Raw genomic sequence first — 55,927 nt, 5'->3', positions numbered from 1 at the left:
GGTGATCGCGCGCGAGCGCCGCGGCGAGTATCTCGGCGACACCGTGCAGGTCATCCCGCACATCACCGACGAGATCAAGCGCCGCATGCGCCTGCAGGCCTCCGAAGAGCCGCGCCCCGACGTGATCATCACCGAGGTCGGTGGCACGGTCGGCGACATCGAGTCGCAGCCGTTCCTCGAGTCCGCGCGTCAGCTGCGTCACGAGCTCGGGCGCGACAGCGTGTTCTTCGTGCACGTCTCACTCGTGCCGTTCATGGGCGCATCGGGGGAGCAGAAGACCAAGCCGACGCAGCACTCCGTCGCAGCGCTCCGCCAGGTGGGTATCCAGCCGGATGCCCTGGTCCTCCGCAGCGACCGTCCGGTCAGCGTGAGCAACCGCAACAAGATCGCCCTGATGTGCGACGTCGATGTCGAAGGCGTCATCAACACGGTCGACCTGCCCAGCATCTACGACATCCCCTCGACGCTGAACGATCAGGGACTCGACTCGTACATCGTGCGCCGCCTCGGTCTCGACCAGAAGGCCGCGGCCGACGTCGACTGGACGCGCTGGAGCAAGGTGCTGCACGCGGTCCACAACCCGAAGCACGAAGTCACGATCGGTCTCGTCGGCAAGTACATCGACCTGCCCGACGCCTATCTCTCGGTGACCGAGGCGCTCAAGGCCGGCGGCTTCGCGCAGGAGACCAAGGTCAACATCCGCTGGATTCCGTCCGACCTCTGCGAGACGCCGGAAGGCGCCCAGGAGCAGCTGGCCGAGCTCGACGGCATCTGCGTGCCCGGTGGATTCGGCATCCGCGGCATCGAAGGCAAGCTCGGGGCCCTGAAGTTCGCTCGCGAGCAGGGTATCCCGACGCTCGGACTGTGCCTGGGCCTGCAGTGCATGGTCATCGAGTACGCACGTGATGTGGCTGGCATCGTCGGTGCCTCCTCCAGCGAGTTCGACCCGGAGACCGCAGAGCCGGTCATCGCGACGATGGCTGAGCAGGTCGACATCCTCGACGGCGGCGACCTGGGCGGCACCATGCGCCTCGGTCTGTACCAGGCTGCCCTCGCTGAGGGATCGCTCGCCCGTGAGCTGTACGGTGCCCCGGAGGCCGCCGAGCGCCACCGCCACCGCTACGAGGTCAACAACGCCTACCGTGACCGCCTCACGGACGCCGGACTCGTCTTCTCGGGCCTCAACCCCGAGCTCGACCTGGTCGAGTACGTCGAGCTGCCTCGTGACGTGCACCCGTACTACATCGCGACCCAGGCTCACCCCGAGCTGCGCTCGCGTCCGACCGCCCCGCACCCGCTCTTCCGCGGACTCGTCGGCGCCGCGATCGAACGTCACCGCGCGAGCGAGCTGTTCGACGTCAGCGCCGATGACTGATCTGACGGAAGATCTCCGCGACGAGCCCTTCGAACCGGAGGTCCTCCAGAGCGACCTCGTCTACGAGGGCAGCGTCTGGGACGTGCGCTCCGACCGCGTGCGCTACGGCGACGGCGAGATCATCCGGCAGTACGTGGACCACACCGGCGCGGTGGCGATCGTTGCGCTCGACGACGCGGGGCGCGTGCTGCTCATCCAGCAGTACCGGCATCCGATCCGTCACCGTGACTGGGAGCTGCCCGCCGGCCTGCTCGATGTGGAGGGCGAGGAGCCGCTCGAAGCCGCACGCCGTGAGCTCGCCGAGGAAGCAGACCTGGTCGCCGCTCACTGGGAGCCGCTGGTCTCGTCGTGGACGACTCCCGGCGGGAACGACGAGATCATCCATGTGTTCCTCGCCACCGGGATCGAGGCGGCGAGTGCCGCCCACGACCGCGAAGACGAGGAAGCCGACATCCGCGTCGAGTGGGTACCGCTGGCAGACGTTGTCACCGCAGTGCTCGACGGCCGGATGCGCAATGGCATCCTCGCGATCGGAGTCTTGGCGGCGACGCAGAGGCTGCGCGATCGGGGCTGAGGATGCTGCTCGAGCGCGCCCTCGACGCCTACCTGCGTCACGTCACGGTCGAGCGCGGGCTGAGCGCCCACACGATTGCGGCGTATCGGCGTGATCTCGGGGGATACCGGGACTGGCTGGTCGCACAGGGGATCACCGACACCGCGGAAGTGACCCCCGCGGTGATCGATCGTTTCATAGCGGAGAAGGCGTCGGCCGAGCCGCCACCCGCATCGACGAGCCTCGCGAGGCTGCAATCCTCCGTACGGGGATGGCATCGGTTCCTCGCGCGCGAGGGCATCGAGACCGATGACCCGAGCGGCAGGCTCCGTCCGCCGAAGGCGCCGCGGCGACTGCCCAAGGCACTGACCATCGATCAAGTCGAGAGGCTGCTCGCCGCTCCCTCTGCGGAAGAACCACTCGGCATCCGCGATCGTGCCCTCTTGGAACTGCTGTACGCCACCGGCGCCCGCGTGTCCGAGGCGATCGACCTCGACGTCGACGATCTCGCGCACGGCGAGGTGCTCCGGCTTCGCGGCAAAGGGGCGAAGGAGCGCATCGTGCCGGTCGGCTCCTACGCGCGCACTGCCGTCGACGCCTACCTGACGAGGGTCCGGCCGGGGCTCGCGGCGAAAGGGCGAGCGTCGGCTCGGTTGTTCCTCGGGGCGCGAGGTGCCCCGCTCTCCCGTCAGAGTGCTTGGCTCGTCATCCGCGAGGCGGCAGAGCGCGCGCAGATCACCGCCGCTGTCTCGCCGCACACCCTGCGCCACTCGTTCGCGACGCATCTGCTGCAGGGCGGTGCCGACGTGCGCGTGGTGCAGGAGCTGCTCGGACACTCGTCGGTCGCGACGACCCAGATCTACACGCACGTCTCGGTCGATGCGCTTCGCGACATCTACGCGACTTCTCATCCTCGCGCACGCTGAGCCCCCGGAGCCCGGAGCGACCCTCTGCCGCGTGCCGAGGCGGCTGAGCAACGGCCCGGCCGGTACAATCGACCAAGCACGAAGGAGCAGGAGAACGGGTGGCTGAGAAAGTGGCGAAGTCCAGGGCGAAGGCGCAGAAGGCCGACGAGACCCCCATGGGACCCACCGGCCGCCCCTATCACGGGTTCCCGACCCCCGAACCGTTGAAGTCCCACGGTCCTGCGCGCATCATCGCGCTGTGCAACCAGAAGGGTGGCGTCGGCAAGACGACGACCTCGATCAACCTGGCCGCCGCACTCGCGGAGTACGGTCGCAAGGTGCTCGCTGTCGACTTCGATCCGCAGGGTGCACTGTCTGCCGGTCTCGGGATCCCGACACACGATGTGCCGACGATCTACGACCTGCTTCTCGACACCAAGCGCGACGCCCACGACGCCATCGTCCCTTCCGGGGTCGAGGGTCTCGACGTCATGCCCGCCAACATCGACCTCTCCGCTGCCGAGGTTCACCTCGTGAACGAGGTCGCGAGGGAGACCATCCTCGCCAGAGTCCTCCGCCAGGTGGCGGGGGAGTACGACGTGATCCTCATCGACTGCCAGCCTTCGCTCGGCATCCTGACGGTCAACGCGTTGACTGCGGCTCACGGCGTGATCATCCCGCTCGAGTGCGAGTTCTTCGCGCTGCGTGGCGTGGCGCTGCTGATCGAGACCATCGACAAGGTCCGCGACCGCTTGAACCCCTCGATCACGATGGACGGCCTGCTGGCGACGATGTACGACCCGCGCACGCTGCACTCGCGCGAAGTCCTCGAACGCGTGGTCGAAGCCTTCGGAGACGACGTGCTGGAAACTGTGATCGGACGCACCGTGAAGTTCCCGGATGCCTCGGTCTCGGGTGTGCCCATCACCGAGTTCGCCCCCGAGCACGCAGCCGCTCAGGCGTACCTGCGGCTGGCGCGGGAGCTGGTCGCCCGTGGCGCCGTCGCCTAGCGAAGGACCTGTCGACGCGTCGCTCGAGGAGAGCGTGGGCGATGCGGCGCCCGTGGACAATGCCGGCTTCCGGGTTTCGCTGTCGAACTTCGACGGCCCGTTCGACCTGCTGCTGAACCTCATCTCGAAGCACGAGATGGACATCACCGAGGTCTCGTTGAGTGCCGTGACGAACGAGTTCATCGCGTACCTGCGTGAACTCGACGACGACGAGGAACTCGACCAGGCATCCGAGTTCCTGGTGGTCGCGGCGACTCTGCTCGACATGAAGGTCGCCGGACTCCTGCCTCAGGGCGAGCTGGTCGATGCCGAGGCCGTCGCGCTGCTCGAAGCCCGTGACCTGCTGTTCGCCCGGCTGCTGCAGTATCGGGCCTTCAAAGAGGTGTCGACGTGGTTCGCCCGCTGCCTGCAGCGCGAAGATCGCCGACATGTGCGCGCCGTCCGTCTCGAGGAGAAGCACCGACGTCAGACTCCGGAGCTCGTGTGGTCGCTGAGCGCCGACGACTTCGCGGCACTCGCGCTGCTGGCCTTCGCTCCCAAGGAGATCCCGCACGTCGGGCTCGACCACCTGCACGCGCCGCTGATCAGCATCCGCGAGCAGGCAGCGATCGTCGTGACGCTGCTGCGCCGCACCGAGTCGGTGAGCTTCCGTGAACTCGTCGCCGGGGTGACCGAGCCTGGCATCGTCGTCGCCCGATTCATCTCGGTGCTGGAGCTGTACCGGCATGCAGCGCTGTCGTTCGAACAACTGGAACCGCTCGGCGAGCTCACGCTCCGCTGGGCAGCCGACTCCTGGTCGGATGAGACACTGGCGACCCTGGGAGCCGACTATGACCGATGATCTGACAGAGAGCGCCATGGACGAGGCCAGCATGGACGAGGCGGCCAACGCTGAGACCACCGCGGACGTGGCGACGGAGCTCCCGCTCGCTGAGCGGATCGAGGCGATCCTCTTCATCGTGGATGAGCCGATCGGCCTCATCGCGCTGGCCGCCGCTGTCGATTCGCCTGTGCCTGCCGTGCGTCAGACCCTCGAAGCTCTGGTCGAGGACTACGACGGTCGTGGAAAGGGGCCGCGTCGCGGTTTCGAACTGCGAGAGGTCGGCGGCGGGTGGCGGCTGTACGTCCGTGAAGATCTCGATGCCGTGGTCGCGGCGTTCGTCGGCGGACAGGCCCCTGCACGCCTGTCGCAGGCGGCGCTCGAGACACTGGCGGTCATCGCCTACAAGCAGCCGGTGACTCGCAGCCAGGTCGCCTCGATCCGTGCGGTGAACGTCGACTCCGTCGTCCGAACCCTCCTCGCCCGCGGTCTGATCACCGAGCTTTTCGCGGACTCCGAGACCGGCGCGATCAACTACGGCACGACTGACGCGCTTCTGCAGCACCTGGGCATCAACTCGCTCGACGAGCTGCCCCCGATCTCCCCTCTGCTCGATGACGGTGCAGACGGTTTCGACGAAGGGACCATCCGATGACCGACTTCGACGCCTCGACAGATTCCGAGGCAGCTCCCGAGGGCGTGCGCCTCCAGAAGGTGCTCGCCGCCGCCGGGGTGGCTTCACGTCGCGTGGTGGAGCAGTACATCACCGAGGGGCGCATCCGCGTCAACGGCATCGTGGTGTCAGAGCTCGGCAGGCGGATCGATCCGGAGAACGACCTCGTCGACGTCGACGGCACCGCCGTGCAGCTCGATGTCTCGAAGCGCTATGTGATGCTGAACAAGCCCACCGGTGTCGTCAGCAGCATGAAGGACGAGAGCGGTCGCCCCGACCTCCGTCGTTTCACCGCCGACTACGAAGAGCGCCTCTACAACGTCGGACGCCTCGACGCCGAGACCAGCGGACTGCTCATCCTGACCAACGACGGCGAGCTCGCCCACGTGCTCGCACACCCGTCGTTCGGCGTGACCAAGGTGTACATCGCCAAGGTCGAGGGGACAGTACTGCCCCAGACGATCTCGAAGCTCACCAAGGGCATCGAGCTGGAAGACGGCCTGATCGTCGCGGACAAAGCAAGACTGCTCGACACGTCTCGCGGCACGAGCCTGGTCGAACTGACCCTGCACTCAGGGCGCAACCGCATCGTGCGTCGGATGCTCGCCGCGGTCGGTCATCCCGTCACTGAACTGGTCCGTCGACAGTTCGGCCCGCTCCACCTGGGAACCCTCCCGGCGGGGAAGACGCGGGAACTGAGTAAAATCGAACTCGGCGCGCTTTTGACCCTGTCGCGCCAGGATTCCGCTGTCGCCGAGGCGCCAGGCGAGCAGGAGAGAGAATGACCGATACGACGAGTGCGCCCACGGGGCGGAGAGCGGGCTTCGTCGCGCCACGCCTCTCCGGTACCGTGCGCATCGTCGGCGCGGGTCTGCTCGGCGCGAGCATCGGGCACGCGCTCAGGGCGAAGGGGATCGATGTCGTCCTGACCGATGCCTCGCCCGCTCAGCTGCGTCTCGCGGTCGATTACGGCGCAGGCCGGATCGCAACTGACGACGATGCTCCGTCGTTGATCGTGGTGGCTGTTCCGCCTGATGTCACGGCCGACGTCATCCAGGCCGAACTCGAACGATTCCCCGCCGCCGTCGTCACCGATGTCGCGAGTGTGAAGCTCGAGCCGTTCCGCGCGCTCCAGGAGCGCGGCGTCGACCTGACCCGTTACATCGGATCCCACCCGCTCGCCGGCCGTGAGCGCGGCGGTGCGATCTCGGCTCGTGCAGACCTCTTCATCGGCCGGCCATGGGTCGTGTGCCGCGACGAGGACACCAAGGCCAGCGATCTCGCCCTCGTCGAAGCACTCGCCCTCGACGTGGGTGCGACGCCGCTCGAGATGACGCCGCAGGAGCACGACCGCTCGGTCGCGCTCACCTCGCACGTGCCCCAGGTGGTGGCGAGCCTTTTGGCCGGTCGCCTGGCGGAAGCCGAGGAGGGTGCGCTCCGCCTCGCCGGCCAAGGAGTCCGCGACACGACACGAATCGCGGCATCCGCGCCCGAACTCTGGGTGCAGATCCTCGGGGCGAACGCCGCGCCCGTCGTGGAGATCCTCGACGCGCTCGCAGCCGACCTCGGTGAGATCTCAGACGCGCTGCGTGAGCCAGGGGCTCCCGGGGCCCGCCGCATCGTCGCCGAGACGATCCGCCAGGGCAACGACGGGGTCGAGCGCCTTCCCGGAAAGCACGGGCAGAACCAGCGCTTCGAGACGCTCGTCGTCATGGTCGACGACACGGCCGGTCAGCTCGGGCGCCTGTTCGGCGAACTCGGCGAGCTGGGCGTCAACGTCGAAGACCTCCGCCTCGAGCACTCGCCGGGTGCGCAGTTCGGCCTCGCCGAGATCAGCGTCGACCCGGCAGCGCTGCACGGCGCGATCACCGGACTGCAGGAGCGCGGCTGGCGCATCGCAGGGAGCACCAATGACTGACACCTCCACCTCATCCGCCGCGGAGGCGCACGTGACCGACGCCGAGAAGTTCATCGCGATCGACGGACCGGCCGGCTCCGGCAAGTCCAGCGTGTCGAAGGCCGTCGCCCGCAAGCTCGGCTTCGGTTACCTCGACACCGGATCCGCCTACCGCGCACTCGCGTGGCATGTGCTCGATCGTGGTGCCGACACCGACGATTCCGAGGCGGTTCGAGCCGCAGCATCCGACTTCCCGGTGCAGCTGGGCCTCGACCCCGACGACCGGACAGTGCTCGTCGGCGATGCCGAGATCACCGAGGCGATCCGCGATCCGCGGGTTTCCGGAGCCGTGAGCGGTGTCGCACGGGTCCCTGAGGTGCGTGCGCAGGTGAACGAGCTGTTCCGCAAGCTCGTCTCCGATTCGTCGTACCCTGCCGTCGTGGTCGAAGGCCGCGACATCACGACTGTGGTCGCACCGGATGCCCCGGTGCGGATCCTGCTCACCGCGGCCCCCGAAGTACGGGCCGCTCGACGTGCCGGCGAACTCGCCGGCGAGAATGCGGCTGCTGTCGCCGCGGCGTTGCACAAGCGCGATGCCTCCGACAGTGCCGTCGTCGACTTCCTGAACGCCGCAGAAGGCGTCGAGGTCGTCGATTCGACGGAACTCGATTTCCCCCAGACCATCGACGCCGTACTCACGGTGATCGAGCAACACCGAGGAGCACACCGTGGCTGACGAAGAATACGAAGGCGGCCCCGACCAGCTCGCCGAGAAGATGGAACAGATCGACGAGCATCTCGCCGAGCAGCGGGCTGAGACCCTGCGTGCCGGGCTCGCCGACTACGACCTGGACGACGAGGATGCAGCGCTCCTCGCCGGTATCACCCAGGGCGAAGACGGCATCCTGTTCAGCCCGGCGCTTCCGGTCGTCGCGATCGTCGGGCGACCGAACGTGGGCAAGTCCGCGCTCGTGAACCGCATCCTCGGCCGCCGCGAGGCCGTCGTGGAGGACACCCCAGGCGTGACCCGCGACCGCGTGACGTACAAGGCCGAGTGGGCGGACCGCCGCTTCTCGCTCGTCGACACCGGTGGGTGGGAGCCCGACGCCCGAGGCATCGACCGTTCGGTGGCGATGCAGGCTGAGATCGCCATCGACCTCGCCGACATGGTGCTGTTCGTCGTCGACGCGATGGTGGGTGCGACGTCGACCGACGAGCACGTCGTGAAGCTGCTTCGCAAGAGCGGCAAGCCGGTGTTCCTCGTCGCCAACAAGATCGATGATGCCCGCCAGGAGCCTGAGATCGCTGCTCTGTGGAGCCTCGGCCTCGGCGAACCGCACCCTGTGTCGGCCATCCACGGACGTGGTGTCGCCGACCTGCTCGACGCCGTGCTGAAGAAGCTCCCCGAGATCTCGGCTGTCGCGAAGCAGGAGATCGGTGGACCGCGTCGCGTCGCGATCCTCGGCCGCCCGAACGTGGGCAAGTCGTCGCTGTTGAACAAGGCGGCCGGTGAAGAGCGCGTGGTCGTCAACGACCTGGCCGGCACCACCCGCGACCCGGTCGATGAGGTCGTCGAGCTCGGCGGGAAGATGTGGCGCCTGGTCGACACGGCCGGGATCCGTCGTCGTGTGCACATGGCGCAGGGTGCGGACTTCTACGCCTCGCTCCGCACCTCGGCCGCGCTCGAGAAGGCCGAAGTCGCCGTCGTCGTGCTGGACGTCTCGGAGTCGATCAGCGAGCAGGACGTGCGCATCATCGACCTCGTTCTGGATTCGGGACGTGCCCTCGTACTGGCGTTCAACAAGTGGGACCGCCTGAACGACGAAGACCTCGAGAACGCCGAACGCCGTCGCTACCTCGAGCGAGAGATCGAGCAGGACCTGGCGCACGTCGCCTGGGCCCCGCGCGTGAACATCTCCGCGAAGACCGGCCGGCACCTCGACAAGCTCGTGCCCGCACTGGAGACGGCGCTGGAGAACTGGGACCGTCGCATTCCGACGGGCAAGTTCAACGCGTTCCTCGCCGAGCTCGTCGCCGAGCACCCGCACCCGCTGCGTGGTGGAAAGCAGCCGCGCATCCTGTTCGGTACGCAGGCGTCGACACGCCCGCCGACGTTCGTGCTGTTCACGACCGGGTTCCTCGACCCCGGGTACCGCCGGTTCATCCAGCGCCGCCTGCGCGAGCTTTACGCGTTCGACGGCACGCCGATCGTGATCAACATGCGGGTGCGCGAGAAGCGTCAGCGCTGATCTGTTCCGGCGCGTGTCGCGCCGTGGTGCTGCGGCCCCGATGCTGTGAAAGGCTGAGGGGGTGACCGTCGTACCTCCTGCCGCTGGTGAACCGCGTCGCCCTGAGGGGCCGCGTAACCCGGGTGACGCCTGGGTGATCGCAGAGTCGGGGGAGAAGTACTGGGGGCGCTTCGGCGCTGCCGGTCTTCTCGCCTACGACCCGGCACGTGGGATCCTGCTGCAGCACCGCGTTTCGTGGAGTCACTTCGGGGGCACTTGGGGTCTCCCCGGAGGAGCGCTGCACGAGGCGGAGAGCGCGATCGATGGTGCCATCCGTGAGGCGCAGGAGGAAGCCGGTGTGCCGGACGGCGCGGTACGCGCGCGGCTCACGAGTGTCCTTGATCTGGGCATCTGGTCGTACACGACTGTCGTCGCCGACGTGCAAGTACCGTTCGATCCGGTGATCAGCGACCCGGAGAGTGTGGCGCTGGAATGGGTGCCCGTCGACCAGGTCGATGCGCGGCCGTTGCATCCGGGATTCGGTTCATCGTGGCCGGCGCTGCGTGCACTGCTCGAGGTGCGGCCGGCGATCGTGGTCGATGCCGCGAACGTGGTCGGTTCGGTGCCGGACGGGTGGTGGAAGGATCGCGCCGGGGCGGCTGCTCGCCTTCGCGCCCGCCTGGAAGAGCTGGCTGTACCCGCTGATGCTCTGGAGCTCGCGGGAGACGTGTGGTTCCCCGAGGTGTCGATGGTGGTCGAGGGGCAGGCTCGTGGCATCGACACCGACTCGAGCACCGTCGCCGTCGTCCGCGCCGAGGCCGCAGGTGACGACGCGATCGTCGCCGAGGTCGAGCGTCGCGTCGCCGAGACGCAGACTGTCGTGGCTGTGACGAGCGATCGGGAGCTCCGTGAACGAGTGGAGCGCGCCGGTGCCGCTCAGATCCGTTCAGCGGGATGGCTTCGCGAACTCCTCGCGGATCACTGACCGGTTCGCCTTCCGTGGAGCAGTGACTCAGACGAACATCACGCGTCTGGGCGGTGGGTCGGCGTAGTCACGTCCCAGGGGGCTGCACCACGTGACGCTGCCGTCTTTCTCCTGCTGGGCAGTCCACCGGTGCGCATCGGGGATGCCCGGATGCTTCAGGGTGTGGTGACTCCGACAGAAGTGGCCGAGGTTGTCGAGTCTGGTCCTCCCACCCTTCGCGTGATCGTGATTGTGGTCGATCTCGCTGCGGTGCACCGGCATGCGGCAGCCCGGGAATCGGCAGTGCCGGTCGCGCGCTCGGAGGAACCGCCGCATGCCTTCGGTCGGCGTGTAGGTGTCTGTTTCGACCACCATGCCGGTCGGATCGAGGAACAGGCGTGTCCAACCGCTGTTGCGCCCCGCAAGCTCGCGAGCGATGTCGGGGTGCAACGGGCCGTGACCGTCGAGTTCGGCCGGGCTGTCGTCGATGCCGGCGAGCGTCGTCGCGGCGACCGTGACCTGGACGCGGGCTTGGATGCCGTCGAGACCGTCTCCGTTCGCAGCGCTCGGATCTGCGGTCAAGAGCAGATCGGTGAAGAGGTCGGCCTCGGTCTGCGCCCACGTCCGGGTGTCGGCCGGGAACTGCTCGATCGTGGGGTCGGTTGCGAACGTGTCGCCGTCAGCGCCGCGAATCACCCCGACGTCGTAGAGATCGAACGACGGGTCGTCGAGGGAGAAGTCCTCCGGGCGGAGGCCGTCAACGTCGGTCTCGAACCACCACGGCATCGGCGTGATCTCTCGGGCGTCTCGGGCGTGCATGACCTCGCGGGTCATGCGGTTCAGCCTGTCCGAGATCGCGGTCGCGATCCACTCGGGGAGTACAGCGGTGAGCAGAGCCAGCCCGTCGTCGAGGGACTTCACCGTCACACATCGTTCTTCTGCAGCACGCCGATGCCTGTCCACGAGCGTCTCGCCGACGAGGGCGGCGGCGACCTGACGTGCATGAGCCCTCGTGCGGGCTGCCGTGTCGTGTTCTGCGACGGCGAGCACCGCCGTCTCGAACAGTTCCATCACGGCGGCGTCGGCCTTCTGATTGCGGACGGCTTCCGCGACGAGTGCACTCGCCCTGGCGATCTCGCGCACGTGCCCAGCGCCGATCGCACCGCTCGCGAACGCGGCGCGGATGCCGGGGAGGTGGGTGTGCAGCGCCCGCGCGTCTGCGAAGGCGAACTCCATCGAGCCTTTCGAGACCTGCCCGGCAGCGGAGAACTCGGCGATCATCGAGCGGTAGATCGCCTCGCGGTGAAACGGGCTCGTTGCGACATCGGCATCGTGGATGGTGATCTGCTCCATCAGCAACTCGGCCGCCTCCGCTTCGAGCGCGGCGATCCGACGTCTCGTGGCGACCCACGCGTCCAAGACGCGTCGACGATCCTCGAGTTCGAGGTCGAGATCGGTGGGGTTCGCCATACGGTCGAGTTTAGAACAAAACTACGAAATAAGGGAGTGGTGGAAGGGATGGATGCCGAGATATCAGTCTGGTCGGTCGTCGTCCCGACCTCGGAGCTTGTCGATGTCGCGGCGCTCGCGCTTGGTGGGGCGACCTGCACCGCGATCGCGCAGACCGAGGGCCGCCTGCGGTTCCCGCGCCGGAGTCTTGTCCTCGAATGCCAACGCGGCGACCGGCGGCCCCACGCGCTTGACGAGGAGCTGGCGGACGATGAGGATCCGGTCGAAGCCGGCGATACGGATGCGCACTTCATCGCCCACTCGCACCTGCTGCGCGGCCTTGACCTTGTCGCCGTTGACGCGAACATGCCCTGCGCGGCATGCCGTCGTGGCGGCCGAGCGTGTCTTGTAGATCCGGATCGCCCAGAGCCAGCTGTCAACGCGTGCAGCGTCCATCAGGGGTTCCTCTTCCGAAGCGCGATCAGGGCACCGGCGACGATGAGACCCTGCCCGATCGTGTAGGTGATCATCACCGCTGGGCTGCTCCACGACGGCAGCGAATCAGGGAGGAACAAGCGGAGCGCGAGGATCGTGTCGCTGGCCAGGAAGAAGGCACCGCCTACCGCGACGATGGGGTGGCAGCGGGCGGAGAAGGCAGCGGTTCCCCCCAGTACGAGTCCGTAGACGGCGACCCCGAGTAACAGGCCGCCGGTATGTGGTCCGAGGAACATGATCATCGCGATCCACCAGGCGGCGTAGACGAGAGCCCACCACGGCATCCTCCGGATCGCCAGATGCCGAGCGAACAGCACGATGTATGCCACGTGCGCGATACCGAAGAACAGCAGCATCAGAGGCAGCTCGGGCGCCCAGGGGAAGAATGCTCCTGCGCCGTCGCCGAGCCAGGAGAAGGCCAGGGCGGCGAGCAGGAGGAACAGGGTCGTGCGCGGCCTCAGCCGGCGCGCGGAGACGAGCACGGGAACGGCCAGCATGGGCATCAGCAGGAGCTTCGTCGGCCCGGCGAGCGGGTTGCCCGCGGCCAAGAACACGACGTGGAGGACCGACACCACGACGAAGGGGAGGAACGCCCACGCGAAAGCGGTGGATGTCGCGCGACGCTGCATCTCCCCATCGTATGGTCGAGGGGCTGACGGCTCCGTCGGCGGGGTCAGCGCGCGCCCGCTGCTCACGATTCGACGGTGACCTGAGCGACGCTGTCGTCGACGCTCAGGTGCACAGCGGGCCAGTATCCCTCCGGGAAGTGCTCGCCGCAGCTGTCGACCAGGTGCAGGATGACGGTGCCGTCTGCGGCTGCTTCGATCGCCTCGATCGTGAGGTCGGATGCCGCATCATCGAGTTCGTGGGGTTGGAGCTCGCCCGTGCTGAAGTTCGTGACGACGGCGTCGGTCGCGATGCGTCGCAGCGCGGAGAGCCGCTTGACCGTATCGCGCATCCGGGGGAGGAGAGGGGCGACCTCGTCGGACGTCGTCCCCTCCAGCATGAGTTCGAGCTCGGTGCCTTCGACGGACACCGTGCCGACGAACCAGTCGTGTGTCAGCACCGTGCCGTCCGTGAGCTCGGAGCGGGCTCGGGCGAACGTGCCGAGTTCTGGATCTTCGATGGTCGTGCTCTCGTCGCTCATGCCATCACGCTAGCGGCTGATGAGCGTCTCGCGATCACGTGGCGAGCTCGAGTGCGACGAGCACGCGGCCCGGCTTGAGGTCGGTCTTCTCGGTGAAGCCGGCCGCGAGGAAGGTTCCGAGCGTGCCGTGGAACAGGTCGTTGGCCCGCTGCTTCTCGCCTCGGGTGTCGACGGGGTATCCCTCGATGACGCGGGCTCCGGACTCTCGGGCGTAGTCCACGGCTGCCTCGAGCAGTTCGAGGTTGAGGCCGGAACCGCGGTGCTCCCTGCGTACGACGAAGCACGTCACCGCCCATACCGAGTCGTCGTCGAACGGTTCGGTGCTCGCCGCTGCGATGATGCGCGTGCGGGGGATCCGGGCCTGGCGGGTGCGCGGGCCGATGCGGATCCAGCCGGCAGCATCGCCGTCGACGTAGGCGACGATTCCCGGAGGAGGACCGTCATCGATCTCGGCCCGGAGCATCTCGGTGCGCTGCGGGGTGGTCGTCGCATTCCAGTCCTTGTTGCTCAGGACCGGCCAGATGCACTGGCAGCTGGCGCCGTCTCCACCACCCGTGAGCGCGTGCTGCACGTCTTCCCAACGGGCGGGGGTCGCCACCTCGGTCGTGATCATCGCCATGCCGAGACGCTACGCCGGCCGTCCGACACTCGCAACGGGCCGGTTCGCGGAGGGGCCCAGGATGCGGCTAAGATAGGGGAGTTGCCTGCGCGAGAGTGCAGGCCAACGGGCTGTGGCGCAGCTTGGTAGCGCACTTGACTGGGGGTCAAGGGGTCGCAGGTTCAAATCCTGTCAGCCCGACCACAAAGCCCCGGAGAACCGCAGAAGTACGGCGGAACTCCGGGGCTTTCTTCATGTCCGGGTTCGACGCCGATGGCGTCTGTCCGTGTGGGACCCACCGGACGCCTACGCGGTTCGACGACAGACGCGAGTACGTGCTGAGGTCTTCGTCCTGCGCGAGCGGCGCAGAGCCACCGCCTGACGACAGAGAAGACCCCCACCTGGCTGATTGCCGGGCAGGGGTCTTTCTGCGTTCTCATGGCACCGGGTAGCTGCCGCAGTCCGCCGCTGATCAGCGGCGGATGGTCGGTGAGGGGTAGCCCAACAAGCCCCACTCCGCGTAGGTGATGGGCCTGTTCACGGTCGGCCCGGCGTACCAGATGGTGGGATCGCCGTTGAACATGTACAACTGGTCACCGGGGAATCGCGTCGCGACCGTCGGAGTCGGGAAGCCTTCCGCCTCCCATTGTTTGCGGTCGATAGGCCCGCCTTTGCCCGCTGCGTAGTCGGTCAGGAAGGCGATGTTCCCATCCCAGGAGAGCTTTACGAAGCCTTGTGTCGCGCGTTTCTGGAACGGCTGGAACCCGGATGTCTGCCACTCCGCGTACGTCAGTGCGTGTTTGACACCACCCGCATCCTGGACGAATATCTGGGCTGACCCCGCCCACTGGTAGTAGACCGAGTCCTTGATCCATCCGGCGATTCGCGGTGTCGGACGCCCGACTCGATTCCACTCTTCGAGGGTCAGGTGCCGCCATATCCACCTCGACTGATCGGTTCCGAACATGGTGACCGCGCTGATCGTCGTCGACCAGGGATACCTGACGTACTCGGTCGGCGCAGAAAACGGTGGAGGCGACCCGGCTGCCTGCCACTGCGGGAAGCTGAGGGCGGTGATCGTCGTCGGCGTCACGGCCCACACGGTGTTGTCGTACCTGGTGACGTAGTACTTGACGGGCTCGCTGGGCTGGGTCGGGCCGACGACGTAGTTCTCGAAGTCGACCGATGCGGCGAATCCCTGTTGAGAGGGTGTGCCGTTGACCCAGAGGGACACGTGGACGTGAGGTCCGTAGCCGCTCTCGCTGCCGAATCCCGACGCGCCGGAGTATGCGATGACCTGTCCGCGGCTGACCCGCGTTCCCACTGCGACGATGCTCGAGAGCAGGTGCAGGTATCGGAGGTAGTTTCCGTCGTCTCCACGGAGAGCGATGTAGCGCCCGGTGGCCGTCGACGTCGAGTCTTTGCGATCGATGATCACGCCATCCGTCGCGGCTCGGACTGCCGTGCCGACCTCTACTGCATAGTCGGTGCCTGGCTCTGCGGAGGGCGGATTCCGGTTCTTGTGCCCCTGCCACGAATCGGAGATGCGAACATCACCGCACGGGCGGAGGTACGTTCCAGCGGCAGTCGCACTCAGTGCCGGAGAAAGGGCGTCAGCGCTGACTGCGGCGGCTCCGAGCAGGGCCCCGGCCCCGAGGAGCATGGCACGGCGCGAGAGGGTCGGCTGCGGTCGGCTTATCGATGAAGAATCATCTGCATCCGCATCGCACACTACCGATCGCCCCCTTCGTTCTCTCCTCGGATCAGTCGCTGGATCTGGTCTTCGGGCAGCTCGGTGATCGATCCGGATGACAGCTCGAGAACTGGTGCCGACGGGGTGCCGCCGATCGTGCACAACGAATGACCATCGATGCCGCCGGTGCGCGCGGGAACGATCACGAGCCACTCGGGATCCACGGTGCGGTGTTCGATCCTGGTGCCCGCGAGGTCGAACTTGACGTCGGAGCTGAACGTCGACACGGTGGCGTCGACACAGATCTGAGCCAGCTCGTCGTGGCTGAAGGCCCCGAACTCCGCGCCGGGCGTCGCCGGTGCCTCAGTACTCGTGGCGTCTGGCGTGGGCTCGGGTTCCGGGGGCGTGGTGGCTGTGGACGTCGGCGCTGTCGGCGCGGCAGCGCACCCGGCAACGGCCGTGGCCAGGGCGCCGACGACTGCGACGACCGCGATCAGACGTGTGAAACGACGGGGATTCATGCTTTCGAATGTAGCGGTCAATGCCCCGCCTGTTGCGATCCTCGAGCGGAAGTCGAGGACCTCGTCGCTCCACACGGCTCGCAGGGGTGCGTCGAGGTCTGCGGCGAGGGTGTCGTGCCGCTCGATCACGAGCGTCCGGCGACCGTCTGTGCGGTTCGCTGCCCTACCCGGAAGATGCCATCACCGTCGGCGGCAGAGGGAGTGAGGTCGTGACTGGTGCGCACACGCCCGATCGAGGAAGATGTCGAGCACAGCCCGTCGGAGGATCCGATCCGACCGGTCGTATGACTCCGCAGGCGAAAGGCACAGCAGAACGATGACGTACCTCACGATCGGCACAGCCCTCGACGATCCCGAAGTCGCCGTCGAACTCGACGCGCGCCGGTTCAACCGGCACACCTTCTGGGTCGGTCAGAGCGGCAGCGGAAAGACCTATGCGCTCGGCGTGGTCCTCGAACAACTGCTGCTGGAGACCGAGCTGCCGATGCTCATCCTCGATCCCAACGGGGACTTCACCCGGTTGCGGGAGACGAGGCTCACGGCGAGTGACGCGGATGCCGCCAGGGTGGCCGAAGCCGATATCCGGGTCTTCCGTTCGGGCGCGGGCGAGGGGGAGCGGCTGCATGCGCGCTTCGTCGACCTCACCGCGGCGTCGAAGGCGGCCGTGCTGCAGATGGATCCGATCGCCGACGCCGACGAGTACAACGCCTTGATCCACCTGGAACAGAATGCCGAGACCTTGGACGCGCGAGGCATGGTGCCAGGGCTGCTCGGGTCTGCGGATCCGGGGAAGGCCAGGCTCGCGAAGCGGATCGAAAACCTGCAGGTCCTGGAATGGAACGTATGGTCCCGCGGCGCGGTGTCGGTGGTCGACGTCGTGGATGAGCGCCCCAGGGCCACGGTGCTCGACCTCGGCGGGTTCGAGCACCCGGCGGAGCCGAAGGTGGCGGCCCTCGCCGTGCTCGAGCATCTCTGGGCGCGGCGCGAAGAACGACGGCCCGTCCTGATCGTCATCGATGAAGCACACAACCTCTGCTCGCCGAATCCGGAGACGGCTGTCGAACGCGCGCTCACCGAGCAACTCGTGCAGATCGCCGCCGAGGGACGCAAGTTCGGGCTGTGGCTGCTGCTCTCCACGCAGAGGCCCACGAAGATCCACCCCAACGTGCTCTCGCAGTGCGACAACCTCGCGCTGATGCGGGTCAATGCGCCGCGAGATCTCGCCGAGCTCGCCGACGTCTTCGGGTTCGCCTCCGAAGAAGCCATCCGCAGGTCGGCAGACTTCGTGCAGGGTCAGGCTCTGTTCGCCGGCGGCTTCATCTCGGCGCCGACCTTCGTGCAGATGGGGGATCGGATCACCGAAGAGGCCGGCGGCGACGTGAAGGTTCCCTTGCGCGTCGAGGGATGATGGGATCTCGATGCAATAGGTGGCACGACGAATCAGGAGCGGCAGCGTAGATGAACAGGCGGAGAACGGCTGCGGACGACGGGATCCTCCGGGTGCACAAGGCCCTGCGTTCAGGGTTCGGCACGGAGGCCGCCGTCTACGGCACGATTCTCGTCAGCGGACTGGTCGCGGTGTCCTCAGCGCACGGCGAGACGTCGCTGGTGGTGCTCGTGACGGTCGCCGTCACCGTGCTGGTGTTCTGGGGCGCGCACGTCTATGCCGGCACCGTGGCGAGGGTCAGCGATCGTGACGAACGAGAGCAGGGCGAGGATGTCGGCGTGCGTGCGGCGTTCGCGGCTTCGGTGAAGCACTCCCTCGGCATGCTCAGCTCCGCGACGGTACCGGGGGTGTTCCTGCTGGCAGGCACGACCCGCGTCATCCCCGACGGGCTCGCGAACGATCTCGCGCTCTGGTCGGGCGTCGTCATCCTCGCGTTCCTCGGCTACGTCGCCTTCCTCCGTCGTGGCAGCCCCCTTCTCACGCGTGTTCTCGGAGCCTTGGGAACGGCGTCGTTCGGGATCGTCTTCGTGGTCCTCAAGGCGCTCGTGCACTGAGCGCGGTGCGCGAGGACAGGCTTGCGTCGCGGGGGCGCAGAGCTATCCTGAACGCGACGAACAAGGGAGAATCCGAATGACTCACCGGATCGGCTACCTCATCGGAAGCCTCGCCCACGACTCGATCAACCGCGTCCTCGCGACCGCACTCGTGAAGCTGGCGCCGCCCAGCCTGGAGATGGTCGAGATCCCCATTCGCGAACTGCCGCTGTACAACCGTGACGACGAGCTCGATCCGGTCGCCGCCGTCACCGAGTTCAAGAGAGCCGTGGAGCATGCAGAGGGTCTGCTGATCGTCTCGCCCGAGTACAACCGCTCGATCCCCGGAGCACTGAAGAACGCGATCGACTGGGGCTCGCGCCCGTGGGGGCACAACTCGTTCGCGCGAAAGCCCACAGGCATCATCGGTGCGTCCACCGGTGCGATCGGCACCGCTGTCATGCAGTCATCGATGCGCAGCGTGCTGAGCTTCCTCAACGCGCCGCAGCTCAACGCCCCCGAGGCCTACCTGACGTATCGGCCCGACATGTTCGGCCCGGATGGGACGGTCGAAGACGAGGGCACACGGAAGTTCCTTCAGCACTACATGGAGGAGTACGCGGCCTTCGTCGAGCGAGTGCTCTCCCTCACCGCTCCAGGGCACGTCGGCGACCCGGAGTGATAGCGGGTCGCCGACGGACACTCAGAGTTCCCTCTCGCCGCCATCCACCCGGACCCGGTTCGCGGCCGCGATCACCGCGGAGAGACTCGCGGTGAGTACCGACCGCCCCCTGCCGGCCGACCAGGTGGTGCCGTCTTCTGCGCGGTGTTCGATGAGAGTCAGCGCATCGCTGTCGTTCCCCGAGCCCACACTGGTCTGGTGCAAGCTGACGACATCGATCAGGATGCCGTGGGCGTCGAGCGCCGCGATCAGGGCCTCGACCGGACCTCCACCGAGGTGAGTGCTCGGATGCTCGCGCCCGTCGATGCGCAGGGCGATCCTTGTGGTGGTGAGCCCGCCCGCTTCGGCGGTTTCGTATGCGGTGAGTGCGACACCGGTCGGGGGAGAAGGATGCAGATAGGCCCGGTCGAACACGCTCCACAGCTCGGCCGCCGTGACCTCGGCGCGGGTCGTGTCCGTATGCCGCTGCACGTGCCGGGCGAAGTCGATCTGCAGGCGCCGGGGCAGCTCGATCCCGTACTCGGTCTCCAGCAGGTAGGCGATGCCACCCTTGCCCGACTGCGAGTTCACCCGGATCACTGCGTCGTAATCGCGGCCGATGTCGGCGGGGTCGATCGGCAGGTAGGGGACCCGCCACTCGATCTCTCGTTCCGCGCGCCCCTCCGCTGAAGCGCGTGAACGATGCTCGGCGAAGCCCTTCTTGATCGCATCCTGGTGCGTGCCGCTGAACGCCGTGTGCACCAGGTCGCCGACGTAGGGGTGGCGGGAGTGCACCTCGATCCGGTTGCAGTACTCGACGGTGCGGCGGATCTCGTCGATGTCGGAGAAGTCGATCATCGGGTCGACCCCCTGCGCGTGCAGGTTCAGGGCGAGTGTCGCGATGTCCACGTTTCCGGTGCGCTCGCCGTTGCCGAAGATGCAGCCTTCGACCCGCTGGGCCCCTGCCAGCACCGCGAGTTCGGCACAGGCGATGCCGGTGCCGCGGTCGTTGTGCGGGTGCACGGAGAGGATCACGGCATCGCGACGGGCGAGGTTCTTGTGCATGTACTCGATCTGGTCTGCGTACACGTTCGGGGTGGCGACTTCGACTGTGGCCGGGAGGTTGAGGATCACCGGACGCTCGGGGGTGGCCTGCCACAGCTCGGTCATCGCATCGCAGATGTCGAGCACGTAGTCGGGCTCGGTCAGGTTGAACACCTCGGGGGAGAACTCGAACCGCACGTTCGGCATGTCTCCGGCGAACTCCCACACATCCCGGCCGCCGGCGAGGATGAGCTTCTTCAGGTCTTCGGGCTCGTGTCCGAGCACCATGCTGCGCCAGGTCGGTGCGGTCGCGGTGTACATGTGGATCACGACCGGATTGGCGATGCCCCTGATGGACGCGACCGTGCGTTCGATGAGGTCGCGGCGTGCGGGAGTGAACACGACGATCGTCACATCCTCGGCGGCGATGTCGCTCTCGGCGATCAGTCGGACGAAGTCGTAGTCGGTCTGCGACGCCGAGGGGTATCCGACCTCGATCTCCTTGTAGCCCATCGCCACCATCAGATCGAAGAAGCGGTGCTTGCGTGCCGGGTCCATCGGCTCGGCGAGGGCCTGGTTGCCGTCGCGCAGATCGACGGGCACCCACAGCGGTGCTGTAGTCAGGCGGCGCGTTGGCCAGTCCCGCTCGATCAGCGGGATGTCCACTCGGGAGTAAACGTCGCGGTAGCGGTGCGACGGCATCTGGGAGTGTCGTTGCCGGTTCCACGAGGGGGAGTGCTCGGGCACGGGGCCGGTGGGGGTGGAGAGGCGGGGGAACGGTGTCGTGGTCATGTCGGTGCTGCGTCCTTCTTCGAGAGCTGCGACCGGCACGTTCGACCCCACGACGGGGAGCCGGTCCGGCTACGCCCCGCCGTGGCGGCGAAGAAGAAGGTGCTCTGACGAGAACATGGCTAGACTGTAACACAACTCCTCAGACAAGTAGAGGAGAGGAAGAAGAGGCCCATGGCACAGGTGAGGCGAGCACCCCTTGCGGATCAGGCTGCGGAACTGCTTCTGGAGCGGATCCGCTCAGGCGAGTGGGCGCTCGGGGAGAAGCTTCCAGGCGAGACCACCCTGGCGCCACAGCTCGGCGTCGGTCGCTCGACGATGCGCGAGGCGATCCGACAGCTTGCCGGACGAGGTGTGCTGGCATCGCGGCAGGGTGCCGGAGTGTTCGTCACCGCGCTCGACGCTCCGGAGGATTGGGATGCGGTGTTGCGCAAAGCCGGCATCGTCGCGGTGATCGAGGCGCGCATCGCGATCGAGACGGAGGCGGCCGCGCTCGCCGCCGCACGACGTACGCCTGCCGACCTCCGCGCCATCCGACGCGCGCTCGCTCAGCGCGCCGAGCACCTGTCCGACATCGACAGCCACGTCGATGCTGACACCGTGTTCCACCGCTCGATCGTCGCCGCCGCGCATAATCCTGTCCTCCTCGACCTGTTCGACAGCTTCACTCCACGGTTGCGCGAGGCCATGATCGAGATGCTCCGCATCCGACGGCACTTCGGTGGAGACGCCGATCACGATGTCCACGCCGAACTGGCCGACGCGATCGCCGACCGCGATGAGGGCGCGGCAGCAGGTCGCAGCCGCGCCCACCTGCTCAACCTGCGGGAGTCGCTGGCATGATCGTGTCGGGGTATGGGCGGTGGATGGGTCCTCTCGCGCTCGTTGCCCCGGCTCGCCTGCTCGTGGGCTGAACTCCCGACTCCTCCTCAGGCGAGCTCCTCGTCAGCGGAGCACCACGAGCTCCCGGGTCGATCTGGTCATCGCCACATACCGATCCACGGCGCCGGTCACATCGTCGCCGAACTGCTCGGGGTGCATGAGGATCACGAGATCGAACTCGAGCCCCTTCGCGCCTTCCGGACTCAGCGAACGTACGCGCGAGGTGGCAGCGAATGCCGGATCGCCGATCACGCACGCCACACCGTCCGGATGTGAGTCGAGCCAGCTCTCCAGCAGGGGAGTGAGCGATGCGGCCGCCTCGAAGCGCACCGGGACTCCGCTCTCGCGCACCGACGTCGGCACATTCGCATCGGGGATCGCCGCGAGGATGCCCGGTGCCGCAACCTTCATCACCTCGGCGGGCGTCCGATAGTTCACGCCCAGGTGGGCGATCTTGACGTCGCGGAGACCGATGCGTGCGAGCCTCGCCTCCCAGCTCTCGGTGAAGCCGTGCCGTGCCTGCGCCCGGTCGCCCACGATCGTGAAACTGCGTGAGGGGCAGCGGTCGATGAGCATCCGCCATTCGGAGTCCGTGAGCTCCTGCGCCTCGTCGACGACGATGTGGCCGAACGGCCCGGCCAGTTCATCGGGGGCGAGGGCCGGCGGGGCATCGACGCCGAGCAGAACGTTCCTCGCATCCTGGCCGCGGAGGATCGACATCACCTTCATCTCGCTGTCGTCGTCTTCGATCAGGTGATCGACGACGTGGGAGATCTGCTCCTGCGCCGAGGCGATCACGGCCTGACGCCGGTGCTCCTCGCGAACCGAGTCGGGATCGCCGATCCGGCGGTGGGCGGCGTCCAGGAACGGGAGGTCTGCAACGGTCCACGGTGCTTCTGCCTCGCGTTGCAAGAGCGTGATGTCGGCGGACGAGAGGTGCGGGGCGCACAGTTGCAAGAGGTCAGGAGAGGTCCACAGCCGTGCGACCACCGAAGGCGGCGACAGCAACGGCCAGGCGGCGACGAATGCTCCGGTGAGCTCGTTCTCCTGGCGCAGCCACCGCCGCACGACGTGTGGGGGCACCTCCTCGTCGCCCACTTGGTCGACCAGGAGCTCCAAGATCTCCTCCCAGACCTCATCGCGTGCCTCGTTGTGCGATGCGGCCGGGTTGGCTCCGGAGAACAGCTCTGCCCACTCATCGCGGCTCATCCAGAGATCGGCCCATGGTGACTCGAAACGCATCGCATGCCGAGGCGGACGCTCGAACGATCTGGCGGCGGCATCGAGCATCGAGACGGGGTCGAGCGACGCCTTCAGCGCCGCGACCCGAGGGTTCGGCTCCTCGACCGACGCCGCCCCCTCCGGAACGAGATCGCGCAGCGTGCACAGCCGCACCGTGTCTTCGCCGAGACTGGGCAGGACATCCTCGACGTACGCGAGATAGTGCGCGTTGGGTCCCAACAGCAGCATGCCCCCGGCGCTCTGCGTCAGCCGGGGCTCGGCATACAGGAGGTGCGCGGCGCGATGCAGCGCCACGACGGTCTTGCCCGTGCCGGGACCGCCGTCCACGACGAGCGTGCCGGCGGAGGGCGTGCGGATGATCGCGTCCTGGTCGGCCTGGATCGTCGCGAGCACGTCGCGCATCCGCGAGGTGCGGTGGGTTCCGAGGCTGGCGATGAATGCGGACTGGTCGTCGAGGGACGCCGCGCCGTCGAACGCGGCAGGTGTGAGCGCCTCGTCCCAGTAGTCGCTGACATGGCCGTCGGCCCAGCGGTATCGGCGACGGGAGATGATCCCTCGCGGATCCTCCATGGTCGCAGCGAAGTACGGCTCCGCCGCCGGCGTCCGCCAATCGACGAGGAGGCGGGTGCCGTCGTCGGCGGCCAGCCCGATGCGGCCGATGTAGATCGGTTCGCCGCGGGCCGGTGTCATCCGCCCGAGGCAGATGTCGATCCCGAATCGCTCCAAGACCCGAAGTCGCGCGCTCAACCGTCGGATCTCCAGATCGCGGTCCACAGCGGCGTCGCCGAACTCGGCGTTGCGGCGTCGCACTTCGGTCAGCCGCCGCGCGACCTCGGTGCGTTGATCCTCCAGTGTGTCCGCGATTCGCCGGAGCTGCACCCGGTCGGCGTCGAGGAGTTCAGGTGCGGTCTTGGCGTGCAGGCCTTCGGGAAGACGGAAGGGGTCGAGGGGCATGGATCTCCTTCACGCTCGAGTGCAGATCACAGGAGCGAGGGTCGATTCTGCCCCACGGTGGGGGTCTTGCGGCAAGCCCCCACCTCGGGGATATCCTGGAAATGCAGACGGGGAAGCTACGACTCGTGGACCGTTCGTCCCGCGATGACCGTCCGCACGACTCGCGCGGTCAGCAGAGTCGCCGGGTCAGCGTCGAACGGATCGGCGTCGAGAACGGCGAAGTCGGCCGCGTATCCGACGGCGATGCGTCCACGCCAGTCGCCGTCGCCCATCGATGCCGCGGCATCCCGCGTGGCATGCGCCACGGCCCGATCGAGTGGGAGCGCCTGCTCCGGGTGCACGGCGGCGACGCCGGGAGTCAGGGCCGATGCGCGGGTGGTGGCAACGTACATGTTCGCAAGCGCCTCGTGCGGAGCGGTCGGTGCATCGGTCGAGAAGGCGAGGAGCGCGCCGGCCTGCTCGTACTCCGACCAGGCGAACGCGCGGTCGGCACGGTCGTCTCCGATCTGCGCCGCCCAGTTCGCGAAGATCGCGGGGTCCGCGTGCACAGGCTGCATCGAGGCCGTCACGCCGAGCCGCGCCATGCGCTCGGCCGTCGCAGGGGCGGCATACTCGAGGTGCTCGATGCGGTGCCTACGCCGCTGTTCGCCGTTCACCGCGATCGCGTGCTCGATCGCGTCGAGGGCCAACGTGCTCGCCGCGTCGCCGATCGCATGCAACGCGATCTGCAGGCCAGCGGCGTCCGCCGCAGCGACCACGGGGAGCAGCCGCTCGGCTGGCCAGATCGGCTCGGCGTTCGTGCCGTCGGCATACGGGGCGCCCATGGCCGCGGTGCACGCATCGATCGTGCCGTCGAGCACCAACTTGATCCCGAGAACCTGTACGCCTGCCGTCGAAGCCGACGCGTGCTCGGCAGCCTGCGCGACCTGCGCGAGGTTCGAGGCGTCGTCGCCGGTGTTCGCGATGAACCAGTGCGCGGCGATACGCAACGGGAGCTCGCCGCGCTCGGAGGCCCGACCGAGCGCGGCGAGCCCGAGCTCGTCGAAAGCCATGTCCACGGCGCCGGTCACACCGGCGGCGAGGTAGGCGGAGACGACCCGCTCGACCGCCGCGTCCCGCTGGGCATCGGTCGTGCTCGCGTCGCGGTGAGCCCACGCGTGCAGCTGTGCAGCAGTCTCATACAGCATCCCGGTCGGCTCGCCGTCGGCGTCGCGGGCGATGCGACCGCCGATGGGGTCGGGGGTGTCCCGCGTGATTCCGAGCTCGATGAGGGCAGCGGTGTTCACCCAGCAGGAGTGGTAGTCGTTCGCGTCGAGGTAGACCGGCATGTCGGGGACGACCGCATCGATCATCGCCGCAGTCGGCTCTCCATAGGGGATCGCGTCGAACAGCCAGCCGCGTCCGCGCAGCACACCGGGAGCGGTTCCTCGTGCAGCGTTCAGCCTGTACTGGATCTCCTCCAGCGAGGGGGCGTCCGTGAGTCCGACCTGTCCGAGCGCCTCACCCATCATCAGCAGGTGGGTGTGTGCGTCGGTGAATCCGGGGAGGACGACGCGGCCCCCTAGGTCGATGACAGTGTCGGCCGTCGGTGCTGATTCCTCCGCACCGACGTGGACGAACACGTCGCCGTCGATGACGACCGAGTCGGCCCAGCGCGACTCGTCGCCGGTGAAGATGCGTCCGTGGCGGTAGAGGGTGCGGGTCATGCGATGGTCTCCTGTACGTTCATGCGTTCGAGGCGGGTCGATACGAGGGCGATCGCTCCGGCGGGAACGGCCAGAACGAAGCTCGCGATACCGAGGGCGACGGCGAAACCCTGGTAGCCGAGGGCACCGACGAGAGCTGCACCGATGACTGGCGTGAGTGCCGAGCCGACGAGGTAGACCGAGAGCAGCGGTCCCGACCAGCGGCCGTCTGCGTCCAGTGCCGCCGATGTCGACACGAAGTACATGAACGCGATGGCATATACGGAGTTCCAGGCGATGAACACCACGATGAAGGTGGTGGGTTCGGACACGAATCCCTCCACGATCTTCAGCGCGCCCCCGGCGATCAGCAGGATCACGAGCGGAACAGCGCGCCCGAATCGGGCTCCGACGATCATGAGGAGCAGGGAGCCGAGCAAGCCACCGGCCGTCGCTCCGCTGAGTGCGATGCCGAGTCCCTCCGGGGTCAATCCCGCCTGCTCAGCGCCCATCACCCCGGCCATCGCCCAGAGCGAATCCTCGCTGGCTGCCCAGAGCGCGAACACGATGAGAAGTCCGAAGCCGGCGATCGTGACCGTGCGTGAACGCGCCGGCGAAAGGCGGACGGTCCCTGTCGGGGGGATCTCGATCGGCATCGCCTCGGCGACGGCCGCCCCCGCCTGCGGAGCGACGACCGGAGCTGCGGGCAGCCAGGCCGACGCGATCAGGCCGATCACGCTGAACAGGGCCAGGGCCCCGAAGACGTCGATCGGCGCGAGGCCGATGAGCGGGATGACAGCGAGGACCACGGTGATGACGCCCCGGTTCGCCATCCCGTTGAAGCCGGCGACCCTGTCCGGATTGCGGAAGGCTGCGAGGGCGGCCCCGGATGCGGCGACGGCGCAACCGGCTCCTGCTCCGCCGAGGAGGAGTGCGGGGAGCATCGCGCCAGGGGCGAGCGCCGCGGTCGAGAATCCGACGACGGCGAGAGCCAGCCCGGCGCGTGCGACAGTTCGGCGGTGCACTCCGGCGCACAGTGGAGCGATCGCGAGTCCCGTCACAGCCGTCAGCAGAAGTGTCGCGGTGACGAGCCAGCTGGCGGTGAGGATGTCGATGCCGAGGCCGGTCTGTGCGGCGGTGATCATGTAGGGCGACAGATTGACGCCCAGGTAGCCTGCGATCCCGATCGCGAACGTGGCCGCAGCCGTCGGGAAGCGGAGCGGGATTCTGGTGCGGAGGTCGAGAGTGGTCATGGGGCTCCAGGGAGTCGGCACGGCATTGTGCGCGGGAGGGGAAGACAGCTGGCGTGCGTCGGATGGGGCACAGCGTCGTAAACGAATGGTGTTCGTAAACGAACGATGTTCATTATTATGCACAGGAGAGGGTTCGTGCGGAACCCCCAGTTGCCGACTTCCGGTTCCCGGAGAAAGCGAGTCCCGATGCCGAGGCCTTCCTCGCCGCTGCTGTCCCCGGAGATCATCGGCGCTGCCGGGCTCGCGCTGGCCAAGGACGGAGAGCCGTTCGGCGTCAACGCGATCGCTCGTCGCCTTGGTGTGCGTCCGTCGTCGCTCTACAACCATGTCGAGGGCATGGACGGGATCCTCGAACTCATGCGAGGTCGACTCGTCGACGGGTACCGCATCGAGTGGAATGGTGAGCCGTGGGACGAGTACCTGCGTATGGTGCTCCGGACACAGCGTCGGATGTATGCCGATCATCCGCAACTCGTTCCGCTGCTCGTCGGCAAGACGATCACGCATCCGGCGGTCATCGCCGCCTACGACGACCTCGCCTCCGTGCTCGTCGACGGAGGATTCCCCGAAGATGAGGTGCTGTCGGTGATCGCGGTCATCGATGCCTTCGCGATCGGATTCGGTCTCGACCTCGCCTCGCCCGACGAGATATGGCAACCCGGAGAGGGCACGCGCACCCTCGGCCGGCTCATCGACGGTGCGGAACGGGGGAGCGCTCGTTCGGATCGCACGTTCGAGCTCGGCGTCGGGCTGCTCATCGACTCGCTGCGTGCCCGTCTCGCGCGTTGACCGATCGCGGGTCGGAGGCGACCTGACGTAGCATGCACTCTGCTGCATCCACTGATCCCGAGGAGGACTCATGACCACCTGGAACCCCGACGAGCTCGCCCGTATCGCCGAGCCGGAGATGTTCGATCTCTCCGCGCAGCTCGCCGACGGCTCGACGCCGAAGACCGTGGGCATCTGGGCGGTGGCGGTGGAAGGCCGTCTGTTCGTGCGCTCCTACACGGGCCTCGAGGGCAAGTGGTATGCCCCCGCCCTCGCCAGCCTGCGTGGCCGGGTCTCGGCAGGCGGTGTCACCAAGGACGTCCGATTCGAGCGGGTCACCGACGAGGCGACGAACTCCGCGATCGATGCTGAGTATCTCGCGAAGTACACGCCGAGCCCCTATGCGCCGGAGATGGGCCAGGAGCCGGTTCGCTCGAACACCCTCGAGGTCGTGCCGCTCGGCTGAACGCGTCGCCGTTGCTGTCCGCTGGAGGGGAGATTGGCCCTCTCGAACGGCTCCGCCCCAGACGGGTGTCGTCGAGAGGGCTCACCGCCCTTCCCGGACGGTTGGGGAGGCGGCGAAAGAAATCGCTGCGCTCACGGCTGATCCCCAGTACATCAGCCTCGTAGCCCCCGCTACCTGAGCAGAATATCGCTTAATCGGCTTGTCCGCCATTTGGGGGACAAAGAAATTTACGAATGTTACCGAAGGGGACTCCCTGTTGTCTTCCCGGTGGCGTTGCCTAGGGTGGACTCATGGACAGATTGCTCGTGCTCACCGCTCAGGTCGCCATCGCTCACGGCCACCGCATCGAGGTGACTGAACAGGCTGATCCGCTCACCGATGAGCCCGTGGTCCTCGCGCTCGTCGACCTCGACACCGGCATCCGTTATCGACGCAATGAGGAGCCCAGTGGCGACTTCTCGCGGTGGATAGGCCGCGTCCTGAAGTGCACCGTGACCATGGGGGGAGCCGGCGCGCACACGTCGCTCCTGGTCGACCCGATCGGACCGGGCGCGACGGGGGCGAAGGTCGCCCTCCGAGACGCCGACGCCGCCGCCGATGCGGCGAAGGCCGAGGCCGACCGATGGGGTGGCGCGGATCGTCCTCCGGCAGAGGAGCCGGAACGCTTCTGGTGAAGGGGTTCCTCCTCAACGGAAATCCCTCGATCGGTGCGTGATACCGGTGCGCAGGTCCTCGAATCCATCCGCGAGCACGTTGACCACGCCCTCGGAAGACCGCTCCAGGATGCCGCGGATGATCAGTGCCGGTGAATCCCGGGCGACGCGGCGGTAGCGGTTCCAGACCCCGGCCGAGCAGACGACGTTCACCAGGCCGCTCTCGTCCTCGAGATTCACGAAGGTGATCCCGGCTGCCGTGGCGGGGCGCTGGCGGTGGGTGACGAGACCGGCGACCTCGATGCGTCGACCGACCTCGTGCCCCTGCAGATCGACCGCGGTCAGCACGCCGCGGGTGCGCAGCGCATCGCGGAAATGGGCCATCGGATGATCGTCGGTCGACACCCCGGTCGCCCAGAGGTCGGCGGAGAGACGCTCGTAGCTGGTCTGATCCGCGAACAGAGGCGGTTGCACGGCCACAGTGGTTCCTGGGAGGAAGCGCGACCTGTCCTCTGCCGCCGCCCCGGCCAGCCAGATCGCCTCCCGGCGTTCCAGGCCCAGGCAGTCGAACGCGCCTGCGGTGGCGAGAGCCTCCAACTGCGCGGCGGTGGCATCCGTCCGTCGCACCAGATCGTGCAGATCCCGGTAGCGACCGTTCGCCTCGCGTTCGGCGACGATCTTCTCCGCCATCGGAACGCCGATTCCGCGGATGCCGCTGAGCCCCAGCCGCACAGCGGATCGGCCGTCTCTTCGGTGCGCGGCTGATTCGTCGGGTGCCGCCCTGTCGAAGCGGACCGCAGCCGGCTGAGGGGCGGCCAGGCACGACTCCCGACCGGTGGGGCCGCTCCCTGTCGCCTCGACGATCGGCTCCAGAGTCTCCGTCGCACCGGAGACGTGCAGATCGGGACGGAGAACCTCCACCCCATGGCGCCGTGCATCCGCGGTCAGGGTCGCCGCGGAGTAGAAGCCCATGGGCTGCGAGCGCAGCAGGCCTGCGAGGAACGCCGCGGGGTAGTGCAGCTTCAGCCAGGAGCTGGCATAGACGAGCAGGGCGAACGACAGTGAGTGCGATTCGGCGAACCCGAAGTTCGAGAACGCCTGGATCTGCGCGTAGATGCGATCGGCGGCCTCGTCGACGAGACCGCGCCTGGCCATCCCGGCGTACAGCTTGTCCCTGACCTTCTCGATCTTCTCCAGGCCGCGCTTGGAGCCCATGGCCCGGCGCAGCAGGTCGGCCTCATCGGCCGTGCAGTCGCCGATCGCCGTGGCCATCTGGATGAGCTGCTCTTGGAAGATCGGGATGCCCAGCGTGCGTTTCAGGATCTCCTCGAGATCGCTGTGCGGGTAGGGGATCGTGAATTCCACCAGCTTCTGCCCGCGAGCAGCCCGCCCCCGGTTCTCCTCGTCGATGCGGTCCTTCGCCATCTTGCGCCGTACGAACGGATGCACCGCACCACCCTGGATGGGGCCGGGGCGGATGAGCGCGATCTGGATGGCGAGGTCGTAGAAGCACCGCGGCTGCAGGCGGGGGAGCAGGCCGATCTGGGCGCGGGACTCCACCTGGAACACACCGATCGAATCCGCGCGGCAGAGCATGTCGTAGACCGCCGGCTCCTCCTTGGGGATGGTCTCGAGCGTCCACTGCTCGCCGGTGGTCTCCCGGATCAGGTCGAAGCAGTGCTGGAGGGCTGCGAGCATCCCGAGGCCCAGCAGATCGAACTTCACCAGTCCCATGAAGGCGGAGTCGTCCTTGTCCCACTGGATGACGGTGCGATTCTCCATGCGGGCGTGCTCCACGGGCACGACCTCGCCGACAGGGCGCGCGGTGAGCACCATGCCGCCGGAGTGGATACCGAGATGGCGGGGCGCCTTCAGCAGCTCACCGGCATAGGCGAGCACGTTCTCGGGGATGTCGTGGCCCTCGACGGGTTCCAGCCCGGCACCCCAGCCGTCGACCTGACGGGACCAGGCATCCTGCTGGCCGGGGGAATGACCGAGCGCCCTCGCCATGTCGCGCACCGCGTTCTTCGGGCGGTACTGGATGACGTTCGCCACCTGGGCCGCGCGCTCTCTGCCGTACTCCCGGTAGACCCACTGGATGATCTCCTCGCGGCGGTCGGAGTCGAAGTCCACGTCGATATCGGGCTCCTCCGTCCGTGTGGTCGCGAGGAACCTCTCGAAGGGGAGGCGGTAGAGGATCGGATCGACGGCGGTGATCCCCAGCAGGTAGCAGACGGCGCTCGCCGCAGCCGATCCCCGACCCTGGCAGAGGATGCCGAGCCTCCGCGCCTCGGTCACGATGCCGTGCACGATCAGGAAGTACCCCGGAAAGTCCTTCTCCTCGATCACGTCGAGTTCGCGTGTGATCCGGCGGCGGCCGTCATCGTCCAGGCGTGGATACTTCGACGGCACGGCTTCCCACACCAGGTGACGCAGCCAGGTCATCGGGGTGTGTCCCTCCGGCACCTTCTGCTGCGGCAGTGCCGGTCGGGCGAGCCGCAGCGGGAAGGCGGATGCCGCTGCCAGTTCGAGCCCGTACGAGATCGCTCCGGGATAGCGCTGGAAGCGCGTCGACATCTCGGCTCCACTGCGCAGATGCGCACCCCCGTGTGCGGGCAGCCAGCCGTCGAGCTCGTCCATGCTGCGCACCGCACGGACCGCGGCGACGGCCTCGGCGAGCGGTGCCTGCGCAGGGGTGGCGTAGTGCACGTTGTTGGTCGCGACCACCGGCAGTCGCATCCGACGGGCGAGGTCGGCGAGGGTGTCGTTGCGGCGGGTGTCCAGCGGGTCGCCATGGTCGAAGAGCTCGACGGCGACGTGGTCGCTCCCGAACCGGTCGACGAGGGAGCGCAGCGGTGTGAGGGCGTCGCCGGCCTCGAGGCCGCGGCGCACGGCGCCCTTGCGGCATCCGGTAAGGATCGTCCAGTCGCCGCCAGCGCGTGCAGCGAGGTCATCGAGGTCGTAGACCGGACGACCCTTCTCGCCGCCGCGCAGCTGTGCGGCGGTGATCGCACCCGAGAGTCGGTGGTACCCCTCCATCCCACGGGCGAGGACCAGCAGATGCTCGCCCGCGGGATCGGCGGAACCTCGCTGGGGTGCGGGCAGGTCGAGGGAGAGCTCTGCTCCGAACACCGTCTGCAGCGGGCTCTGCATGAGGTCGGCCACCTCGGCGAAGCGTGCGGCACCGTAGAAGCCGTCGTGGTCGGTGAGGGCGAGAGCGGTCAGGCCGAGGCGGTCGGCCTCGGCGAGGAGGTCTTCGGGGGAGGAGGCGCCGTCGAGGAACGAGTACGACGAGTGCGCGTGCAGCTCGGCGTAGGGCACCGCGTCCTCGGGCCGGGGGATGGCTGTGGGCGGCGTGCGCTTGCGGCGATGACTCACCGGCCCCGGATCCGTCCGCTGCCCCCTGGGCTCGGAGCTTGGCGGCATCGGAGGGGCCTCCTCGCCGCTGAGGGTGCGCTCCAGCTCGTTCCAGGACAGCGGCGGATTGTGCCAGCCCATCAGCGATACCTCCCCTCGGCCCACCAGCGCTCGCCGGTGTGGAAGACCAGCCACGCACGATCGTGGTCGTCGATGATCTGGAGCCGGTGCCCGTGTTTTCCGCCGCCCGACGTCCAGCGCCGCTCGTGCACAGGCCAGGGCCCGGCCCATGCCTGCACGGCAGCTCCGTCGATGCGCGCGGGGTCGTTGGAGAGCGTCCCGCGTTCGTCGATACTGATCGTGCTCTCGTCTGCAGCGATCACCCCGATGGGGCGCGGGGGCAGGAACACCTCCGCCGGCAGTGGATCGGGAAGGCTGCCAGGCCAGGGGGACCCAGGATCGCGCGGGGGGACAGCGCGCTCTCCCCAGGGCGTGAGCACCTGGCGGTCGGCGAGCCAGCGTCCGCCCGCGACAGCGGCGGTGACCACGCCCTGATGGCCCAGCATGGTCTGCACGCGCGAGACGGCATGGTGCAGGCGCTCATCGGTGCCTGAGCCGAAGAGGCCGGGCTGGTGGTGCGCGGCATCGTCGACGGCGGCCGGGACGATGCGCACCGCCACGATGCCGCCGAACGCTCGTGCCTCGTCGACCGGATCCTTCGCGGACTCCGCCGCCAGTGCCTCCAGTTGCCAGCGCACCCGGTCGACGAGGTCGGAGGCGTCGAAGCAGGTCGGGTGCAGCCAGGACCGGGAGAAGACACCCCCGTTGTCATCGGTCAGGTCGATCCTCACCTCCGTGCAGACGAGCGAGGCGTCGCCGAGAGCGAGCATCACCGCGTCCGCCGTCTGGCGCACCGCGAAGGCGACCTGATCCGTTCCGCCCAGCGGGGAGTCGAACTCGATGCTCCGTACCAGCTCCGGGTCGGGCGGGCGCGGCGTGAGCGGGCGGGAGTCCGCGCCGGCGGCGAGTGCGTGCAGACGCGCACCGTGCTCGCCGAAGCGATCGCGCACGTCGAGTGGGGCGAGCGCGGTGAACTCGCCGAGTGTGCGCACTCCGAGCCGGATGAGGAGGCCGGCGATCTGTTCGTCGCGCAGCACCTGCACGGGGTACGGCGCCAGGAATTCGCTGGAGCCTCCTGGCGGCACGACCGTGCAGGGGGCGGGGCCTCGTGCGGCGATCTCGGCCGTGAACGGGCCGTCGGCGACGCCGATGCGCACTTCGGGGAAGCCGACTTCCGTGAGGATCGCAGTGAGGGCTTCGGCGGCCTCCGCCTCTCCTCCGTGATAGCGGGAGATGCCCCTGGCACGGAGGATCGCGAGCCCCGGTCGCAGCAGTGTGACCCCGGGGGCGTGCTTCTCGATCAGGTGCAGCACCGGGAGGAAGGCGCGTTCGTCCCTGTCGGGGTCGTGGGGGAGCACCCGCAACGACGAGAGGTGTCCCTGCGCGACCCGGCGGCGCTGACCGGTGCGCACGCCGTGCTCTCTGGCAGATGCGGTGCAGGCGACGATCGTGTTCGCCTGCACCAGGGCGGTGGGCGGATGCGGGGGCGCGCTCCCGAGGGCGGCACGCATCGGCCAGTCGGGGAACCACAGCACGAGGACGCGGAGCGGGGCGTTCATCCGGCTTCCGCCCATCGCAGGAGCTCGCCGGGAGCAGGCTCGCCGGGAGCGGTGGTCTCGGGGGAGAGCGCGGGCAGCGCGGTGAGCTCTGCTGCGGTGGCCTCGAGGGTGCCGTGCCCTCCTGGCAGCTGCACACGCACACTCGACGGGCGAGGGCTGTGCCGTGTCTGCGCGGTCACTGTCACCGTGCAGTCGGAGAGCAGCCCCCAGCCGGCGCCCAGGCCGTGCCAGTGCGGGTCGTGAAGTCGTATCGTGCCCTCGCTCTGCGGCCAGCGCTCGGTGCCGGGCGACTCCGTGACCAGGAGCGTGCATCCGCGATCGCGCAGGCGGGCGCTCAGCCGGGAGACGTCGGCGTCTCGCGCCCGCATGCCGGGGGATACGACGATCAGGGGCACGACCTCGGCCAGGGCGGATGTCGCCGCGAGCCAGCGCTCGCCGGGGCTGGGGACGAGGATCAGACGGGCGAGATCGATGCCGAACGCGGCTGCTGCTTCGACGCCGAGGTTCGGCATGCCGACCACTGCGCACCAGAGCCCCTTCTGCGATGCCGCACTGAGCAGTGCGAGCACGAGACTCGGTGAAGGGGAGACGGTGTAGGAGGTGCCGGTCTGCAGGCCCTCCTCCGGCAGGAGTGCGGCGAAGGCGGGGTCGAGGGGCAGCAGCGCATGTTCGCTGCGTCGCCGCTGCATCCTGCTGATCTCGCGGCGCAGTCGCAGGACTTCTCCCGCCCGGGAGTCGCTGTCCGGAGAGAGCGAGACCACCGCATCGAGCCCGATCACCCTGCATCCTTTCTCGAAGATATATTCTAATATACCAAGCCGTGTGAATGACGATAGTTCGTACATCGGACATCGACCAGGGGTTGTCCACAGGTGGTCTGCACGGGGTCTGTCGATCTCCTAACCTGCCGGGATGGACATCCGGCTCGCCCTCATCGCGCTCGTGCACATCGCGCTGATCGGCATCGGAGGATGGCTGATCGTGATCGACGCGCGCACGCATCGCCTCCCGAACCGGATCGTGCTGCCGACACTCGCCTGCCTGATCGTGCTCGCTGTGACGGACGCCGTGGCGACGGGGCAGGGCGCGGCGCTCGTCCGCGCCCTCATCGGCATGGTGATCCTCGGAGGGTTCTACGCGGTGCTGCGGGGGATGAGCCGTGCGGGAATGGGCGGCGGTGACGTGAAGCTCGCCGCCGTCATCGGACTCGTGCTGGGCTGGCACGGTTGGCAGTCGCTCGCGATCGGTGCGGCCTCGGCCTTCGTGCTGGGGGCGCTCTTCGCGCTCGTGCTCATCCTCCTGCGAAGAGCGGACGGGGCAACCCGCATCGCCTTCGGCCCGTGGATGATCGCCGGCGCCCTCCTCGGTGTCGTCCTCGGATGAATCCGCCCGCCTCGCACCGATACCGCCACGACGGCGCTACCCTGAAGCACATGGCACTCGCACGACTTCACGGCGGCCCGCTGGACGGGCAGATCATCCCTCTCGGCGATGCGGACGACAAGCTGATCGTCCCCTACAGCGAGACGCAGGTGGTCTACAACCGCCGAGGCGGACCGCAGAACACCGGCCCGGACGATGGGCCCACCGAGATCGACTACTGGTTCGAAGAGTCTCTCGAGGACCTCACGCTCGACGATGACTGAGTCGTCCCGAACGGTCGAGGTCGAGCGCAAGTACGACGTCGACATCGAGACACCGCTGCCGCGCTGGAACGCCATCCCCGGCGTAGACGCCGTCACCCCCGGCGAGGCCCGTACCCTGGACGCCCGATACTTCGATACCGCTGATGGCGTGCTCGCACGCGCCGGCGTGGCGTTGCGGCGTCGTACCGGCGGTCCCGACGAGGGCTGGCATGTGAAGGGACCACGGCAGGGCGATGGACGGCTGGAACTCGGCTGGCCGCTCGGCGAGGGTGACGAGCTTCCACCAGCCGTCGCCGAGACCGTGTCGGAATGGACGACTGCATCACTCACACCGCTCGCCCGGATCGAGAACGACCGCACAGCGTATCTGCTGAGCGGCCCGAACGGGGTCGTGGCGGAGTTCGTCGATGACCGGGTGCGTGCCACCGATCTCCGCCAGGACGTGCAGCGCGAATGGCGGGAGTGGGAGATGGAGCTCGGCCCCGCCGCCCCGGCTGACGACGCGGGGCGTGCCGCCTTCTTCGACGCCGTGGAGCGGGCTGTTCTGGCAGCCGGCGGCCGCGAATCGGGTTCCGACTCCAAGCTCGCCCGAGCCCTGGGCTTCTAGGCAGAGAGCGCGGTCGCGCGCAACCCCTTCCCCGGGGCTGCAGTGAGTGCTTGAGTGACAGCATGAGCCGACCGCCTGTGCTTCGATCGCTGCAGACGATCGTTCCCGAAACCGTCCTCGTCCAGGAGCAGGTGCGTGATGTCTTCGCGCAGCAGCCCGGCCTCGGCAGACTCGCGCAGCGCATCGTCACGACGTCGTTCAACGTCTCGGGCATCGACACGCGACACACGGTGATCGACGAGCTGTCGCTGGTATCCGAGGTCACCGATCCCGTCTTCTTCGACCGTCGATCGGGGATGCTGCTCGCGCCGGGCACGAAAGCGCGCAATGACCTGTACACACGTGAGGCGGCGAAGCTCTTCGTCGAGGCGGCACGGCAGGCGCTCGACGCAGACCCCGATCTCGAGCCCGCCGATGTGACGCACGTCATCACGGTCTCGTGCACAGGTTTCCATGCCCCGGGTCCCGAGTACGAGATCGTGCGTGCTCTCGGGCTGTCCGACGCGGTGCAGCGCTTCCATCTCGGCTTCATGGGCTGCTACGCGTCGATGCCGGCGCTCCGTGCGGCGAGTCAGTTCTGCCTCGCGGACGAGAACGCCGTCGTTCTGGTCGTGAGCGTCGAGCTGTGCACGCTGCACCTGCGCTCTTCGGAGAATCCGGACACGATCGTGGCGTCGTCCCTGTTCGCCGATGGTGCAGCAGCAGGCATCGTCACGGCGCGCGACCTTCCCTCGCCATTGCCTGCGTTGCGACTGGACCGCTTCCACACCGCCATCGCGCCGGAGGGCGAGAAGGACATGGCCTGGACGATCGGCGACACCGGGTTCGAGATGATCCTCTCCACGGCCGTACCGCAGATCATCGGCGAGACGATCATCGGTGCGCTCCGGCCGCTGTACGGCGCTGAGGAGGATCTCGGTGAGTCTTTCGAGTCCGGCAGCGTGGGGGATGCGGTTCAGCACTGGGCGATCCACCCTGGCGGGCGCAGCATCCTCGACAAGGTGCAGGAGCGACTGCACCTCAGCGATGCGCAACTGCACCCCGCAAGGGAGGTGCTGCGAGAGAACGGCAACATGTCCAGCGCGACCGTGCTGTTCGTCCTCAAGCGCATCCTGGAGGAGGAGGGCCCGAGTGCGGGCGACCGGGTGTCCGCGATGGCGTTCGGTCCGGGGTTGACCGCCGAGAGCGCGCTGATGACCGTCGTCGCGCCGACGCGGTCATGAGCCCAGCCCTCACGACGCGAGACGTCGATGCTCGCGAGCTCATGGACGATCCGAGCGCCGATGCGCGGATGCTGGCCAGGACCTACGGACGGTTCGGGCTCGTCAACGCGCTGGTCTCGCGTCCTGGAACCCTCTACCGGCGCGACGTCCGACCACGGGCCGAGCGCTCCCGGTCGCTGCGAATCCTCGACATCGGTGCGGGCGGCGGAGACCTCTGCCGCCTGCTCGCCTGGCGATTGCGTCGTGACGGGCTCGACGCCGAGATCACCGCTCTCGACGCCGATGAGCGCGCGATCCGCTGGGCGTCGGCGCATGATCGCGGCGCCGGCATCCGCTATCGCCGCGCCCTCACGACCGAGCTCGTGGCCGCGGGCGAGACCTACGACGTGGTGTTGTCCAATCACGTGCTGCATCATCTCGACGGCGCCGAACTGCAGACGGTGCTCAGCGACTCCGTGCAGCTCGTGGCTCCGAGCGGTCTCGTGTCGCACCATGACATCGCCAGGAGCCGCACTGCCCACCTGCTGTTCGCCGCAGCCACCCGGCCGATCTCCGCCACCCTGCTCGCGGACTCGTTCATCCGCGAAGACGGCCTCATCAGCATCCGCCGCTCCTACACGGCCGCTGAGCTCGCCACGATCGCCCCTGCCGGGTGGACCGTCCGCGGGGGTGTGCCCTCTCGCCTGGAACTGCGGTGGGAAGACGATCATGCCCGATCATGACGTGCTGATCGTGGGCGCGGGGCCGGTCGGCCTGCTGCTGGCCTGTCTGCTGGTGCAGGAGGGGCTGCGGGTGGCGGTCTGCGAGCGCCGGGAAGAGGCCGATGACAGGACCAGAGCGATCGGCATCCATCGTCCGGGTCTGGATGCTCTGGAAGCTGCGGGGATCGGCGCCGCCGTCCGGACGGAGGCGCTGCGGCTCGAGGGCGGCGAGGTGCGCAGCCGTCGACGGACTCTGGCGACGCTGACCTTCGCCTCCGATCGTCCGGTCCTGATCCTTCCGCAGCCGCGGACCGGTGCCCTGCTGCGTGCGCGTCTGCAGGCGCTCTCCGCAGACGCCGTGATCTCCGGATGCACGGTGAGGGCGGTCAGGGAGACGGCATCCGCCGTGCAGATCTCCGCAGAGAGCTCGGACGGTCCGCGTGAGTTCACAGCCGCGGCGGTGGTGGTCGCCGATGGGATCAGGAGCCGTATCCGCGCCGACCTCGACGTCGGATGGCGACGCCGAGCGGGACGCGCCTCGTACACGATGCTCGACGTCGATGGAGCGATGCCAGGGGAGCACGCGGTCCTGCATTGCGAACCCGCTGGCCTCGTCGAGTCCTTCCCGCTTCCGGGCGGGCGCCGACGGTGGGTGGTGCGTGACGGAGCAGGAGATCTCCGCACCCGCGACGGCTTCCGCACGGCGATCAGGCAGCGCACCGGAATCGGTATCGAGCTCGAGCAGGGTGCGAAGCCCACCTCCTTCGTCGCCGCGCAGCACTCGGCGTCGCGGATGCATCGGGGGCGGGTGGTGCTCCTGGGCGACGCGGCGCACGAGGTCAGTCCGATCGGCGGGCAGGGGATGAACCTCGGGTGGGTCGACGCCGTGCGTCTCGCAGAACAGCTCGCACGCTCCCTCCCGGCGCGGATGCCGGACCTGGCCGCGTACGACCGGCAGGTGCGCAGGTCAGCAGCACGAGCGCAGCGCCGCTCGGCGTTCTACATGTCGATGGGAGCGCCGGCCCCCGACGCCGTCGTGCGGGGCAGGGAGCTGCTGATGCGCACGCTCGGATCGGCACCGCTGCGCGGGTGGACGGCAGGCCTCCTCACGATGCGCGGCCTCTGATCACGACCCGAGACGCACGAAGGCCCGGTCCGCGAGATGCGGACCGGGCCTTCGTGAAGTGACTCGATCAGAAGTTGATCATGTGGCCGGCCAGGCCGTGGAAGCCCTCCTGCAGAGCCTCCGACAGCGTCGGGTGCGTGTGCACGTTGCGGGCCAGCTCCAGAGCCGTGAGGTCCCACTTCTGGGCCAGCGTCAGCTCGGGCAGGAGCTCCGACACGTCGGGGCCGATCATGTGCGCGCCGATGAGCTCGAGGTGCTCGGCATCGGCGATCAGCTTGACGAAGCCGACGGGCTCGCCCAGGCCGTGCGCCTTGCCGTTCGCCATGAACGGGAAGGTCGAGACCTTGATCTCGCGACCCTCGTCCTTGGCCTGCTGCTCGGTGAGACCGAACGAGGCGACCTGCGGCGAGCAGAACGTCGCACGCGGCATCATCCGGTAGTCGCCCAGCGTCTGGGTCTCCGCGCCGCCGATCGTCTCGGCCGCGACGACGCCCTGCGCCTCCGCCACGTGGGCGAGCTGCAGCTTGGCGGTCACATCGCCGATGGCGTAGATGCCGTCGACGTTGGTGCGCATGTGGTCGTCGATGTCGATGGCGCCGCGCTCGGTGAGCTTGACGCCGGTGGCCTCGAGACCGAAGCCCTCGATGTTCGGGGCGAACCCGACCGACATGAGGACCTTGCCGGCCTCGATCGACGACTGCTGCCCGTCCTTGCCGGTGTATGTGACGGTGACGGACGAGCCGTTGTCGACGACCGACTCGACCTTGGTGGAGGTGAGGATGTCGACGCCGTAGTTCTTGTACTGCTTGGTGATCTCCTTCGACACGTCGGCGTCTTCGTTCGGGAGCGCACGGTCGAGGAACTCGATGATCGTGACCTTCACGCCGTAGTTCGTCAGCACGTAGGCGAACTCCATGCCGATGGCGCCGGCGCCGACGATGACGATCGACTCGGGCAGCTCACGGGTCATGATCTGCTCTTCGTAGGTCACGACATTCTCGCTGAGCGTGACGCCGGGGAGCAGGCGGACCTTGGAGCCGGTGGCGATGATGACGTTGTCGAAGGTGACCTCTTCGGTCGTGCCATCGGCCTTGGCGACCGAGATCGCCTTGGGGCCGGTGAAGGTGCCGCGCCCGTTGTACTCGGTCACCTTGTTCTTCTTCATCAGGAAGTGGATGCCCTTGACGCGGCCCTCGGCGACCTCGCGGCTGCGGTCGAACGCCTTGCCGAAGTCGATCGTGAACTCGCCGGAGATTCCGAAGAACTCCGCCTTGTGGTTCAGGGTGTGCGCGAGCTCCGCGTTCTTCAGGAGCGCCTTGGAGGGGATGCAGCCCACATTGAGGCAGACACCTCCCCAGTACTTCTCCTCGATGATTGCGGTGGACAGGCCGAGCTGCGCGCTGCGAACCGCAGCGACGTATCCACCAGGACCTGCACCGAGGATGACGACGTCGTAATGAGGCATGCGTTAAGCCTATCGCTCCGAAGGGGCGTCGGAATCGGACGAAGGCGTGCCTCGACGGCGGCTCATGACGATCCAGACGACGACGCCGGCGATGACGAGGATGCCGACGATCGAGAGCACCCAGATCCACGCAGATCCGTCGGCGGAATCGCCGGAGTCCGCCTGCGGGGTGGTGCTCGGCGAAGGAGCGATGGTCTGCTCGGCGGTCGGTGCCGCGGTCGTCGGTGCGGCGCTGGGCTCGTCCGTCGCGGCTGCGTCGTCGCCCACCGTGACGGTGAAGAAGTACTCACCGGAAGTGGGGTGTCCGTCGCTCGAGACGACCTTCCAGATCACGTGGTACTGACCGGCAGGGCCGGAGGCTCGCAGCGGCTGGGTGACGATCGCACCGTCCACCGTCGCCGCGCCATCGATGATCGATTCGCCGGCCGGATCGGTCACGACGACTTCGGTCGCGCCCTCTCCCTCGATGAGCTTCGCGCTGAAGGTGAGCGTCAGCGCCGTGGGGACGGTCTCGACCGATTCGTCCGCTGCCGGCGACGACGACACCAGCGCGTCGTGCGCGGACGCCGAGAGGGGGGAGAAGAGCACGAGGAACGCAGCGAGCAGTGTCACGGCGAGGGCGATCGGGGCAGCCGAGTGGCGCAGAGCTTTGGTCTTCACGAGTCCACCCTATGAATAACCGGTATGTGATGGCTGAGTATGAAAGCGGCCTCCCGCGAGCGGCTCGGCATCCGTTAGTCTGGACAATCAGGAGGGCACAGTGACTGACAGCGACAGCCGACCGGCCGGAGAAGCCGCGATCCACCGTTCCGGTGAGCAGAGACACGACGTGACGCAGACGTTCGGACACGATTCCGACCTGTCTTTCGTGCCGTTCGGTGTGGAACTCACCGACATCGAGCAGACCGCGATCTCCGCTCTGCCCGCAGGATCGGCACTTCTGCTGGTCCGCTCCGGCGCTCTCGCCGGTGCGCGTTACCTTCTCGACACCGACGTGACTACCGTCGGTCGTCACCCCGAAGCCGACATCTTCTTCGACGATGTGACCGTCTCTCGTCGGCATGCGGAGATCACCCGCACCGGATCGACGTTCGAGATCATCGATCAACGCTCCCTGAACGGGACCTACGTCAATGGTGAGCGCGTCGATCGCAGCACACTGGTCGACGGCTCCGAACTCCGTGTCGGCAAGTTCCGCCTGAACTTCTTCGCCTCTCCTCGCGACCGCGTGGCGGCGAACGCCTGATGGCGGCTTCTCCCGCCCGCGAACGCTCTGCGTCCGCGGGCCTGCTGAGTATCGGTCAGGTGCTCGCAAGGCTCACCCCGGAGTTCCCCGATCTGACCTCCAGTAAGCTTCGTTTCCTCGAAGTGCAGGGCATCGTCAGCCCCTCCCGCACAGACTCCGGCTACCGCAAGTTCTCGGCTTCGGACATCGAGCGTCTCCGGCTCGGGCTCACGCTGCAGCGCGACCATTACTTGCCGTTGAGCGTCATCCGCGAACAGCTCGACGAGGCCGATGCCGGCGGAGATGCGATGGCGCTCGTGCCGCCGCCCTCGATCGCCCCGACGCCGCGCCGCTATCGCCGCGACGAGCTCCTCGCCGCAGCCGGCGCAGGACCGCAGCTCCTCAATGACGCGATCAGCACCGGCGTCATCACGGCGCAGGAGAACTACCAGGAAGTCACGGTGACGTTGCTCCGCGGCCTCGTCGCCCTCGATCGGCACGGCATCGAACCGCGGCATCTCCGTTCCCTGCGCCAGGGCGCCGAGCGAGAGGTCGCCCTCATCGAATCGGCCATGTCGTCGCTGCTGCGCAGGACCGACACCACGTCCCGTGCGAAGGCAAGTGAACTGGCCCCTGAACTCGCCTCACGGATCGACGAGGTGCGCTCGCTCTTCGTCAAGGATGCGCTCTCGCGAGTGCTTTCGTAACGAACTGATTGCGACACACCTTCGCCGTCCCACGGATGTGATTGCCGGTGCCCTGGCACTGCTCTACCGTGGAAGATAACCGTTCCAGAGAGGATTTCAGATGAATGCGGATGAGCTCACAGGCGACCCGCGGTTCGTACCCGAACTCCTCTTCACGGACGGTCTTCCGGCCATGGATGATGAGGTCGGCTATCGCGGCGCTGTCGCCGCTCGTGCCGCCGGTATCACCTACCGCCAGCTGGACTACTGGGCGCGTACCGAGCTTGTCGAGCCCACCGTTCGCGGCGCGAGTGGCTCCGGGTCGCAGCGTCTCTACGGCTTCCGCGACATCCTCGTCCTCAAGCTCGTGAAGAGTCTTCTCGACACGGGTATCTCGCTGCAGCAGATCCGCACCGCAGTCGAAGAACTGCGCCGCGCCGGCATCCGCGACCTCGCAGGCACGACGCTCATGAGCGACGGCGCCTCGGTCTACCTCTGCACCTCGAACGATGAGGTCATCGACCTCGTCAGCCGTGGCCAGGGCGTATTCGGCATCGCCGTCGGCAAGGTGCTCCGCGAAGTCGAGTCGACGCTCGTCGCGTTCGATGCGACCGCTCCCGACCCCGTCGACGAGCTCACCGCCCGTCGCACCAAGCGCTCCGCCTGACGCATATCTGCGTCACACAGAAAACGGCCGTCCTCGATGAGGATGGCCGTTTCGCTGTGCGTGTCGAGAAGGTCAGCTCTGCTGGCCGCTCTCCGGGACGGCGATGCGTCCCGTGCGGATGATGCGGTCGAGCAGCTGATCGAAGTCGGACGCGAGCTCCTGAGCGGAGTCACCCGGCCAGATGTGGAGCGGCTTGGCGGCACCCTGAGCCTGCTGCAGCGACGTACGCTCCGGCAGCTGCGGGGAGAGGACGAGGGGACCGAACATGTCGCGCAGCTCCTTGATGCGGAACTGGTGTTCGATCGATTGCGGGCGCACGCGGTTCACGACGATACCGAGAGGCTGCAGTCGCGGCGAGAGTCCGCGGCGGATCTCCTCGATCGCACGGAGGGCGCGGTCGGCCGCTGCCACGGAGAAGAGGCCCGGCTCGGTGACGACCATGACGCGGTCGCTCGCCGCCCATGCGGTTCGAGTCAGCGCATTCAGCGAAGGCGCGCAGTCGACGAGGACGAGGTCGTAGTCGGCTTCGACGGAGGCGAGGGCCTCCTCGAGCTTCCATACGTCGCGGACGCTCGGGTGGGGACCGTCGAAGTTGATCGCCGAGGGACTGCCGATGAGTACATCGATGGTTCCGGGGTGCACCTTCGCCCAGCCGCTGGAGGTGATCGCCTGACGGACGACCTTCTCCTTCGGGTTCGCCAGGACGTCGGCGATGTTGAGACGTCCGGCCACCTGGATGTCCATCCCGGTGGAGACGTCGGACTGCGGGTCGAGGTCGACGACGAGAGTCCGGACTCCTCGGGCGAAGGCCGCTGAGGCCAACCCGAGTGTCACGGTCGTCTTGCCGACGCCCCCCTTGAGAGAGCTGACGCTGAGTACGTGCACGGAGACCACGTTACCTTCCCCTAGGCTGGGGGAACACTCAGCCCCGCCCCATGTGCATCGAAAACGCTGCGCATCGAGCTCCCAGAGGTGTGCATGTTCCAGAAGATCCTTGTGGCGAATCGTGGCGAGATCGCGATCCGCGCCTTCCGTGCGGCAGTCGAAGTGGGAGCGCGCACCGTCGCGGTCTTCCCGCATGAAGACCGCGGCTCCGTGCATCGGCTCAAGGCCGACGAGGCCTACGAGATCGGCGAGCGCGGCCATCCCGTGCGCGCGTACCTGAATGTCGACGAGATCATCCGCGTCGCACTCGAGTCGGGTGCGGATGCGATCTACCCCGGGTACGGCTTCCTCTCCGAGAACCCGGAGCTGGCCGAGAAGGCCGCAGCGAACGGGATCGTCTTCATCGGACCGCCCTCGAACGTGCTCGAGATGGCGGGCAACAAGGTCGAGGCGAAACGTCATGCGGTCGAAGCGGGCGTTCCGGTCCTTCGTTCCACCGAGGCATCGGATGACGTCGACGCCCTGGTCGCGCAGGCCGAGGAGATCGGGTTCCCGCTGTTCGCGAAGGCGGTCGCCGGCGGCGGTGGCAGAGGGATGCGCCGCGTCGAGACCGCGGGCGATCTCGCCCCGGCTCTGGCCGAGGCGATGCGCGAGGCATCCAGCGCCTTCGGAGATGCGCGCATGTTCCTGGAGCAGGCGGTCGTGCGGCCCCGACACATCGAGGTGCAGATCCTCGCCGACAAGTCGGGTGAGACCGTGCATCTGTTCGAGCGTGACTGCTCCGTGCAGCGGCGCCATCAGAAGGTCGTGGAGATCGCCCCGGCGCCGAACCTCGATGACAGTGTCCGCACCGCGCTGCACGGCTATGCCATCGCCTTCGCCCGTTCCATCGGTTACGAGAACGCCGGCACGGTCGAATTCCTGCTCGAGACCGCGGGGGAGCGTACCGGTGAGGTCGTCTTCATCGAGATGAACCCGCGCATCCAGGTCGAGCACACCGTGACCGAAGAGGTCACCGACGTCGACCTGGTGCAGAGCCAGATGCGGATCGCCTCCGGTCAGACGCTCGCCGAGCTCGGCCTGCAGCAGGAGAACCTTCACCTGCGAGGCGCAGCGCTGCAGTGTCGGATCACGACGGAGGACCCGACCCAGGGCTTCCGTCCCGACACCGGCAAGATCACCACGTACCGCTCGCCCGGTGGCGCGGGTATACGTCTCGATGGCGGCACGGTCCACCAGGGGGCCCAGATCAGCCCCCACTTCGACTCGATGCTCGCGAAGCTCACCTGCCGAGGACGCGACTTCCCCGCAGCCGTGGCACGTGCTCGTCGTGCCCTCGCAGAGTTCCGCATCCGTGGAGTCTCCACCAACATTCCCTTTCTCCAAGCGCTTCTCGAAGACGACGCCTTCATCGCGGGTGACGTCAGCACATCGTTCATCGACGAGCGCCCTGAACTCCTGCGTGGTCGCGTCTCGAAGGACCGTGGCACGAAGCTGCTGAACTGGCTGGTCGATGTCACGGTGAACAAGCCGCATGGCATCCATCCGGGCGTCGTCGACGCAGCGGCCAAGCTGCCTGTTGTCGACCTGGCATCGGAACCTGTGCCGGGGTCGCGTCAGCAGCTCCTCGAACTGGGACCGGAGGGCTTCGCTCGCAGCCTGCGTGATCAGACGGCGCTGGCGATCACCGACACGACCTTCCGCGACGCGCACCAATCTCTGCTGGCGACGCGAGTGCGCACGAAAGACCTCGTGGCTGCCGCTCCGTACCTCGCCAGGCTGACGCCCGGTCTGCTCTCGGTCGAGGCCTGGGGCGGCGCGACCTACGACGTCGCGCTGCGCTTCCTCGGGGAAGACCCTTGGGAGCGCCTCGACAAGCTGCGCGCAGCGCTTCCGAACGTCGCGATTCAGATGCTGCTTCGGGGGCGGAACACGGTCGGCTACACCCCGTACCCGACCGCCGTGACCGAGGCGTTCGTCGCCGAGGCGGCCGCCAGCGGCGTCGACATCTTCCGGATCTTCGACGCACTCAACGACGTGGAGCAGATGCGCCCGGCGATCGAGGCGGTCCGAAACACCGGAACAGCCGTCGCGGAGGTGGCTCTGTGCTACACCGGTGATCTGCTCGACCCGGCCGAAGACCTCTACACCCTCGACTACTACCTGGGCCTCGCGGACCAGATCGTCGAGGCGGGCGCGCACATCATCGCGATCAAGGACATGGCGGGTCTGCTGCGTCCGGCTGCGGCGGCCAAGCTCGTCACGGCGTTGCGGGAGCGTTTCGACCTTCCGGTCCATCTGCACACGCACGACACCCCAGGCGGTCAGCTCGCTACCCTCCTTGCGGCCAGCGCTGCTGGTGTGGATGCCGTCGATGCCGCTTCGGCCCCGCTTTCGGGGACCACGAGCCAGCCTTCGCTGTCGTCCCTCGTCGCCGCGCTCGCGCACACCGAGCGCGACAGCGGCATCTCCCTCGACGCCGTCTCCGACCTGGAGCCCTACTGGGAGGCGGTGCGGCGTCAGTACGCGCCGTTCGAGTCGGGTCTCCCGGGACCCACCGGCCGCGTCTACCACCACGAGATCCCTGGCGGTCAGCTGTCGAACCTCCGCCAGCAGGCGAAGGCGCTCGGCCTCGCCGACGACTTCGAGCTCATCGAGGACATGTACGCCGCCGCCGATCGGATCCTCGGTCGCGTACCCAAGGTGACGCCATCGTCGAAGGTCGTCGGAGATCTCGCACTGCACTTGGCCGCCGTCAAAGCCGACCCCGCGGACTTCGAGGCGAACCCCGAGAAGTACGACATCCCGGATTCCGTCGTGGGGTTCATGGCCGGCGAGCTCGGCGAGCTGCCAGGTGGATGGCCCGAGCCCTTCCGCACGAAGGTGCTCGCCGGACGTTCGGTGCGTATCGGTCTCACTGCGATCACCGAAGATGACGAGGCAGCGCTCGCTGGCAGCAGCGCGCAGCGGCGGACACGGCTCAACACACTGCTGTTCCCGGCGCCCAGCGCGGAGTTCGCCGAGCGCCGCGAGCTGTTCGGCGACCTCTCGGTGCTCGACACGAGCGATTACCTCTATGGGCTCGTGGCCGGGCAGGAGCACCAGATCGAGATCGATCGCGGTGTGCGGCTCTACGTAGGGCTCGAAGCGATCGGCGACGCCGACGACAAGGGTATGCGCACGGTAATGACGACGCTCAACGGACAGATGCGTCCGGTGTTCGTCCGTGACCGCTCCATCAAGGTGGACACGATCGAAGTCGAGAAGGCCGACACCTCGGTACCAGGCCAGGTCGCTGCTCCGTTCTCCGGAGTCGTCACGCTGAAAGCCGAGGTCGGTTCCACGGTCCGTGCCGGGGAACCGGTCGCATCCATCGAGGCGATGAAGATGGAGGCGGCCATCACCGCTCCCGTCGACGGCGTCATCGAACGTCATGCGATCGCCGAGACGCAGCAGGTGGATGCCGGAGATCTTTTGGTCGTGATCCGTCCGGCGCACTAATCTTGTGCGGGCGAGGCCGCGCATCATATGCGCACCCGAGGCCCGCGCAGGCTTGGAGCGACATCGTGACACCGAAGAACACCACTGACCCCGAGGAGAACTCGCTGGGGGTGCTCGACGAAGCCGCGTCTCTGGACACGGCCGGCATCGGCATCCTCGGCGGGACCGCCCAGGTCAGCGTGACCCTACCCAAGGACGAAGACGACGACCTCGCCGACGACGGCGTCGTCGAGGGCGAAGTCATCGGCGACCTCGTGGTCGATCCGCCTCGTGGGGTGGAATCGAAGCCGCAACCCTCGTCGAAGATGAAGCCGCTCCTGAAAGCAGTACCGAATACTCGGCCCGCATCTCCGGCGGCAGCAGAACAGGCGTCGGCCAAGAAGCCGTCGCGTTCCCCGATCGCCGAACCCGCTCAAGCGGTGGAGCCGATCGTGGAGCCGCCTGTCATCACGGGTGTGATCGAGGAGACACCCGTCGTCGAGTCGATCGTGATCGACGTGTCCGCGCTCGAATCCGCTCGCATCGTCGATGTCGTCGATGCGATCATCATCGCGGAGCCGGAGCCGGAGCCGGAGCCGGAGCCGGAGCCGGAGCCGGAGCTGATCGCCGACGAGCGTGATGCCGCCGGAGAGCAGGCAGCAGAGGAGGCAGCTGCCGCACGATTCCTCGCCAGAGCTCATTCCGAGATCGAGACGGCTCCCGCACCGGCATCAGCCGTGCGGGCTTCCGTCGAGAAGGAGACCAGCACCGTGTCCACTCCCGAAGAGAGGCCCGTCGTGCCGCAGCCCGCACGGGCGACAGCGCGCACAGACGTGACACTCACCTCGAAGCGCCTGGACGATCTGGGCGAATCGTCGCGCGAGTCCGCCGACCTCCTCACCGCCGACCGTCTGCTCGACCCGCACCGGGTCACGAAGCCGGAGCCGGAGGGGGCATGGAGTCACTTCCTCTATGCAGTCTCAGGGCGACGCATCAACATCGGTGACGGACGCCGTGCGCGCGAGCGCAAGGCGCTGTCGGCGCGGATCGCGGCGCCGCTCGCCGGTGGAGCGCGTTTCGTCCCCGTGCTGTCACGCAAGGGCGGCGTCGGCAAGACGACGATCACCGCACTGCTCGGCATGGCACTGGCCGACGCGCGCGAGGATCGCGTGATCGCCGTCGACGCCAATCCCGATCGGGGCACGCTCGCCGAGCGCATCGTGCGGCCGCACCACAGCAAGTCGGTGCGCGATCTCGTGAGGATCCACGACGACGTCAAGGGCTACCACGATATCTCCGCCATCGTGGCTCGGGATGCGACCCGTCTCGATGTGCTCGCATCCGACTCCGATCCGCGTATCGCCGAGGCCTTCAGCGACAGCGACTATCGCGATGTCGCCGGTGTCGCGGCGCACTACTACTCGCTGGTCCTCACCGACACCGGGACCGGGATCGTGCACTCGGTGATGTCGGCGACGCTCGACCTCGCGGATCAGATCGTCATCGTCTCGGGTCTCAGCGTCGATGAGGCGCGGCTCGCGTCCGAGACGCTCACGTGGCTCGAGACCAATGGCTACGCCGAGCAGGCACGCGAGGCGATCGTCGTGCTCAACCAGTCCACGCCGGGTGCGCCGCTGGTGCGCCTGAATGAACTGCAGGCGCACTTCGCCACTCGTGCGCGCAGTGTGGTCCGCGTTCCGTACGACCCTCAGATCGCGGGCGGCGGGACGATCGTGTTCGCGAACCTGCTGCCGGAGACCCGGATTGCTGCCCGCGAACTCGCGGCGCTGTTGGTCGAGGGCCTGCGGGCCAAGGCTGCCTGATGGCGGTTCGCGAGATACGCATTTTCGGTGACCCCGTTCTGCGGACGGTCTGTGCTCCGATCGACGACATCGACGACGGGGTGCGCGCGCTCGTAGCCGATCTGGTCGACACCGTGGAGCTGCCGGGGCGCGCTGGCGTCGCGGCACCGCAGATCGGTGTCGCCCTGCGCGCCTTCAGCTACAACATCGACGGTGACATCGGCTATGTGCTCAACCCCGTGCTGACCGAGGTCCGCGGTGAGCCGGAGCCGACGGGGGAGGGCTGCCTCTCTGTTCCGGGCCTCTGGCACGATGCACAGCGCCACCCCTGGGCTCGCGTCGAGGGGATCGACCTCGACGGCAACCCCGTTGTTCTCGAGGGCGATGGCCTCCTCGCTCAGGCGCTGCAGCACGAGACCGATCACCTCGACGGAAAGCTGTTCCTGACCCGGCTCGATCCTGAGACCCGCAAAGCCGCGATGCGCGAGGTGCGGGAGAGCTCCTGGTTCTGAACACACGAGGTCTGAAGACATGAAGAAGGGCCCCGCACGCGCGGGGCCCTTCTTCATGCGTGGGGGCGTCAGCCGCCGAGCGGGACGTTCGTCGTAGCGACGGGCTCGTCGTAGATCGCGGCGATCTCGTCCGCGAAATCGTTCATGATGATGTTCCTCTTGATCGAGAGCTTCGGCGTCAGGTGGCCGGAGGCCTCGGTCCACTCCGAGTCGAGGATCGTGAACTTCCGGATCGATTCCGCACGCGAGACGCGGGCGTTCGCGGTGTCCACGGCCCGCTGCACCTCGGCGCGCACAGCCGGGTTCTTCGACGCATCGACGAGCGACATCGTGCCCTCGAGGCCGTTGTTAGCGAGCCAGGTCGGGAGCATCTCCGGGTCGAGCGTGACGAGTGCCGAGATGAACGGGCGCTGATCGCCGACGACCACGACCTGGCCGATGATGGGGTTCGCGCGGATCGGATCTTCGAGCGCCGCGGGCGCGACGTTCTTGCCGCCGGCCGTGACGATGATCTCCTTCTTGCGGCCGGTGATGGTGAGGAAGCCCTCGGAGTCGAAGCTGCCGATGTCACCGGTGTGGAACCAGCCGCCTTCGCTGAACGCCTCGGCCGTCGCCGCCGGATTGTTCCAGTACTCCTTGAACACATTGATGCCGCGGACCTCGATCTCGCCGTCGTCGGCGAGGCGCACACCGACCCCGGGGAGTGCCGGCCCGACCGTGCCGATCTTCGACTTGTCCGCGAGGTTCACGGTGGCAGGCGCCGTCGTCTCGGTGAGGCCGTATCCCTCGAGGATGACCACGCCGAGGCTGTGGAAGAAGTGTCCGAGCCGCGAACCGAGCGGCGCCGAGCCGGAGACGGCGTAGACGACGTTGCCGCCCATCGCCTCTCGGAGCTTGCTGTAGACGAGCTTGTTGAACAGGGCGAACTTGATCTTCATCCCGAACGGGATCGGCTTGCCTGCCTCGATCAGCTTCGAGTGCTCGATGGCGACATCGGCTGCCGCGCGGAAGATCTTGCCCTTGCCGCCGGCTTCCGCCTTCTGCTCCGCCGAGTTGTAGACCTTCTCGAACACTCGCGGGACCGCGAGGAGGAAGGTCGGCTTGAACGACCCGAGCGCCGGGAGGAGCTGCCGCGTATCCGGCTGGTGCCCCGTGCGCACTCCTGCATGGATGTCGAGGATCGAGATGAACCGGGCGAACACGTGCGCGGTGGTGATGAAGAGGAGGGTGGATGCTCCGGGCGTCTGGACGACCTCGTCCAGCGCCTTGGCCGAGTTGCGGGAGAGCTCGACGAAGTTGCTGTGAGTGAGCACGCATCCCTTCGGGCGGCCCGTGGAACCGGAGGTGTAGATGAGCGTCGCGATGTCGGATCCCACTGCGAGGGTGCGGCGTCGCTCGATCTCACCATCGGTCACCGATGCGCCCTGCGCGGTCAGGGTGTCGATCGCTCCGAGATGCAGCTGCCACACCTCGCGGATCAGAGGCAGGTCGCCGCGGACCTCATCGACGCGGGCGAAGTGCTCGGGCGATTCCACGATCAACGCGATAGCGCCGGAGTCCTCGAGGATCCACTGGATCTGGGAGGGGGAGCTGGTCTCGTAGATCGGTACCATCACGGCGCCGGCATAGAAGAGCGCGAAATCGACCAGCGTCCACTCGTACGTCGTTCTGGCAAGGAAGCCGACCTTCTCGCCCGGCTGGATACCGGCGGCGGCGAAGCCCTTGGCCAGGGCGATGACGGCCGTCTGGAAGTCGGCGGCGGAGATGTCGCGCCAGCCGTCGCCCTCGGGCACGGAGAAGAGCGCACGATCCGGAGTGGCTTCGACTCGCTTCACCAGGAGGTCGGCGACGTTCGCTTCGGGATCGGCTGGGACGATCGCGGGGACTTCAAACTGGACCACGGCAGCTCCTTCGGTACCGGTCGGGCACGGACTTGATTTCGAGTCTAGGGCATGGAACCCAGTCGCGCCCGAGGTGGAACTGGGTCGCGAGCAGGGGGAACGCGAGAAGAAGACTCTGGCGGATGCCGAGCACGGCGCTAGACTTCACCACGATGTTCTACTGGCTGATGAAGTACGTCGTGATCGGCCCTGTGGTCAAGGGGGTGTTCCGCCCCTGGATCGTGGGGCGGAAGAACGTGCCCGCGAACGGTGCGGCGATCCTCGCCAGCAACCATCTCTCCTTCGCCGACTCCATCTTCCTGCCGCTGGTGATCGACAGATCGATGTCGTTCCTCGCGAAGAGCGACTACTTCACGGGCCGCGGCATCAAGGGCTGGGCCACGAAGTTCTTCATGAAGGCCACAGGCCAGATCCCCATCGACCGTTCAGGCGGCAAGGCCTCTGAGGCATCTCTGAACACGGGGCTCCAGGTGCTCGGCGGCGGCGACCTGCTCGGTATCTACCCCGAAGGCACGCGCAGCCCTGACGGCAAGCTGTACCGCGGGCGCACCGGCATCGCCAGGATGGCGCTGGAGGCGAAGGTTCCGGTCGTGCCGGTGATCATGGTCGACACCGACACGGCGATGCCGATCGGCAAGCGGCTGCCTCGAATCGTGCGAGTCGGCATCGTCATCGGGGAGCCTCTCGACTTCTCCCGATACGCGGGCATGGAGAACGATCGGTACATCCTGCGTTCGGTCACCGACGAGATCATGGTCGCGCTGCAGCGGCTGGGCGAGCAGAAGTACGAAGACGTCTACGCGTCGACGGTCAAGGACCGGCTCCCGACCCGCGTCACATAGCCTTCGCGCGGATCTCGGTGGTATCGGTGACCACTAGGCTGGAACGCATGCTCCCGCACCACATCGAAGCCCTTGATGCGTGGCGCTCGCTTCCCATCAAGCAGCAGCCGCAATGGCCCGACGCGGACCGCGTCGCCGACGTCTCCCAGCAGATCGCGACCCTCCCGCCGCTCGTGTTCGCGGGTGAGGTCGACAACCTCCGCGACCGACTCGCGCGTGCTGCATCCGGCCGTGCTTTCCTCCTCCAGGGTGGCGACTGCGCTGAGACCTTCGCGGGAGCGACGGCCGAGCAGATCCGCAACCGCATCAAGACCGTCCTCCAGATGGCGGTCGTGCTGACCTATGGCGCGTCGATGCCCATCGTCAAGATGGGCCGCATGGCCGGTCAGTTCGCGAAACCGCGCTCGAGCGACACCGAGACCCGCGGCGACGTCAGCCTGCCCGCCTACCGCGGCGACATCGTGAACGGCTACGACTTCACAGAAGGCTCTCGCCAGCCCGATCCCGGTCGGCTCCTGCAGGGATACCACACGGCGGCATCGACGCTGAACCTGATCCGTGCGTTCACCCAGGGCGGTTTCGCCGACCTCCGCGAGGTGCACTCGTGGAACAAGGGCTTCGCGCAGAACCCGGCGAACCAGCGCTACGAGCGCATGGCTGCGGAGATCGACCGCGCCATCAAGTTCATGGAAGCCGCTGGAGCCGACTTCGACGAGCTCAAGCGCGTCGAATTCTTCACGGGCCACGAAGGTCTGCTCATGGACTACGAGCGGCCGATGACGCGTATCGACTCCCGTACGGACACGCCGTACAACACGTCGGCGCACTTCCTGTGGATCGGTGAGCGCACGCGCGAGCTCGACGGGGCGCACGTCGACTACTTCTCGAAGATCCGCAATCCCATCGGTGTGAAGCTCGGCCCGACCACGTCGCCCGACACGGCGCTGGCGTTGATCGACAAGCTCGATCCGAACCGCGAGCCGGGTCGCCTGACCTTCATCACGCGCATGGGCGCCGGCAAGATCCGCGATGCGCTTCCGCCGCTGCTCGAGGCCGTGCGCGACTCGGGTGCTCAGCCGCTTTGGGTCACTGATCCGATGCACGGCAACGGCATCACGACGCCCACGGGCTACAAGACGCGTCGTTTCGACGATGTCGTCGACGAGGTGCGGGGCTTCTTCGAGGCGCATCGCGCGGTCGGCACGTTCCCCGGCGGTATCCACGTCGAGCTCACCGGTGACGACGTCACCGAATGCCTGGGCGGGTCGGAGCATATCGACGAGGCGGCACTGGCCACGCGCTACGAGAGCCTGTGCGACCCGCGACTGAATCACATGCAGTCGCTCGAGCTCGCCTTCCTGGTGGCTGAGGAGCTCGAGAAGCGCTGACACTCCCGTCGCTGAGACGAAGAAAGCCGCCCTCCCGGAATCATCGTGGAGGGCGGCTTTCTCGTTGCGGCCGGTCTCAGCCTCGTTGCGTCCGGTCTCAGCCTGGTTGCGTCCGGGCTCAGCCGCTCAGCTGGATCGAGAGGTTCACCGTGCCGCCACGGGGGAGTGACTTGTCAGGGCCGGGGTCCTGACCTGTGACCTTGGCCATCTCCGCGAAGCCCGGGAGGTCACCCCAGGCGGCGTAGGTCGACTTGAAGCCCTTGTCGGAGAGGATCTTCTTCGCATCGTTCAGAGTCTTGCCCGAGACGTCGGGCACCGGGAAGAGCTCCGGTCCCTTCGACACGATGAGCTGCACGTTGTCGCCCGGACGCCAGTTGCCCTCTTCTGCGCGATCGGCGACGCCGACCACCACGTCCTTGGCGACGCTGTCGCTGAAGACGTACTGCGGGTCGGAGGTGACGGTGAGGCCCTTGTCCGTGAGGGTGGAGGTCGCCTCGCCGACCGACATTCCCGCGACGTCGGGGAAGTCGCCGGCGGAGACATACAGCTCGACCGTGTCGTCTTCGAAGATCTCGCAGCCGTCACCGCAGATGTATGCCTCGCCGCCTGCCCTCGGCGTGACGTAGGCGTTGATCACGATGCCGGAGTCGGCGTCGGAGAAGAGCAGCAGCGACTTGTCCGTGACCTTGACGTTGAGGCCGGTGAGGTAGTCGCGAGCGTCTTGCTCCGCTCGCCCGTTCAGCGCATCGAGGGTGTGGTTTGCGGGTCCGGCGGACACGATGACCGCGACAGGGGCGCCCTTGTCGAGCCGGGTGCCTTCCCCAGGATCGGTCTCGATCACGGTCCCTGCCGGGATGTCGATCGAGAACTCATCCTTCTGTGCCGGGACGAAGCCGGCTTCTGTCAGCACCGTCGCGGCGTCGTCGTAGGTGCTCCCGGCGACGGCGGGCACGGCGATGAGCGATCCGGGGCCGGAACCGAACCACCAGCCGACGCCGCCGGCGAGCACCGCGAGCAGCAGGACCAGTGTGAGGAGGAATGCGCCGCGCGCGCGCCGTTTGGAGGCTCGTCGGCGCAGGAGCGTCGCGTTGTCGATGGCGGCGGGGACCGGCGCGGTGGGATCGGCGATCACCATGGTGCCCGGCATCACCTTGGTGAGGTCGCCCGAGTCTGCATGGCTGTGCTGCGGAGCGGTCGCTCTGGCCGCGGTCGGGGCGATACCGAGGTCGCGCTCGATCTCTCGCAGCCGATCGAGCATCTGCTGGGCATCGTCCGGTCGCTCGTCCGGTGACTTCTCCGTGGCCCAGAGCACGAGCTCGTCGAGCTGCTCGGGGACAGCGGGGTTGCGGGCACTCGGTCGAGGCACAGACTCGGTGGCATGCTGGAAAGCGATCTGCATCGGCTGCTCGCCCTTGTACGGCTGTTCGCCGACCAGCATCTCGTACAGCATGATCCCGAGCGCGTAGATGTCGCTGCGGGCGTCGGCGGTGCCTCGCGTGACGAGTTCGGGGGCGAGGTAGGCGATGGTGCCCAGCAGCTGCTGTCCGGTGGCGGTGTTCGCCGTCGTCGCCCTCGCCAGTCCGAAGTCGCCGATCTTGATGCGACCGTCTTCGGCGAGGAGCACGTTCTCCGGCTTGACGTCGCGGTGGACGATGCTGGCTCGATGCGCGGCGGAGAGGCCGGCCAGGATCGCGTCCATGATCGTGATGGTCTGCGGGATCGTGAGACGCTTCTGCTCGCGGAGCAGTTCGCGCAGCGTGATGCCGGGCAGATACTCCATCACGAGATACGCGAGCTCGCCATCCTGCCCCTGGTCGAACACGTTGACCACATGTGGGTCTGCCAGGCGGGCCGCAGCTCTGGCCTCTTGGATGAAGCGGCTCTGGAAGGCGGAGTCGTCGCTGAGATGCGCGTGCATCACCTTCAGAGCGATACGTCGTTCGAGGCGGAGGTCGGTGGCGACGTAGACCGTGGCCATGCCGCCGCGGGCGATTCGAGCGCGAACTCGGTAGCGGCCGTCGACAAGCCGC

At 67.6% G+C, this 55,927-nt stretch carries 51 protein-coding genes and 1 tRNA gene (2 of these 52 running past the window's edge); 33 read left to right on the top strand and 19 right to left on the bottom strand.

The features are described 5' to 3' along the window. The 11 genes from ACIQTX_RS14160 to ACIQTX_RS14110 form a co-directional block, all read left to right on the top strand. A protein-coding gene (locus ACIQTX_RS14160) for a CTP synthase (RefSeq protein ID WP_036275166.1) crosses the window boundary here: on the top strand, positions 1-1,375 show its 3' portion. The gene continues 323 nt to the left of window position 1, outside the view; 1,375 of the gene's 1,698 nt are visible here — the last part of the coding sequence; its start codon lies beyond the left edge, outside the window; its stop codon occupies positions 1,373-1,375. Further along, the gene (locus tag ACIQTX_RS14155) at positions 1,368-1,949 is read left to right on the top strand and encodes an NUDIX domain-containing protein (RefSeq protein ID WP_402972910.1); all 582 of its coding nucleotides are present in this window, start codon (positions 1,368-1,370) and stop codon (positions 1,947-1,949) included. Before ACIQTX_RS14160 ends, ACIQTX_RS14155 begins: the two co-directional genes overlap by 8 nt. 2 nt (positions 1,950-1,951) lie before the next feature. After that, a complete protein-coding gene (xerD, locus tag ACIQTX_RS14150; RefSeq protein ID WP_402972908.1) occupies positions 1,952-2,854 on the top strand; it encodes a site-specific tyrosine recombinase XerD in 903 nt (300 codons plus the stop codon). Positions 2,855-3,009: 155 nt separating this feature from the next. Next, entirely contained in the window at positions 3,010-3,843 is an 834-nt protein-coding gene (locus tag ACIQTX_RS14145; RefSeq protein WP_181157087.1) for a ParA family protein, read from the top strand. Next, positions 3,827-4,684 (top strand): segregation and condensation protein A, encoded by an 858-nt coding sequence (locus ACIQTX_RS14140; RefSeq protein WP_402972906.1) that lies wholly within the window; start codon positions 3,827-3,829, stop codon positions 4,682-4,684. Before ACIQTX_RS14145 ends, ACIQTX_RS14140 begins: the two co-directional genes overlap by 17 nt. Continuing rightward, on the top strand, positions 4,674-5,318 hold the full coding sequence (scpB, locus tag ACIQTX_RS14135; RefSeq protein ID WP_402972904.1) for an SMC-Scp complex subunit ScpB: 645 nt from the start codon (positions 4,674-4,676) through the stop codon (positions 5,316-5,318). Before ACIQTX_RS14140 ends, scpB begins: the two co-directional genes overlap by 11 nt. After that, entirely contained in the window at positions 5,315-6,121 is an 807-nt protein-coding gene (locus ACIQTX_RS14130; RefSeq protein WP_402972902.1) for a pseudouridine synthase, read from the top strand. Before scpB ends, ACIQTX_RS14130 begins: the two co-directional genes overlap by 4 nt. Next, the gene (locus tag ACIQTX_RS14125) at positions 6,118-7,254 is read left to right on the top strand and encodes a prephenate dehydrogenase (protein WP_105528595.1); all 1,137 of its coding nucleotides are present in this window, start codon (positions 6,118-6,120) and stop codon (positions 7,252-7,254) included. The genes ACIQTX_RS14130 and ACIQTX_RS14125 overlap by 4 nt, the downstream gene beginning before the upstream one ends. Further along, entirely contained in the window at positions 7,247-7,969 is a 723-nt protein-coding gene (gene cmk, locus ACIQTX_RS14120; RefSeq protein ID WP_402972899.1) for a (d)CMP kinase, read from the top strand. Before ACIQTX_RS14125 ends, cmk begins: the two co-directional genes overlap by 8 nt. Positions 7,970-8,009: 40 nt before the next feature. Beyond that, positions 8,010-9,482, top strand: coding sequence for a ribosome biogenesis GTPase Der (gene der / locus ACIQTX_RS14115; RefSeq protein WP_258131691.1), 1,473 nt, complete (start codon positions 8,010-8,012; stop codon positions 9,480-9,482). A gap of 61 nt (positions 9,483-9,543) precedes the next feature. Further along, positions 9,544-10,446, top strand: a complete 903-nt coding sequence (locus tag ACIQTX_RS14110; RefSeq protein ID WP_402972897.1) for an NUDIX domain-containing protein — start codon at positions 9,544-9,546, stop codon at positions 10,444-10,446. Between the two features lie 27 nt (positions 10,447-10,473). Here ACIQTX_RS14110 and ACIQTX_RS14105 read toward each other — a convergent pair whose 3' ends face one another. The 5 genes from ACIQTX_RS14105 to ACIQTX_RS14085 form a co-directional block, all read right to left on the bottom strand. Beyond that, positions 10,474-11,895 carry a DUF222 domain-containing protein gene (locus ACIQTX_RS14105; protein WP_402972895.1) on the bottom strand — a complete coding sequence of 474 codons (1,422 nt, stop codon included), beginning with the start codon at positions 11,893-11,895 and terminating at the stop codon, positions 10,474-10,476. 63 nt (positions 11,896-11,958) lie between these two features. After that, entirely contained in the window at positions 11,959-12,330 is a 372-nt protein-coding gene (locus tag ACIQTX_RS14100) for an RNA-binding S4 domain-containing protein (protein ID WP_402972893.1), read from the bottom strand. Then, positions 12,330-12,998, bottom strand: a complete 669-nt coding sequence (locus tag ACIQTX_RS14095) for a lysoplasmalogenase family protein (RefSeq protein WP_402972891.1) — start codon at positions 12,996-12,998, stop codon at positions 12,330-12,332. Before ACIQTX_RS14095 ends, ACIQTX_RS14100 begins: the two co-directional genes overlap by 1 nt. A 62-nt stretch (positions 12,999-13,060) precedes the next feature. After that, positions 13,061-13,516, bottom strand: a complete 456-nt coding sequence (locus ACIQTX_RS14090; RefSeq protein ID WP_402972889.1) for a hypothetical protein — start codon at positions 13,514-13,516, stop codon at positions 13,061-13,063. 34 nt (positions 13,517-13,550) lie between these two features. Continuing rightward, positions 13,551-14,135, bottom strand: coding sequence for a GNAT family N-acetyltransferase (locus ACIQTX_RS14085; RefSeq protein WP_402972887.1), 585 nt, complete (start codon positions 14,133-14,135; stop codon positions 13,551-13,553). Positions 14,136-14,241: 106 nt separating this feature from the next. Between ACIQTX_RS14085 and ACIQTX_RS14080 the strand changes: the two genes are divergently transcribed. Then, positions 14,242-14,318 (top strand) — tRNA-Pro (locus ACIQTX_RS14080). A 268-nt stretch (positions 14,319-14,586) separates the two neighbouring features. Here ACIQTX_RS14080 and ACIQTX_RS14075 read toward each other — a convergent pair. Both ACIQTX_RS14075 and ACIQTX_RS14070 read right to left on the bottom strand, forming a co-directional pair. Then, positions 14,587-15,777, bottom strand: a complete 1,191-nt coding sequence (locus ACIQTX_RS14075) for a M23 family metallopeptidase (RefSeq protein WP_402972885.1) — start codon at positions 15,775-15,777, stop codon at positions 14,587-14,589. A gap of 68 nt (positions 15,778-15,845) precedes the next feature. Beyond that, a complete protein-coding gene (locus ACIQTX_RS14070; protein WP_402972883.1) occupies positions 15,846-16,328 on the bottom strand; it encodes a hypothetical protein in 483 nt (160 codons plus the stop codon). A gap of 316 nt (positions 16,329-16,644) precedes the next feature. Here ACIQTX_RS14070 and ACIQTX_RS14065 point away from each other — a divergent pair, with 316 nt between their 5' ends. From ACIQTX_RS14065 to ACIQTX_RS14055, 3 genes are all read left to right on the top strand, one after another. Beyond that, a complete protein-coding gene (locus ACIQTX_RS14065; protein ID WP_402972881.1) occupies positions 16,645-17,736 on the top strand; it encodes an ATP-binding protein in 1,092 nt (363 codons plus the stop codon). A 50-nt stretch (positions 17,737-17,786) separates the two neighbouring features. Continuing rightward, positions 17,787-18,329 carry a hypothetical protein gene (locus ACIQTX_RS14060; RefSeq protein WP_402972879.1) on the top strand — a complete coding sequence of 181 codons (543 nt, stop codon included), beginning with the start codon at positions 17,787-17,789 and terminating at the stop codon, positions 18,327-18,329. A gap of 76 nt (positions 18,330-18,405) precedes the next feature. Then, a complete protein-coding gene (locus tag ACIQTX_RS14055; protein ID WP_402972877.1) occupies positions 18,406-18,990 on the top strand; it encodes an NADPH-dependent FMN reductase in 585 nt (194 codons plus the stop codon). 21 nt (positions 18,991-19,011) lie between these two features. Here the strand turns inward: ACIQTX_RS14055 and ACIQTX_RS14050 are convergent, their stop codons facing one another. Continuing rightward, positions 19,012-20,715 carry a 2-isopropylmalate synthase gene (locus ACIQTX_RS14050; RefSeq protein WP_402973075.1) on the bottom strand — a complete coding sequence of 568 codons (1,704 nt, stop codon included), beginning with the start codon at positions 20,713-20,715 and terminating at the stop codon, positions 19,012-19,014. A gap of 261 nt (positions 20,716-20,976) precedes the next feature. Between ACIQTX_RS14050 and ACIQTX_RS14045 the strand changes: the two genes are divergently transcribed. Beyond that, the gene (locus tag ACIQTX_RS14045; RefSeq protein WP_402972875.1) at positions 20,977-21,645 is read left to right on the top strand and encodes a FadR/GntR family transcriptional regulator; all 669 of its coding nucleotides are present in this window, start codon (positions 20,977-20,979) and stop codon (positions 21,643-21,645) included. A gap of 102 nt (positions 21,646-21,747) precedes the next feature. Here ACIQTX_RS14045 and helR read toward each other — a convergent pair whose 3' ends face one another. The 3 genes from helR to ACIQTX_RS14030 form a co-directional block, all read right to left on the bottom strand. Then, a complete protein-coding gene (helR, locus tag ACIQTX_RS14040; RefSeq protein WP_402972873.1) occupies positions 21,748-23,880 on the bottom strand; it encodes an RNA polymerase recycling motor ATPase HelR in 2,133 nt (710 codons plus the stop codon). Positions 23,881-23,996: 116 nt separating this feature from the next. Beyond that, the gene (locus ACIQTX_RS14035) at positions 23,997-25,586 is read right to left on the bottom strand and encodes an amidohydrolase (protein WP_402972871.1); all 1,590 of its coding nucleotides are present in this window, start codon (positions 25,584-25,586) and stop codon (positions 23,997-23,999) included. Then, a complete protein-coding gene (locus ACIQTX_RS14030; protein ID WP_402972869.1) occupies positions 25,583-26,818 on the bottom strand; it encodes an MFS transporter in 1,236 nt (411 codons plus the stop codon). The genes ACIQTX_RS14035 and ACIQTX_RS14030 overlap by 4 nt, the downstream gene beginning before the upstream one ends. A gap of 186 nt (positions 26,819-27,004) precedes the next feature. On the opposite strand from ACIQTX_RS14030, the gene ACIQTX_RS14025 reads away from it, so the two are divergent. The 3 genes from ACIQTX_RS14025 to ACIQTX_RS14015 all read left to right on the top strand — a co-directional run bounded on the left by ACIQTX_RS14025 (position 27,005) and on the right by ACIQTX_RS14015 (position 28,726). Continuing rightward, positions 27,005-27,607, top strand: a complete 603-nt coding sequence (locus tag ACIQTX_RS14025; RefSeq protein WP_402972867.1) for a TetR/AcrR family transcriptional regulator C-terminal domain-containing protein — start codon at positions 27,005-27,007, stop codon at positions 27,605-27,607. Positions 27,608-27,677: 70 nt separating this feature from the next. Continuing rightward, positions 27,678-28,052, top strand: coding sequence for a DUF2255 family protein (locus ACIQTX_RS14020; protein WP_402972865.1), 375 nt, complete (start codon positions 27,678-27,680; stop codon positions 28,050-28,052). Positions 28,053-28,342: 290 nt separating this feature from the next. Next, positions 28,343-28,726, top strand: a complete 384-nt coding sequence (locus ACIQTX_RS14015; protein ID WP_402972863.1) for a hypothetical protein — start codon at positions 28,343-28,345, stop codon at positions 28,724-28,726. A gap of 12 nt (positions 28,727-28,738) precedes the next feature. Here ACIQTX_RS14015 and ACIQTX_RS14010 read toward each other — a convergent pair whose 3' ends face one another. The 3 genes from ACIQTX_RS14010 to ACIQTX_RS14000 are packed head-to-tail and all read right to left on the bottom strand — an operon-like array spanning position 28,739 to position 34,520. Next, complete coding sequence (locus tag ACIQTX_RS14010; protein ID WP_402972861.1) at positions 28,739-32,203, bottom strand: error-prone DNA polymerase; 3,465 nt, start codon at positions 32,201-32,203, stop codon at positions 28,739-28,741. Beyond that, positions 32,203-33,741 carry a DNA polymerase Y family protein gene (locus ACIQTX_RS14005; RefSeq protein WP_402972859.1) on the bottom strand — a complete coding sequence of 513 codons (1,539 nt, stop codon included), beginning with the start codon at positions 33,739-33,741 and terminating at the stop codon, positions 32,203-32,205. The genes ACIQTX_RS14010 and ACIQTX_RS14005 overlap by 1 nt, the downstream gene beginning before the upstream one ends. After that, the gene (locus ACIQTX_RS14000; RefSeq protein ID WP_105525695.1) at positions 33,738-34,520 is read right to left on the bottom strand and encodes a hypothetical protein; all 783 of its coding nucleotides are present in this window, start codon (positions 34,518-34,520) and stop codon (positions 33,738-33,740) included. Before ACIQTX_RS14000 ends, ACIQTX_RS14005 begins: the two co-directional genes overlap by 4 nt. Positions 34,521-34,653: 133 nt before the next feature. Here ACIQTX_RS14000 and ACIQTX_RS13995 point away from each other — a divergent pair, with 133 nt between their 5' ends. The 6 genes from ACIQTX_RS13995 (at position 34,654) to ACIQTX_RS13970 (ending at position 39,044) form a co-directional block, all read left to right on the top strand. Continuing rightward, on the top strand, positions 34,654-35,124 hold the full coding sequence (locus ACIQTX_RS13995; RefSeq protein WP_402972857.1) for a prepilin peptidase: 471 nt from the start codon (positions 34,654-34,656) through the stop codon (positions 35,122-35,124). Positions 35,125-35,174: 50 nt separating this feature from the next. Next, entirely contained in the window at positions 35,175-35,387 is a 213-nt protein-coding gene (locus ACIQTX_RS13990; protein ID WP_028501492.1) for a hypothetical protein, read from the top strand. Beyond that, a complete protein-coding gene (locus ACIQTX_RS13985; protein WP_402972855.1) occupies positions 35,380-35,994 on the top strand; it encodes a CYTH domain-containing protein in 615 nt (204 codons plus the stop codon). Before ACIQTX_RS13990 ends, ACIQTX_RS13985 begins: the two co-directional genes overlap by 8 nt. A 62-nt stretch (positions 35,995-36,056) precedes the next feature. Further along, complete coding sequence (locus tag ACIQTX_RS13980) at positions 36,057-37,217, top strand: type III polyketide synthase (protein WP_402972853.1); 1,161 nt, start codon at positions 36,057-36,059, stop codon at positions 37,215-37,217. Further along, positions 37,214-37,939 (top strand): methyltransferase domain-containing protein, encoded by a 726-nt coding sequence (locus ACIQTX_RS13975; protein WP_402972851.1) that lies wholly within the window; start codon positions 37,214-37,216, stop codon positions 37,937-37,939. The genes ACIQTX_RS13980 and ACIQTX_RS13975 overlap by 4 nt, the downstream gene beginning before the upstream one ends. After that, positions 37,926-39,044, top strand: a complete 1,119-nt coding sequence (locus ACIQTX_RS13970; RefSeq protein WP_402972849.1) for an FAD-dependent oxidoreductase — start codon at positions 37,926-37,928, stop codon at positions 39,042-39,044. The genes ACIQTX_RS13975 and ACIQTX_RS13970 overlap by 14 nt, the downstream gene beginning before the upstream one ends. Positions 39,045-39,111: 67 nt before the next feature. Here the strand turns inward: ACIQTX_RS13970 and lpdA are convergent, their stop codons facing one another. Beyond that, complete coding sequence (gene lpdA / locus ACIQTX_RS13965; protein WP_105525701.1) at positions 39,112-40,509, bottom strand: dihydrolipoyl dehydrogenase; 1,398 nt, start codon at positions 40,507-40,509, stop codon at positions 39,112-39,114. A gap of 9 nt (positions 40,510-40,518) precedes the next feature. Further along, positions 40,519-41,169 carry a copper resistance protein CopC gene (locus ACIQTX_RS13960; RefSeq protein ID WP_402972846.1) on the bottom strand — a complete coding sequence of 217 codons (651 nt, stop codon included), beginning with the start codon at positions 41,167-41,169 and terminating at the stop codon, positions 40,519-40,521. Positions 41,170-41,269: 100 nt separating this feature from the next. On the opposite strand from ACIQTX_RS13960, the gene ACIQTX_RS13955 reads away from it, so the two are divergent. The 3 genes from ACIQTX_RS13955 (at position 41,270) to ACIQTX_RS13945 (ending at position 43,087) form a co-directional block, all read left to right on the top strand. After that, positions 41,270-41,755, top strand: a complete 486-nt coding sequence (locus ACIQTX_RS13955; RefSeq protein WP_028501497.1) for an FHA domain-containing protein — start codon at positions 41,270-41,272, stop codon at positions 41,753-41,755. Beyond that, complete coding sequence (locus ACIQTX_RS13950; protein WP_028501498.1) at positions 41,755-42,441, top strand: MerR family transcriptional regulator; 687 nt, start codon at positions 41,755-41,757, stop codon at positions 42,439-42,441. The genes ACIQTX_RS13955 and ACIQTX_RS13950 overlap by 1 nt, the downstream gene beginning before the upstream one ends. A gap of 100 nt (positions 42,442-42,541) precedes the next feature. Continuing rightward, positions 42,542-43,087, top strand: coding sequence for a MerR family transcriptional regulator (locus ACIQTX_RS13945; protein WP_028501499.1), 546 nt, complete (start codon positions 42,542-42,544; stop codon positions 43,085-43,087). Between the two features lie 72 nt (positions 43,088-43,159). Here the strand turns inward: ACIQTX_RS13945 and ACIQTX_RS13940 are convergent, their stop codons facing one another. Continuing rightward, positions 43,160-43,972, bottom strand: a complete 813-nt coding sequence (locus ACIQTX_RS13940; RefSeq protein WP_402973072.1) for a ParA family protein — start codon at positions 43,970-43,972, stop codon at positions 43,160-43,162. Positions 43,973-44,065: 93 nt separating this feature from the next. Here ACIQTX_RS13940 and ACIQTX_RS13935 point away from each other — a divergent pair, with 93 nt between their 5' ends. The 3 genes from ACIQTX_RS13935 (at position 44,066) to def (ending at position 49,766) form a co-directional block, all read left to right on the top strand. Next, a complete protein-coding gene (locus ACIQTX_RS13935) occupies positions 44,066-47,473 on the top strand; it encodes a pyruvate carboxylase (protein WP_402972843.1) in 3,408 nt (1,135 codons plus the stop codon). A gap of 65 nt (positions 47,474-47,538) precedes the next feature. Next, entirely contained in the window at positions 47,539-49,275 is a 1,737-nt protein-coding gene (locus ACIQTX_RS13930; RefSeq protein WP_402972841.1) for an AAA family ATPase, read from the top strand. Then, positions 49,275-49,766, top strand: coding sequence for a peptide deformylase (def, locus tag ACIQTX_RS13925; RefSeq protein ID WP_028501503.1), 492 nt, complete (start codon positions 49,275-49,277; stop codon positions 49,764-49,766). The genes ACIQTX_RS13930 and def overlap by 1 nt, the downstream gene beginning before the upstream one ends. A 68-nt stretch (positions 49,767-49,834) precedes the next feature. On the opposite strand, the gene ACIQTX_RS13920 is transcribed toward def, so the two are convergent. Further along, a complete protein-coding gene (locus tag ACIQTX_RS13920) occupies positions 49,835-51,667 on the bottom strand; it encodes an AMP-dependent synthetase/ligase (protein WP_402972839.1) in 1,833 nt (610 codons plus the stop codon). 152 nt (positions 51,668-51,819) lie between these two features. Here ACIQTX_RS13920 and ACIQTX_RS13915 point away from each other — a divergent pair, with 152 nt between their 5' ends. Together ACIQTX_RS13915 and ACIQTX_RS13910 are read left to right on the top strand one after the other, a co-directional pair. Beyond that, positions 51,820-52,509 (top strand): 1-acyl-sn-glycerol-3-phosphate acyltransferase, encoded by a 690-nt coding sequence (locus ACIQTX_RS13915; RefSeq protein ID WP_036273977.1) that lies wholly within the window; start codon positions 51,820-51,822, stop codon positions 52,507-52,509. 47 nt (positions 52,510-52,556) lie between these two features. Beyond that, the gene (locus ACIQTX_RS13910; protein WP_105525708.1) at positions 52,557-53,897 is read left to right on the top strand and encodes a class II 3-deoxy-7-phosphoheptulonate synthase; all 1,341 of its coding nucleotides are present in this window, start codon (positions 52,557-52,559) and stop codon (positions 53,895-53,897) included. Between the two features lie 118 nt (positions 53,898-54,015). Here the strand turns inward: ACIQTX_RS13910 and pknB are convergent, their stop codons facing one another. Beyond that, positions 54,016-55,927, bottom strand: the 3' portion of a protein-coding gene (gene pknB / locus ACIQTX_RS13905) for a Stk1 family PASTA domain-containing Ser/Thr kinase (RefSeq protein ID WP_402972836.1). The gene runs 35 nt beyond the window's last position; the window shows 1,912 of its 1,947 coding nt (coding positions 36-1,947); the start codon falls outside the window, past its right edge; its stop codon occupies positions 54,016-54,018.

Source organism: Microbacterium sp. NPDC090281 (assembly GCF_044769635.1).
In the GTDB taxonomy this organism is placed as follows: Bacteria; Actinomycetota; Actinomycetes; order Actinomycetales; family Microbacteriaceae; genus Microbacterium.
This window is presented reverse-complemented; position numbering and strand designations above follow the sequence as displayed.

What these genes read in the sequence shown, in the direction of transcription:
- ACIQTX_RS14155 (WP_402972910.1), top strand. Translation starts at nt 1,368, where the DNA reads ATGACTGATCTGACGGAAGATCTCCGCGACGAGCCCTTCGAACCGGAG.
- xerD (WP_402972908.1), top strand. Translation starts at nt 1,952, where the DNA reads ATGCTGCTCGAGCGCGCCCTCGACGCCTACCTGCGTCACGTCACGGTC.
- ACIQTX_RS14145 (WP_181157087.1), top strand. Translation starts at nt 3,010, where the DNA reads ATGGGACCCACCGGCCGCCCCTATCACGGGTTCCCGACCCCCGAACCG.
- scpB (WP_402972904.1), top strand. Translation starts at nt 4,674, where the DNA reads ATGACCGATGATCTGACAGAGAGCGCCATGGACGAGGCCAGCATGGAC.
- ACIQTX_RS14130 (WP_402972902.1), top strand. Translation starts at nt 5,315, where the DNA reads ATGACCGACTTCGACGCCTCGACAGATTCCGAGGCAGCTCCCGAGGGC.
- ACIQTX_RS14125 (WP_105528595.1), top strand. Translation starts at nt 6,118, where the DNA reads ATGACCGATACGACGAGTGCGCCCACGGGGCGGAGAGCGGGCTTCGTC.
- cmk (WP_402972899.1), top strand. Translation starts at nt 7,247, where the DNA reads ATGACTGACACCTCCACCTCATCCGCCGCGGAGGCGCACGTGACCGAC.
- der (WP_258131691.1), top strand. Translation starts at nt 8,010, where the DNA reads ATGGAACAGATCGACGAGCATCTCGCCGAGCAGCGGGCTGAGACCCTG.
- ACIQTX_RS14105 (WP_402972895.1), bottom strand. Translation starts at nt 11,895, where the DNA reads ATGGCGAACCCCACCGATCTCGACCTCGAACTCGAGGATCGTCGACGC.
- ACIQTX_RS14100 (WP_402972893.1), bottom strand. Translation starts at nt 12,330, where the DNA reads ATGGACGCTGCACGCGTTGACAGCTGGCTCTGGGCGATCCGGATCTAC.
- ACIQTX_RS14095 (WP_402972891.1), bottom strand. Translation starts at nt 12,998, where the DNA reads ATGCAGCGTCGCGCGACATCCACCGCTTTCGCGTGGGCGTTCCTCCCC.
- ACIQTX_RS14090 (WP_402972889.1), bottom strand. Translation starts at nt 13,516, where the DNA reads ATGAGCGACGAGAGCACGACCATCGAAGATCCAGAACTCGGCACGTTC.
- ACIQTX_RS14085 (WP_402972887.1), bottom strand. Translation starts at nt 14,135, where the DNA reads ATGGCGATGATCACGACCGAGGTGGCGACCCCCGCCCGTTGGGAAGAC.
- ACIQTX_RS14075 (WP_402972885.1), bottom strand. Translation starts at nt 15,777, where the DNA reads ATGCTCCTCGGGGCCGGGGCCCTGCTCGGAGCCGCCGCAGTCAGCGCT.
- ACIQTX_RS14070 (WP_402972883.1), bottom strand. Translation starts at nt 16,328, where the DNA reads ATGAATCCCCGTCGTTTCACACGTCTGATCGCGGTCGTCGCAGTCGTC.
- ACIQTX_RS14065 (WP_402972881.1), top strand. Translation starts at nt 16,645, where the DNA reads ATGACGTACCTCACGATCGGCACAGCCCTCGACGATCCCGAAGTCGCC.
- ACIQTX_RS14060 (WP_402972879.1), top strand. Translation starts at nt 17,787, where the DNA reads ATGAACAGGCGGAGAACGGCTGCGGACGACGGGATCCTCCGGGTGCAC.
- ACIQTX_RS14055 (WP_402972877.1), top strand. Translation starts at nt 18,406, where the DNA reads ATGACTCACCGGATCGGCTACCTCATCGGAAGCCTCGCCCACGACTCG.
- ACIQTX_RS14050 (WP_402973075.1), bottom strand. Translation starts at nt 20,715, where the DNA reads ATGCCGTCGCACCGCTACCGCGACGTTTACTCCCGAGTGGACATCCCG.
- ACIQTX_RS14045 (WP_402972875.1), top strand. Translation starts at nt 20,977, where the DNA reads ATGGCACAGGTGAGGCGAGCACCCCTTGCGGATCAGGCTGCGGAACTG.
- helR (WP_402972873.1), bottom strand. Translation starts at nt 23,880, where the DNA reads ATGCCCCTCGACCCCTTCCGTCTTCCCGAAGGCCTGCACGCCAAGACC.
- ACIQTX_RS14035 (WP_402972871.1), bottom strand. Translation starts at nt 25,586, where the DNA reads ATGACCCGCACCCTCTACCGCCACGGACGCATCTTCACCGGCGACGAG.
- ACIQTX_RS14030 (WP_402972869.1), bottom strand. Translation starts at nt 26,818, where the DNA reads ATGACCACTCTCGACCTCCGCACCAGAATCCCGCTCCGCTTCCCGACG.
- ACIQTX_RS14025 (WP_402972867.1), top strand. Translation starts at nt 27,005, where the DNA reads ATGCCGAGGCCTTCCTCGCCGCTGCTGTCCCCGGAGATCATCGGCGCT.
- ACIQTX_RS14020 (WP_402972865.1), top strand. Translation starts at nt 27,678, where the DNA reads ATGACCACCTGGAACCCCGACGAGCTCGCCCGTATCGCCGAGCCGGAG.
- ACIQTX_RS14015 (WP_402972863.1), top strand. Translation starts at nt 28,343, where the DNA reads ATGGACAGATTGCTCGTGCTCACCGCTCAGGTCGCCATCGCTCACGGC.
- ACIQTX_RS14010 (WP_402972861.1), bottom strand. Translation starts at nt 32,203, where the DNA reads ATGGGCTGGCACAATCCGCCGCTGTCCTGGAACGAGCTGGAGCGCACC.
- ACIQTX_RS14005 (WP_402972859.1), bottom strand. Translation starts at nt 33,741, where the DNA reads ATGAACGCCCCGCTCCGCGTCCTCGTGCTGTGGTTCCCCGACTGGCCG.
- ACIQTX_RS13995 (WP_402972857.1), top strand. Translation starts at nt 34,654, where the DNA reads ATGGACATCCGGCTCGCCCTCATCGCGCTCGTGCACATCGCGCTGATC.
- ACIQTX_RS13990 (WP_028501492.1), top strand. Translation starts at nt 35,175, where the DNA reads ATGGCACTCGCACGACTTCACGGCGGCCCGCTGGACGGGCAGATCATC.
- ACIQTX_RS13985 (WP_402972855.1), top strand. Translation starts at nt 35,380, where the DNA reads ATGACTGAGTCGTCCCGAACGGTCGAGGTCGAGCGCAAGTACGACGTC.
- ACIQTX_RS13980 (WP_402972853.1), top strand. Translation starts at nt 36,057, where the DNA reads ATGAGCCGACCGCCTGTGCTTCGATCGCTGCAGACGATCGTTCCCGAA.
- ACIQTX_RS13975 (WP_402972851.1), top strand. Translation starts at nt 37,214, where the DNA reads ATGAGCCCAGCCCTCACGACGCGAGACGTCGATGCTCGCGAGCTCATG.
- ACIQTX_RS13970 (WP_402972849.1), top strand. Translation starts at nt 37,926, where the DNA reads ATGCCCGATCATGACGTGCTGATCGTGGGCGCGGGGCCGGTCGGCCTG.
- lpdA (WP_105525701.1), bottom strand. Translation starts at nt 40,509, where the DNA reads ATGCCTCATTACGACGTCGTCATCCTCGGTGCAGGTCCTGGTGGATAC.
- ACIQTX_RS13950 (WP_028501498.1), top strand. Translation starts at nt 41,755, where the DNA reads ATGGCGGCTTCTCCCGCCCGCGAACGCTCTGCGTCCGCGGGCCTGCTG.
- ACIQTX_RS13945 (WP_028501499.1), top strand. Translation starts at nt 42,542, where the DNA reads ATGAATGCGGATGAGCTCACAGGCGACCCGCGGTTCGTACCCGAACTC.
- ACIQTX_RS13935 (WP_402972843.1), top strand. Translation starts at nt 44,066, where the DNA reads ATGTTCCAGAAGATCCTTGTGGCGAATCGTGGCGAGATCGCGATCCGC.
- def (WP_028501503.1), top strand. Translation starts at nt 49,275, where the DNA reads ATGGCGGTTCGCGAGATACGCATTTTCGGTGACCCCGTTCTGCGGACG.
- ACIQTX_RS13915 (WP_036273977.1), top strand. Translation starts at nt 51,820, where the DNA reads ATGTTCTACTGGCTGATGAAGTACGTCGTGATCGGCCCTGTGGTCAAG.
- ACIQTX_RS13910 (WP_105525708.1), top strand. Translation starts at nt 52,557, where the DNA reads ATGCTCCCGCACCACATCGAAGCCCTTGATGCGTGGCGCTCGCTTCCC.